The organism is Emticicia fontis (assembly GCF_054779675.1).
In genome coordinates this window covers 1-56,307 of the sequence record NZ_BAAGXU010000003.1, presented here as the reverse complement: position 1 = coordinate 56,307, position 56,307 = coordinate 1, and the positions used below count along the sequence as shown (strand labels likewise).

The following is a 56,307-nucleotide window of genomic DNA, read 5'->3' as shown; positions in this document are numbered from 1 at the left end:
GCATTTAGCAAAGGTCTTTATTCATTTTTACTATTCAAATTTTAATGCGTTTAACCTGTTATAATACCGATAATGGAGGTGATTACGGTATTTTTGCTATGATGATGGATAATAGTGGTCCACATACTATACAAGAACACTATAATACCGCTGAACATCACCAAAGACAAGAGAACTTTATGAAAGATTTGGAGGGTATTAATAACCGATTTGCTTCATTCAAAGCTAAGTATAAGAAAGAAGAAACTAATGCTGAAATGATGGCGACAGTAGATTTTTCAGGTATGTAAGTTATTAAGTTTCAGCAAAGGGTAAAAGTAAATCCGAGTTACTTTTACCCTTTGTTTTCATTTACCCTTATTCTTCTCAAATTCTGCTTTGACAAGACTTTCCAGTTCATCAAAATTATATTTAAGGGTAGATGACGGAATATTAACCGGAGACCCTGTAATCTTATGATTCGCTTCTACACCTTTCTTGGCTGCCCCACTGGCCTGCCGATTAATATATTGCTCTGGCTTAGTAACCATAATTACCAGAAATTTCTGATTGAATACCTTATTAGTCTTTATTTCTTTAATATCACTCCAGGGGATATGTCCCGCCGGAACACCTGTAGAATTGTCTGTAATACCTGTTTTATCAATGATTAAGCCGGGAGCATTATCCTTCAATTTTTTAGCCATTACAAATGCAGCTAGTCCGAAAACAACAATAGATAAAATACCAATGCTTAACACGATGGTAGGATTACCCAATAAACCATTTTTAAAAGACTCGGGCCTGACAACAAACCATACACCAATGCCCACAAAGGCTATGGAACTAATCAATAACAGAACAAGCTTTTGCTTACTTAGTGGAATTTCGATTGGATACTCAGTTTTCATAAGAGTTTCTTTAGTGTTTAAGGTAATCAGCTAAAATTAGGTCATTCCGGCTGAATATGCAAATAAGTACCTGATACCCGTTTAAAATTTTGATTATCGGATTTTAAACAAGGGTATATTGACGTATATAAATAAATTTGCATCAAATCGGTAAATCTAGTAGCTTTCGAATTCAACCTTAATTTTATAGAAAAATGATTAACCAGCACCTGAAAAGACTATCCTTTTTAATAGTCATTATGACTATTGTATTTGCTTGCACAAAAGAGACAAATGATACCCAAAAACCAATCGTAGGTACATGGAAATTATTGACAGGCACCTTGATTGAAAAAGGCGATACAACTGTAACAGATTATACCAAGACCTCCTCGTTTATCAAAATAATCAACGATACGCATTTTGCTTTTATAAGCCATGATCTGGCACATGGAAAAGACTCAACAACGGCCGCGTTTTCGGCAGGTGGCGGTACTTATTTATTAAAGGATAACTCTTACACAGAGCATCTGGAATATTGCAATGCCAGAGAATGGGAAGGCCATGATTTTACTTTCACTATCGAAATCAAAAACGATACTTTAGTACAAAAAGGCATAGAAAAAGTAGAAAGTGCAGGGATTGAAAGATTGAATATTGAGAAATATGTGAGAGTGAAGTAAGATACATACTGATAAAATTTAAAGAGAGGTTTATGACTTTATAGTTGATAGACCTCTTTTATTTTTTAGCGAAAAATATAGTAATAGACTGCCTCATATAACGGATTTCCGTAATTGATTGGAGCTTATAACAATCATAGCTTTGTAGAAAATTTGAAAGTAAATCAACTCTTAATTTTTACAGCTATGAAACCCATAATCTTTATTCTTATTTTTATTTCTACCCTTAGTTTCGGACAGTCGGTTACTATTGATCCAAGTGTAGCTGACGATATATTGAATATACGCAAAGACAGTCGGGGATTAGACCATAGAAGTGGGAATGGGAGTGTTGGAGTAGGCACCTGGGTAAGCAACAGTGTAGCTTATTTACAAACACATACCAATCATCCATTATTTTTCTCAATCAATGATAGTGGCCCTAAGATGGTAATTGCCCTAAATGGAAATATCGGCATCGGCGGATTAACAAATCCAACTGCCGCTTTGGCTGTAAGCAGAGGCATTGCACCAGATGGAACCGCCGTTTTCTTTGGCACTACCTGGGCTTCTCATTTTAATTATTCCACAACCGAAGATACCTATATCAGAGGTGGGAAGAATGCTTCTAAAGTGCTTATCAACGATCTGGTAGGATTAGGAAATGTGGGTATAGGAACTAATAATCCACAACAGAAACTGGATGTAGAAGGAAATGTAAGGGTTTCAGCATTAGTAGGCTCTGGTAGCGGTGCTTTGGCAAGCGATGCAACAGGTACTCTTATGAGATTGGCTCCCGTAGCCTTTTCAGTAAAAAATACAGGCTCAACAGCTTATCCGGTACCCGTATCAGGTTTTACCATAGTGCCTTTTTCAACAAGAGATTATGACTATGGTAGTTTCTTCGATAATACTACTAACTACGACTATAATGCACCCAGAAATGGTATTTACCATTTTGATAGTTTCGTCACCTGGAAATTAACGGCATCTACTGTTGGTTCTTATACACTGTCTATTTATGTAGACGGAAGTGTGTATGCTGTGGTACAAGAAAAGATATTCTCTAATGTTGAAACAACCATGAATTTATCTACTGATATAAAACTAAACGCCGGACAAAAGGTACAATTAAGAGTTGCTCAGACTTCTGGTGTAACCCAGAATCTGCTATTGAACGCTTATAATACCAAGTTTTCGGGTCATTTTGTGATGCCTTTGTAAAAGATATAGTTAAATCAACTGGCAATTATAACCTCGGGTTAGTTATAAGATACATCAATATCAGCAACACAAACACAACCATGCCCACAAAGAATATATAAGAGCCATGTTTACGGTCTTTTTCTCTGAATACAAATGCTCGTTGTCCGCTAGGTAAAGTTTTTTGCCGGGTCTTCATATGCCAGCCAATAATCACACCTACAATACCACCAAGCATGGCAAATACATAACCTGAAATTATCCACATCGGTTGTGCTTTCTCCTGTTTGCTCAAATCTTCTAACCTTACTTCTTTCAGCGCTTTCAGAAAATCATCATCAATCGTTTGGTCTCTTTCTTTAAGAATCTTTTTAGCCAGATGATAATCAAGAGCCGACCACTCGTCAGGTCTGGCAATGATTTCATAGAGTTCAATGTCAGAAAATGAAAACAGGTAATGGTCTCTATCTGTATTTTTTATAGCCTCAGCCTCCATATCATCTAATAGATGAATGACCTGTGCAAAATCCATTTGTCTCACCTTTATATGGAATTCCTTTTCTAATGACCTCAAAGTGGCAGGGTCAATGGTAAAATTAAACGTTTCGGTTTGGTAAGGTATCTGATGGCTTTCCAATAGCTGCAGGAAATTGAAAAAATCGGCTTCGTGGTGGAAGGTTTTAATGGTAATAAACTCTTGCATTTATTTTAGGAAGATTTTACTTTTTAGTCGGCTCAAAAATGGAAAATTATATCCGGATTATGAATGTTTCGTTTACAATTCTATGGAATAATCTTTATACAATAAACGTGCTGAAAAATATTCAGAAAATTTTTTGAAATTTTACAGGATATAAAATTGATTTCTGACTCTTTAGTTTAAAGGTAAAAATATAAACAATCCGTGTTATTTTTAGATAAAACTAATTTCTGATGGCGCGCCTGAATCCCACCTCATTTCAGTCTGGCAATATACCAGCCGCTACCTCTACCGAGCGGGAGCGGCTGGTATGGGAAGCCTTTCGGGCAGGTGACAGAAATGCCTTTGCCAGCCTGATGAACGATTATTATCCGCTATTGCTGAATTACGGAAGTCAGTTTCAGAAAGACCGGGAATTTGTAAAGGATTGCCTGCACGACCTTTTTGTAGACCTATGGAATCGCCGTCAGAGATTAGAAGGAGTCGAAAAACTAAAACCCTATTTGCTCATTTCTTTGCGCCATCGGCTTTTCCGTGAGTCCAGACGTTTACGCTGGTTTCGGGAGGCAGAAGAAGTAAATGATGAGTATGCTTTTGAGGTACAATTTGCCATAGAATCGTATCTGGTCAATAACGAAGTACAACATGAAGATTTAAAACGCTTACAGTTTAATCTGGAGAAATTACCGAAACGGCAACGAGAGGCCATTTACCTGCGCTTTTTTCAGGAAATGGAGTATGACGACATCGCCAAAGTGATGTCTATCAATTATCACTCGGCCGTCAATCTGATTTATGAAGCTTTAAAGCTACTTCGTAAAAACTGGTTCTTATCATTCATCAGCTCTATTACCTCATTCTTTTTTCAATGAAAAATTACCTCAATTACCAGATAGAAGACTTCGTGCAAGACCCCTATTTCCGACGATGGGTATTAGGAAAATTATCGCCCGAAGACCGATTCTGGGAAGTATGGCAAACCACACACCCCGAACGAGAAGAAATGCTTGAAAAGGCCAGATCAATGGTGATTGCCCTACAAATCAATCCCGTTGCTGATGACCCAGAAGAAATTCAGAATGCCATTGAAGCCATTTTAGCAGAAACTGTTGATAAGAAAACTTTGCCGTTCTATGCCCGACATAAATGGGCTGTGGCAGCTTCAGTAATGTTGATAGCCGGGCTTGCAACCTACTGGTATTATAACCAGAAAACAATAGTGCCATTGGCAGGTTCAGAAGCACCGGCAATAGAATCAACAATCGACCCGAAGGAGATTAATATTAGCAAAACAGGTAAGACAGTTACGCTATCAGACGGCAGTAGAGTCATATTGGAAGGAAATAGTAGCTTACGGATAGGGCAGGAGTTCGGGCAAAGCAAACGGGAAGTATATCTGACAGGAGAAGCGTTTTTTCAGGTATCCAAAAATGCAGATAAACCCTTTCTGGTATATTCAGGCAAAGTGGTTACTAAGGTATTAGGCACCAGTTTCAGAATAAAAGCTTATGAGCAGGATGCCGATGTGTCAATAGATGTACGTACCGGAAAAGTGACCGTCTTTAAACAATCAGACAAATCACAGATGGAGCCACTGCGCTCAGAAGAAATCATTTTGACCCCAAATCAACAGGCTGTTTTTGTAAAAAAGGAAGATAAGTTTGTCAAGACATTGGTTGAAAAACCTGCTGTACTAAATAATACAAATGTAAAAAATCGCTTCGAGTTTTCAGAAACCCCGATTATTGAGGTACTGAGTACACTCGAAGAGCTATACGGAGTAAAAATTATCTATGACGCCGACCGTCTGAAAGATTGCAACCTGACAGGCTCGCTAAACGATGGGTCGTTCTATGACAAACTAAGTATCGTCTGTGAAACTATTCAGGCAACTTACAAAGTAATGGACGGACAGGTTGTGATTGATGGGAAAGGTTGTAGATGAGAATTTAGTGATTGAGCGAATGAGTGATTAGTCTCGAACTATGATTTACCTGATTCATATGATTAGAATGATTATTGTTTTTTGATGAACTATGAATGATAGTTTTATTATCAAGTAATGATTAAATGTAAAGAATCATTATCAGTTAAATCAATTCAATCAGCTAAATCAAAGTTCAAGACTAATCACTCAATCACTAACTCACTCAATAAAAAAGACCAGCAGTATCCGCGGGCTGCTAGTCTTCAAAGTGCACCCATTGCTTGCTTGTCAGGTAACTGGGTGTTGGAAACTATTTTGTTAAAATCTTTCCACCTAAAAACCGCCGGAGAGGCCTGATTATTCTATGAAACCAACCATACTATGGTATGAACTGCTTCTGACAGTTATGAAAAAATCATTACTACCATTGATTCTCATGGTCATAGGCATTCAACTCACCTATGCCTTTGATTCGCCTGCGCAGGAGTTGCTTGATAAACGGATTTCTATTCGGGTAGAAGACGTTTCGTTGAAAAGCATTCTGAACAAAATTGAAACATTAGCCGAAGCTAAGTTTATTTATAGCCCGAAGGTGATTCAGGCCGAACGCAAGACTTCTGTTAATATCCAGAATCAGGCGGTGAAAGAAGTACTGGAAACGGTGCTTAAGCCTTTGCGTATCAATTATAGAGTCATTGGCAATCAGATTATATTGAGCCAACAAAACAATGCTTCTGCAGAAAAGGAAGAAAAATCCGGTAGTTCATTAAATACTTCTTCGCTTGACCGCTCAATCACAGGAACGGTAACGGGCGAGACAGGTGAGGGCTTACCGGGTGTGAGTGTGGTCTTGAAAGGTACAACCCAGGGCGTAATGACCAATGCTAACGGTAGCTATCGGCTCACTGTACCTGACAATGCTTCTGTGCTGGTTTTTTCTTACGTGGGCTATCAGACACAAGAAGTAAACATCAATAATCAGACTGCTATTAATATCCAGCTTGTTCCCAATCCTAAATCCCTCGACGAAGTAGTAGTGGTAGGCTACGGTACACAGATTAAACGCGAATTAACAAGTGCCATTTCGAAGGTTTCAACCAAAGAACTGAATGAATTACCAGTAGCCGAAGTGGGTCAAGCCTTGCAAGGCCGTGTACCGGGGCTTACCGTTACGAATGTGAGTTCGCCGGGAACAGCGCCAAATATCCGTATCAGAGGGGTAAGCTCGGTTAGTTTCTCTACCGACCCATTATATGTAGTAGATGGTTTTCCGACAACTAATTTATCAAGCTTTGATAACCACGATGTAGAATCGGTTGAGGTTTTGAAAGATGCCAGTGCAGCGGCTATCTATGGTTCAAGAGCCACAAACGGAGTAATTCTGATAACAACCAAGAAAGGCCAGAAAGGAAAAAAACTATCCATCAATCTGGATACTTATGCAGGCGTAGAATCAGCTTGGCGTTTGCTTGATCCAATGAATACCGACCAGCGCACGGCTTTCATGAATAGCATGTATTCAGGTGCGAATAATGAAAATGCAGGAGCTCGTCCATCGCGTTATACCCCTACCGAAATGGCCAAGTTTCCTTATCCTGGAGCTACGCAAAGCTATGCCCAGACTAATACCGACTGGCAAGACTTGTACTTTAAAAGTGGCCTGATGAATAGCAACAATATTTCTATCTCAGGTGGGGGAGATCGTTCTACTTTCTATACTTCGGGGGGCTATATGCGTCAGGAAGGAATTGTAAAAGGTGTGGGATTTGACCGTTATAATTTCCGGGTAAATTCTACCTATGATTTGAGTTCGCGCATTACATTCGGGCAAAACCTTTTAGTAGCTTATTCATCACAATTATTTAATAATTCTGACGGACAAACCGGCGACCAGGGTACTCCTTTGTCTCTATTACAATTTGCCTTACCACATTTACCAGTCAAAGACCCGAATACAGGCGCATGGATAAAAGCTGGTGGTGATGCTATTGACGGGCACCCATTCCCGAATCTGATTGCAGACATTGAAAACATTGTATTCAGACGCAACACAACCAAAATCCTGGGAAGCGCTTTCTTAGATATAAAACTGCTGGATTGGTTGAAATTCAGAAGTACCTTCGGGGTTGATTATGCTAATTCATTAGAAGATGGCATTGATAATAGCTATCTGGTTAACGATGGACAGAATATCTTCAAGACGAACGATGGTCTGTCGACCATCACAAATAACCGAAATGCCTATTCATCTCTTTTGTTTTCGCAGCAGTTAACGGCAGATAAAACCATAGGGAATCATCACCTGAATGCGACACTGGTTTTTGAAACACAAAACGGCAAAATCAGAACAGAAATGATGTCGGGCAAGCAATCAAATCCGGCCATTAAAACCCTGAATGGTGCTACGAATCTGAGCGCGTTGAATGCGATAGAAGAAAACTTGCTACTCTCTTATGTGGCACGTGTGGGCTATGGTTTTAAAGGTAAATATATCATCAATGCCAGTATCCGTCGCGATGGTTCATCGGTATGGGCACCCGGTAATAAGTTTGCCAATTTCCCTGCTGCCTCTATCGGCTGGAATGTCGGACAAGAATCTTTTATGCAGAACGTTTCATTTTTATCTGACCTAAAGATTCGGGCAAGCTATGGCTTAACAGGATTAAACCCAACTGCATTGAGCAATTATCCTTGGCAATCGTTGGTATATAATTCATCATACCCATTCAATAATGAAAATGTAGTAAATGCTTCATTCTATAACAAACTGGCAAATCAGAATCTGAAATGGGAAAAAACTAACCAGTTGAATATAGGGATTGATGCCTCTTTGTTCAATAATACCGTATCCTTTACAGCCGAATACTTCGACCGTATCACAGACAACCTGATTCTGAAAGCACCAACACCCCCTTCGTTTGGTTATGTTCAATTTACGGACGTGAATATCGGTAAAATGCAGAATAAAGGCTGGGAAGCACAACTGGGTTACCGCTCACCGGGTAAAAGAGATTTCAACTGGGGTATCAGTGCCAATATCAGTCAGGTAAACAATAAAGTATTACGCTTAGATTCGCCAAGTGGGGTTATTTATGGCGGTGATGGTAACTATTTCTCAAGCTGGGGTGTGCCTGTAACCCGCACTGTTGCCGGAGAGCCTATTCAATCATTCTACGGCTGGGATTTCGATAAAATCTATCAGAGCCAAAGCGAGATTGATGCTGATAATGCCGCTGCCAGAGCCAAAACAGGTTCAACGGGCGCATTCTACCAAAGTGCAGCTACTGCACCCGGTGATGTACGTTTCCGTGATTTGAATGGCGACGGTATCGTAGATGATAAAGACCGCAAGGTAATCGGCTCGTTCCTGCCTGATTTCACTTATGGCCTGAACCTGACAGCCAATTATAAGTATTTCGATGTGTCTATCCTTTTTCAGGGTGTACAAGGGAATGATATTTATAGCGGTATCGGGGTTTATGCAGGCGCATTCCGTTGGCCTTTGGGCGGAAGTTTAAAAGCTTACGAAGATGCCTGGACTGTAGAAAACCCAAGCACAACTAATCCTCGTATCAAATGGAGTGACCCTAACGATAATTCAAGAGTATCGAGACGATGGATTCAGGATGGCTCTTATCTACGCCTGAAAAACATCAACATCGGTTATGAGATACCTTCTGACGTGCTGAACAAGAGAACAAACGGCACTATCAGCAAATTCAGAATATATATAGCCTCTCAGAATCTGCTCACATTTACTAAGTATAATCTGGGCTATGACCCTGAAATCGGGATGAAAATAGGTAGTAACCGTGGTGCCGGAAACCTCACCAACGGTATTGATTACGGACAATATCCGGCCTCACGTTCTTTCATTTTAGGTTTACAACTGGGTTTCTAAATCGTATTTTATCGCTCAATCCTATGAAAAAAAATAGTCTTATATTCGGATTAATCCTGGCTGTGAGCCTGCTTAGCGGATGCGAAAGCCAGTTAGATAAAGTTAATCCAAATGCGGTTACTTCCGAAAATTTCTTCAAAACCGCAGCAGAATTAGAAAAAGGGGTAAACGCTGCCTATACTACCCTGAACGGGAGTTATCTGGTAGGCGATTGCTATGTCTGGTTACACGATTTACGCTCCGATGATTTTGTGGGCACAACGCTTGCCGACGATCGTGGCGAAATATTACGTGGTACTTTAGGTGTCAACAATTCGTATGTAGAGCGTGTGTGGAAAGGATTTTATATAGTTATCCACAGAGCAAACGTAGTTATCAACAATACGATTACAAACGATGGGGATGACCCGAACGGACAATTGAGAAACAGAGTAGTTGCAGAAGCTAAATTCTTACGTGCTTTCTCTTATTTCGAACTGGCAAGTCTATGGGGTGGTGTGCCTTTGATTACCAAACCTATCTCAGATTTCAGTGGCTTTGTATCACGCTCTACTCAACAAGCAGTGTATGAGGCGGCTATTAAAGATTTGCAGGAGGCTGCTGAGGCGCTTCCGGCTACTTATCCTGCTGCTAGTAATGGTCGTGCTACCAAAGGAGCAGCCAATGCGCTTTTAGGGAGAATATATATGCAGATGGGTAATTATAGTAATGCTAAAACCTATCTTGACAAAGTAAAGGCTTCCGGCTTATATAGCCTGATGGCCGATAATAATGATAACTTCAAAGAAGAAACCGAGTTTAATAAAGAATCTATATTTGAATGTGTGTTCTCTCCATATCCATCGGCAGCAGAAGACGAGGGAGATGATTATGCACAGGGTTTATATCGTGAGTCAACCAATGGTACGCGCCAATATGATATGAATACAGGCAATGGCATTGTATTACCAGCTTCAACATTGAAAGATGCCTTTGAAACAGGTGATATCCGTAAGAAAGTAGCGATGTATGAAGTAGGAGACATATGGGCAGGCGGAACGATGAGTCAGGAATCCTGGAAGAAATATACCCTGAGCTATAAAAACTCTAATCCAGGTAATGTGGCGAGCGCTATAAACCGCCGCATGATTCGCTATGCAGAAGTAGTATTAATGTTGGCCGAATGTGAAAATGAGGCTGGCAATACAGCAAATGCCCTTTCGCTTCTGAATCAGATTCGCAGCCGAGAAGATTTAAAGACTGCCAAATTCTCCTTATTGCCAAATGTGCAGTTCCCATGCAAAACCAAAGATGAGGTATTACAGGCCATCATGCATGAGAGAAAAGTAGAACTTGCCGGAGAACAGGTGCGAAACCGTGATATTATGCGCTGGCGTGCTGCAGGAAAACTGGCCCTTTTAGGTGGTGAACCTATCTCGTATTTTCAGGCCAATAAACATGGTTTATTACCAATCCCTCAATCAGAAATCGACCGGAATATTAAGTTGGGCGATGGGGGAGTACCTGCACAAAATCCTGGTTATTAGTATTTACCTTTTGATTTGTTTATTTTCGAAACATCATATTCGAAAAATAAACAGAGCCCTATGAAACAGCATCTATTCATCCTTATACTTGTTTTAAACCCTTACTTCGCCAAGGCAGATACGGTCAGGGAGATTAGTTCCCCTGACCATTCTGTCCGCCTTTTAGTGAATGTATCGAATCGGCTGACTTATAGTGCTTTTTATAAAAGTCAGGCATTGGTTTCTCCCTCAGAAATTGATATGATTTTATCTGATGGAAAGAAACTCTCAGACGGATTAAATAACCCTGCCTTTTCGCAGCGAACAAATAAAAGCATCATTCTCTCGCCAGTACCCGAAAAAAGAAAACGGATTCCTGATGAATTCAATGAACTGACTGTTACTTTATCTAATTCATTTGGCGTAATATTCAGGGTATACAATGATGGGATAGCATATCGAATTGTAACCAATTTCAAAGAGGATATTCAGGTACGGGCTGAAGTAGCAGATTTCCATTTTCCAACGAATCATCCCGTTTATTTCCCGAAAGTAGTACCTGATGCCAAAATGGATAAATACCACACCAGTTTCGAAGAATTGTATACAGTTCAGCCAATGGATAGTATTTCGGCTAATGATTTGTTCTTTACGCCTGTATTGGTGGCTCCTGAAAAAGCCCCTAAAGTGGCTATCACCGAATCAGACCTGGAAGATTATCCGGGAATGTTTCTGACAGGCACCATGAGCAATGCCTTAATAGGAGATTTTGCCCCTTATCCGGCAGAAGAAACCGAATCAAAAGAACTCTATTCTTTGAAATATGTTACCAAACGGGCCGATTTTATTGCCAGAACCAAAGGTAGCAGAGTATTTCCGTGGCGGGTATTAATGATTGCGCCACAAGACAAAGACCTACCTGCGAATGACCTCGTGTATAGGTTAGCGTCACCATCAAGAGTGGCGGATGTATCATGGGTAAAACCAGGCAAAGCAACAGATGAATGGATTATTACTTCCAATATCTTCAATGTGCCTTTCAAAAGCGGGATTAATACCGAAACCTATTTGTATTATATTGATTTTGCGAAACGCTTTGGCTTTGAGCGTATCATGATGGATGCCGGATGGAGTGACAATAACGACCTCTTTAAAATCACACCAGGTATTGACATGCAGAAGATTATGAATTATGCCAAAAGTAAAGGCATAGGTGTTAGTATGTGGACACTGGGATTGACTTTGGAAAAACAACTCGAACCGGCTTTAGACCAATTTAATAAATGGGGAGTTGATTTTATCATGACCGATTTTTTCAATAGAGACGATCAGAAGACTGTGCAGTTGTTCTATAAAATAGCAGAAGCCTGTGCACGCCATAAACTGATGCTGATGTTTCATGGCGCTTTTAAACCTGCGGGCTTCAACCGTACTTTCCCGCATGCAATAGCCCGTGAAGCAGTCTTGGGTTCTGAATATAATATATGGAGCAATAAAGTAACACCAGAGCATAATTTAAGGCTACCCTTTATCAGAATGCTAGCCGGGCCACTCGACTATGAACCGGGTATGCTGAATAATGCTACTATACAAGGCTTTAAGCCACATTCAGAAAATGTGATGTCAATGACTACCCGAACCCAGCAACTGGCCATGTTTGTGATTTATGAAAGCCCGATTCAGTTTTTTGCTGGCAATCCCTCGCAAGGTTATCTGGAACCAAAGTTTATGGAGTTTTTAGGAGCTATACCAACCGTTTGGGATGATACAAAGGTCTTAGAGGCCAAACTAAGTGATTATATTGTAACTGCCCGTAAAAAGGATAAAACATGGTATGTAGCGGCTATGACTGATGCCACAGCCCGAGACTTAACCATTCCGCTTGATTTTCTGGAAGCAGGCACTTATACAGCAACCATCTGTAAAGACGGTATAAACGCCGATAAATATCCAGCCGATTATCAGATTTCGACTGCTACACTTAGTATGAAAGATTCATTGAAAATTCATCTGGCTCCTGGTGGGGGGTATGTGATTAAGTTAAATAAAAAGTAAAAAGGCAGAAAACAGTTCAGCTAAGCTGGACTGTTTTTTTATGAGCGTAGACGGTGGCCTGTAGCTTTATTAAGCGTAAAACAATAGGATAATGTAATAGCAATGACTATAATTTTATAGTTATCATTATAACACCTAATAATAAAGTCTTCAAACTTTTGTTCTTTGATGAAATCAGCAACTTTCTCGTTGCCTTTAAAAATGGAAGCAGAGCCGTCGTTATTAAAATGAACTATATATTTATATCCTTGATGGTGAAAAGAATAAATTTCACGTGTGTTTTCTTCCAATCTTAATTCAATTCTTTCGCCATTGGTAAATATTAAGTCATACTCCATATAAAAAGGAGAAGCTAATTTAATATAGAGAATTTTATTTTTTGATAAATCGTATAGGCTTAATTGTGGCTTATAAGGCAAATGAATAATATCGGCTTTCGCTATAAACTCCTGTACGCCATCGACAAGAATATCATACTTTAATCGAAAGCTAAAGAAGGGTTTATTAACGTTGATAGTCATAGTAGTTGTTAGACTTCTTTTTCAAACATAATGAAATCATAACAAAGTTTAATACACAATAATTCTACCAAGCATACGTATATTGAGTAAGACAACTATTTATACGTTTATTAATGAAAAAGACCTTACTCGCCTTACTATTAATTACCCCTTCATTCACATTTGCCCAGACAACTCAATTTAATCACCCTTATGAAAACGTTAGCATTGCCAAAGGTACTGACCTAGTTCTGAAACTAAGGCTTGAAAAAGGCGTTTCTTATCAATTTTTAGTCTTACAACAAGGCATAGATGTAATGCTTACCTTGAGTGATGAAACGAAGAAAACCATTGTAGAAAAAGACTCACCTAACGGTAGTCATGGTTTTGAAATAGCAGACTATTCACCACAGGAAACAAAGGAATATACCCTTACTATCAAAAAGTTTGAAGAAGCAGGAAATGCCGATAAGGGAATGATTGGCTACTATATCAAAAAATATTCAAAAGCCGAACAGGCACTCAAAGAAAAAACAAGGCAGGAACTAGCCATTGAAAACAATAAAAATGTACTGACGGCTGACATTGACCATTTCTGGGAAGCAGTAGATAACCTCAAGAACTGCAAAACCAAATGGGACAGTGTCCTGTCTTTCCAGAATCTATACCTCGATAGAGCTACTAATGGACTGATAGATTTCATCAGAGTCCGTAATTTCTCAGCCGATGAATTTGTACGTACCATTGCCAGATACCCGAAATATTATCAATCTGTTCGTCCATATACTTATGAATCTAAGCGATCCGAGCCATTGATTGAAGAAGTCTTTGCCAAACTGAAATCTATCTATGGCAATTTCAAGCCTTTCAAAGTTTGTTTTGCTATAGGTGTGCATCGTACAGGTGGAACGGTTTCGGATAGATATGTGCTTTTAGGCACAGAAATGATAACCACAGGTAAAAACGTTGATTATTCAGAACTGGAAGGAGATTGGGCACCTAAAGACCGAACCAAAGAGCCGGATATACCCTTAAAAATAAAAGGTATGATAGCGCACGAATGTGTACATACCCAACAAAAAGGTAAACTTAATGAAAAGGCCGTCGTTTGTAATCAGCTATACAGTTGTCTGAGAGAAGGAAGTGCGAATTTCATTGGAGAATTAATAACAGGAGAAACCAACTACTCGGTAGTAAATGAATACGGAGATACCCACGAAAACGCTTTGTGGATAGAATTCAAGTCAACTTTATGTGCTCCCAATGCACAGAAATGGCTCTACAATGGCGACGCTGCCAAAGACCGACCAGCCGATTTAGGCTACTATATAGGCTATAAAATCGCAAAAGCATACTATACCAATGCTACTGATAAAGCCCAAGCCATTAAAGATATTATTGATATGGACGACCCACTAACTTTTCTGCAAAAAAGTGGCTATGACCAGCAAAAAAAGAAATAGGTGTAAAAATGTCAATCGTAAATTATCAATACTATTTTCCTAACGTATTATGAACTTGATTCCTCTGACTAATAGAGGATTTTTCATAAATAAATAGCTAAGTAAAAATACCTGATTTTGCCCGAAATGTTAAGATTGTCATAAAAAACTAGGTGTAAAAACTTGATTGTATCGGTATTTTTTTGTATATTTATTAATAATTTTTCTCATTACCTATTTCATTTCGACAAGCTAATTGGTATTTTTTTACATTCCATCATGATACCACTTTGGCTATTTATCACCTCAAAAAACTTTTATGGATAATCATCAGCCGCTTAAACACGTTGCTATGTCGTTTTCGGGTGGAGGCTTCCGTGCCGCTGCCTTTAGTACAGGTTGTCTTAGTTATTTAAATAAATGTGGTGTATTACCGGAAGTATCTTTTATGGCCTCAGCCTCAGGAGGCACACTGGCCAGTTTGTCTTATGCGTATTGGCTTTATCAGGGCAAGACATTTGATGAATATTATGCCCACATGAAAGAGTTTCTGCATGGTGAGGTAGTCCTGAAGGCTGCTTTTGATATATTAGAAGACGATGCTACCTGGGAAGCCACACCAGAGAAAAGCCGTAACCTGATTAATGCTTTTGCTAAAGTATATCACGAAAAATTATTCGCTGGAGGTACATGGAATGATTTCTTTAATCCAACTATTAAAGAACACGTCAAACAGGTATGTGCGAACTCTACCGAGTTTAAAAATGGCTTATCCTTTCGTTTCCAGAATGTAGGTACTAATCAGAGAACCGGAATAATTGGCAACTATGCCTTATATCTGAAAGATAGTAAACCCTTTGATACATTAAAAAAAATAAGATTGGGCGATATTACTGCCGCTTCATCTTGTTTTCCTCTCGGATTTGAACCCCTCTTGTATCCAGAAGATTTTACTTACGGTATTTCAGGCAAAGAATCTTTATCTAAAAAAGAGTTGTTTGATATAATGAAATCTCAGGATGCCTATAAGAAAATTGCCGACGAAATTTCTACCAGCGACAGAAGCAATAAAGATTTGCAGGAAAAAAGAGGTGTAAGTCTGGAAACACAATTGACACAGGCATTGGAAAAAAAAGACGAAGAAATTTCAATAGACGATCAGGATAAATTTTCGTTTGGGCTGATGGATGGAGGTATAGCAGATAATCAGGCAATACAGAGTTCAATGCTGGCTGATACCCGTAGAAATGGGAAGTTTGGTACCCTGATTATTTGTGATGTTACCAGCCCTTTTATGGATGCTTACTCATTGCCAAAGGTCGAAAAGACCTTCTTAAATGGGTTTTCTTTACGTTTCTGGGGAATCATCTATGTGGCAGTGATAGTTGGCTTAGGAGCAGGATTTTATTTTACCCAAAGCAAAGTAATGATTACCATTGCTGCCATGATGGTGGCTTTGCCTGCTGTATTAGGATATATCTTATACAGACAACTGAATGATGGAACCGCTAAAGACAATACCTGGACTAAAATGATAAGAAAATACCTGGGCTATTTTTTTACAATTCCTGTAGCGTCCCTTTCTCAGATGATCCGGGCACGAATCAAGTCCACCGGAATCATGGTAGCTGATGTCTTTCTGAAACGGATTCGTAGTATGTGGTATAGTAAATTATATGAAAGCAAAGATTGGGAGAATAGACGGGTATCAGTGATGATTTATGAACTCAGCAAAGACCATTTAAAAGTGACAGAAGCCAGATCCAATAGAGTAAAAGGCTTGAAAACGATTGCCTCAAAATTAGAGCCAAGCACAGAAATCCAGAATGTTGCAGAAATAGCCTCAAAAGTAGGTACTACTCTTTGGTTTGATGAAAATGATGTCAATCGGGAAGCCTTACAATGCCTCATTGCTACAGGCCAGTTTACGATGTGTTATAACCTGATAATGTACATCTCTGAATTAGAGCTTCAACAATCCAGTCTGGTTACAGAAGGTATGCATACATTGAAAGAAAAGCTATTGGCTGACTGGAACCTGTTTCAGAAGAATCCTAAGTTTATGGTTTAATATTGGCGAAAGAACGTGGCTTGTAAACTTGCTTACAAGCCACGCTTTGTCTTATTTCTTGCTTTTTATCGCATTATATTCTTCAACTATTTTTTTGATGTCTTTGGCTTCGTAGCCATCCTTACCTATTTTCTTCATTAACTCGGGTGCATCGGCAAAAAACTCTAAGGCAGTATCCATAAAATCATTTTCCTGAGCCTTGCGAGTTCCCATATTTACTTCTTTTCCAGGGGCATTTCCCCATTTAAGATAGTAATGCTTGGCCAGGATGGTTTCATTCACAAAGGTTTGTCGGTTATTCACCGTTTCAGCTTTGCGCGTATGTTCAGTGGCTTCATACGAAATAAGGCTTAAATCTCCCTTCACAACATAAGCCCCTAAAATAGTCCCATTTTTCTCTCGCTTTTTATCGTTTTCAACCTCAAACTGGGCATATTCTCTCGTACCCTCAGGTAAAGTTTTAGTAATAGACTGCACGTCTTTATTCTGAATCGTTGATTTTTTACTCGTTGTAGCGTCTTTAAAAGTAAAACTATCGTTAGCAATGGGCGAGGTGCTTCCTTTCAGCACTGAACCGTTTTTCAGAGTAATTTCGGTAGAATAATACTTTACTTTTTTATTGATTGTCTGGCAGGCAAATAAGCCAGTCAGGAGCAGCAAAAACGAAACATATCGTTTGCTAAATCGGGCAAGAGAAGCGGTCATCTAGTTAGTTTATTTTTCTTTGGTTATGATAATAATCAGCTTTATACAATGCTAATCTTTGCCAAGATAGTAAATTTTGAGTGATTAATAACCAGGTAGAAATATCGGGCTTAAATTCTGTAAATTTAATAACTATATCAAAACTATCGGGCATACTAAGATTGATGAAAGATAAGGACTATTTAGCTGAGAATCGTATTGCGCTCTTTTGGTATCAGAACCTGCTCACATCTTAAGCGTGAATTCTTTAAACTTGTTATTCTTCATTATAATGACTATTTGAATGAAAGTAAGAAAATAGGAAGATAATTGACTGAATGTATGAGATTCTCTATCTTTGGACATATCCAAAAAAGCGAGATGACGACAAATCAACAGATTGATAAGATACTGGCAGTTTTATATAACAAACAGGTAAAACAAAACTTAGATTGGACAGAATTACCCAACTATGATGACCTTTGCAAGGAACTGTTTGCCGAGATACCTGATTTATCAGAAAGACAGTATCAGAATCTGCTCTATATGCTTGTCAGTAAGCGTTTGATAAATACTCATGCAGAAACAAAAGATGAAACCTACTATAAGCCCATCAGCTTGCGACCGGAGGTTATAGAATGGTATGGAGAATTTCATTCCTATCTAGATTATCTGGATTACCTCGAAGAGAAAAGACAGCCCAAAGCGTTCAAAGAAGATTTTGATGATATTGACTCTGAAGAAACAGAACGAAAATCAATCTGGGCTAAAATACCTATCTGGGGAAAGATATTATTAGTAATAGGAGTAGTAGCCATTATCGCTGTGGTTGCAATGGGCCTTGAATAAGTTATTTACTCACAATATCTTAATGTGCTTTATTTGATTGTCAATCAGCTAATTTAAAAAATACCGGAACAATCATCTGAAAACTCATAGGTTTTCCATCTTTAGTAGCTGGCTTCCATGTAGGCATCAGCTTTATAATTCTTATGGCCTCTCTTTCAAAAGCTGGATTTGATCTTTTAAATATTTCAATCTCATCAACGGAGCCGTCTTCTTTTACTTGAAAACTTACTGTTACCTCACCCTCAATATTTTCTCTCCTTAAAACTTCCGGATAGCGTAATTTACTATTAATAAAATCTTTCATAGTTTGCTCTCCTTGAAACTCAGGCTTTTTAACGATGCTTTCGGAGCCGTCTTCCTTATAATAGAATTCCTTAGTTCTCTTATGGGTTTCTCTATCATAGATATATAAATACTCCACCTGCCCGTTGTTATAGAAACTCATGATGCTATCAGCAGGCTCATCATTTTTATAGGTTTCTATCATTTCGAGCATACCATTCTCGCGGAAGTATTCAAATTTTCCGTCTTTTATTGTAAATTCAGGATCTTTATAATAGCCAATCATCTGCACTTTCCCACGAGCATAATAATCAATCTGCTTCCAACGACCATCATTGATTTTAAACCCTTTTCCGAAGAACACAGCATTTTTCTTGTTTTTAATTTCATTCCAATCCTTATCATAATAGAACATAGTGGTATCTTTTTGAGCACTCGCTAAAGATACTTTAAGAATGATAAGTAGAATAATAAAGGGTTTCATTGTGCAAAAATTTTGATTAGTCACTTTAATAATATGATAGACAAAATTATCGATTTTTAAATACCCAACCAAGACTGAAAAATTATTTAATCAGTGATTTCTCCTAGCGCTTTTAGCCCATTCTTCTTTATTTGATTATAAGACCGATAGGCTTGACCGAACAGCACAAGCAAAAAGCCTTCAAGGAGTGTTACACACAAAACAATAAATCCAATAAACATGAGAGTAGTATTTAGACGCACATGAAAAGATTAATATAAATATACGATTTTCTTACATCTATGTTTATCAAATGGTACTTTAGTTATAATCACTCAATCAACGGCCCGCGCAGACTCAATTTCTTAGAACACCTCCCCAAAATTAAAATACAGGTTCTTAGACCCATCCCCGCCAATACCATAATCAATCGCTAAATTGGCTCTTGAAAATTTATTGACTCTGATACGTAAGCCAGCACCAATGGCAGGAATAAGCTTCTCAAATTTATTGTTTGTAATCTCACTCACCGTTTGCAGATTAGAGAACAATACACCCCCCAGAAACTGATTTCTGGTAAGAGCAAATCTATATTCTGCTTCAAAGTACATTAAGTTTTTGCCTCTGAATCGCCCTTGAATAAAACCTCTGCCAGTATTGACATTCGTATCCCAGCCTGTACTGGGCATATCTAAATAAGGTACAGTACCACTGGTAAAAAAATTATAAGACCAGAACGCCAGTATATGATTCGTGTTTCCACTCAGATTAAAATACTTTCGGGCATCAACCAGCAAAGATTGATAATTGGTATTACTGCCCAGACTTTTAAGGCTTTGCTTAAATACAATATTGGTATAAAAGCCTTGGGTAGCACTCAAAGAATTAGTCCGGCTATCAAACAGCAAAGAAAGCGTGGGGCCAGATGAAACAGATTTACCCGTAATACCCAGCGTATAATCTGAAATATGCTCTACCTCATCTCCTTTAATGGCACTACGTATTTTCCAGTGATAATCAAATTGGTAACCAATACCTACATACAGATTTTTGCCAATGCTGCGCATAAGAGTCTGATACAATTTCAGATACCTGAAATTCATATCAATGGCATTCTCTAAAGAAGTATGCATCCCTAAGCCGTAGGTAGCCTGAGGATAGTTCATCAGACGCCAGTCATTAGAGAAATAGTATTTATTATTTTTAGAGAAATAGCTGGTAGTATATTGCAGTATCGTTTGTTTATTCTGGGTATAAATGGCTAATAAATTTAGTACTGAAACATTCGCATTGGTATTTCGTATAGCCACATTGGTAACTACTTGTAATAAAAACCTGCTTTGAGGAGCATAACCTGGAGTAGGAAGAAAGGCAATCACTCTACCACCCTCTTTTAAGGAGGTAGAATCAGTTTTTCGGGGTTTTCTGACATTGAATACGTTTCTGAATAAATCAGCCACATCTCGCTGCTGAGAATAGGGGATTTGACCCAGGAGAATCGTTGGTAAAAAAAACAGAATAATAATAATGCGTACTCGTCTGTCCATACTCTCAACAGAAGCCAGAATGTATTAAATGCGGTAATTAGAGTTACTAAAGGCAAAAAGGATTAATGCCAGATAGTATCATTAGTATATAAACGAAATAAAACAAAAAAGGTGGCAAAAGGCCACCTCTCTTTCAAAAAATTCGCTAACAAAAAGACGTAGAATTAAAATAGAGCGATGAGCTACCATAATAAAACGAAATATCCTGCAAAACCCAAACACACCTGGCAATCGTTTATTATAGCAACCCACCACCTGCTTTCCTGACTGATTATTCCTGACAAATCATAGCTACTTACATTGTTTTCACTTCTAAACCCAATTCATAAGTCTATTACAGCAACCGCAGCATTTTGCAGTTTTGCATTTCCAATTTTACATTTTTCTGTTTAACTAAATCCCTCTGCTCCATGCCTTCTGCACTCAATTCACTCCACTTCTCACATAAGCCGATAATACCTTGTTTATTTCATGAATCGGCATTTCATCTGATAAATTCACTTTGCTGAGGGCTTCTACAAATGGAAGCTGGTCTGAAAATACTTCTTTAATATTGGCAGCCGTTAATGGATAAATAGCTGATTGACTATTACGGCTGAAATAATATTTGCTCACGAATTCATCTTCCACATTACCTTCTCCGGTTGTCTGACCAAGATTATAGAATATCACCGATAAACCCTTAGGAGCATAAGCTATGGCGTAGTCTTCGTTATTATAGGTACGATAATCCCGATTGCTTTTACGGAAACCCCAGATGGCTGACTTAGGATATTTAGTTTTTTCAGCATTTTCAATCAGAATCACTTTATTGTCAAACTCACGGATATGATTATCCTTTGATTTATTATCAAACCCCATTTCAGGTATACCACTCTGAAACTCATTTGCATTCAGGAAAATACCATTCTGCGGCATCTCTGTCGCGTACGATGTTGTCGTTGTGTTGTTGGCTACCAATGTTGTAGCGGCTATTTGAGCGTTGGCGAAAAATGGCAAGGTCAAGATGCCGGCCATAATGATGTTCTTTTTCATTGTCTTGTTTGAGTTTTAAAATAATATAATGATTTAATTAGAATAGAGTAGAAGTAGGTCTTATCATAAAATCTTATATTATGCTTTCGTTTTAAATGCTTTTTGCCGTTTTGATGCAACAAAGTAAAGGGGGTAGTCTAAAAGTGATTTAAAATTTATATTAAAGGTGGGTTAAAAACAAGGTTCACAGGAAAATCAGGGGAGTTCAAAGATATAAATCACGGAATGCCCGATTTCTCTTTCTGAAAACCAGCCTGTTGCTTAATATTGAACTTGTTTTATGTGTTACCTTAAATTGTATAAAAGCTGATGATTTCAAAAAGGAAACTTAAACCAATAGGCTGGGGATTGTTGATTCTTTTGGTATTAATGAATATTGCTGCCTTTTTTCATGCCTATAAATTTACCCACTTTAGCAGTGACAATATAGCCAGAACTAAAGACCCTAAACAATTGTCATTAGTGCGTAGGCTTAAGTCTTTGGCATTTGGTATTAATAACCCAAGGCCTACCAACGGCCAGTTTCCGACAAAACCTTATCAGACTATCAGACTAAAAAGTAACAAAACTATTGAATGTTGGCTGATAAAAACGGAGAATGCTAAAGGCACAGTGGTATTATTTCATGGGTTTGCGGGTGAGAAATCATCTCTCCTGGAAAAGTCGCTTATTTTTGAGCAGATGGGATATAATACCATGTTGGTCGATTTTATGGGTTCAGGTGGCTCTGAAGGTAACCAGACTACCATTGGTTATTTTGAAGCCGAAGAAGTAAAAACTTGTTTTGATTACCTGAAAACTCATGGAGAACGTAAAATTTACTTATGGGGTACATCAATGGGTTCAGTAGCTATCATGAAAGCTATCAGCGATTATGATATTAAACCCACAGGTATTATAATTGAATGCCCTTTTGGCTCTATGTATAAAACCGTTTGTGCACGATTCAGATTGATGCACGCACCCACCTTCCCGATGGCAGGATTACTGGTTTTCTGGGGAGGGCTACAAAATAACTTCTGGGCATTTGGACATAATCCGATTGAATATGCCAAAAAAATCAACTGCCCGACAATACTAATGTACGGAGAGCTGGATGACAAAGTAAGTAGAGAAGAAATTGATGAAATCTTTGCCAATATACAGGGGAAGAAGCAATTAAAAACTTATCCTCTAGCAGGGCATGAGAATTACCTGAATAAATATGAGCATGAGTGGAAAACGGATGTCTTACTTTTTTTAGATGCCCATTAAAGCTTGGTTGTCGCTATCCTTAATAGTAAGTAAATGAATAATTTCTTTTTCATTTACTTACTGAATATATGTCTGAATCACTTAGAATCCTTTAAAGAACTATTTTATACCAATAGCCCTCATCAAAGCATCTGGCCCCTGAACTACGTCTTCAGCACCAGCCTGGCGTGCCTGTACTCCATATAAATCAGCTCCTTGTTTCGAACAATAAATTAATGTCCTGATTGGGTTTTTCATAGCACTTAATAAGGAAATTCCTGCCGACGAATTGTATTGCCCATTCTCATCGCGCCCCATATCAGAAATAACTAAATCAAAATTATTATTGGGTTTGTTTAGCTGCTCCAAAGCCTCATTTGTCGATAAAGCAGATATTATTTCAATACCGGCTTTATTCATAATTTCTCGTTCTATTACATTATTTTTGGGTCTATCGTCTACCCATAGCACTCGTTTAGGCAAAACTCTTGCAGTTGAAGCCTGAGCTTTATTATATATTTTTGAATCTGACGATGTGGCATCTGTCACCACATTTACCAGACCCTTTACTACATCAGATAAACCCACATCTTGCCCTCCTACGATAAGTTCGCCAGTATCGGCCTTTCTGAAAAGATCAGATAAAAATATTCGGGTAACAAGATACCCACTCATGAAGCCAAGTATAGGAAAGTACAGAATAATAGCATTAGCGAAAATCGTAACAACTGCTATGTTTTTTGTTATCGCAATGCCCTTGGCAATTAGTTCTGAGTTATCTCTCAATAAATTGGGTATCTGATTCAGATTCACTAATCCTAAACCAACAATTATTTTAGTTAACCAATCAGAAATCTGCTCTAAATTAGTATTCACTCTCTGGCTATAAGGATTTGTATTGCTTGCTTGGGATGATGGCGTAGCGCTCCCTGGTGAAGCAGGTGCAGCAGGAGGCACTACTGGCGCATCTGATTGCAGTACCCGAGGAATCCCAAAAAGAAAACCCACAAATCCACCTAGTAGCAAGCATGCCAATGCAAGCAATAAGGAAGTCATACCATTTGCTATTGATTGAAAATAGGTAAACCCTAAGCCAATGGTTAAGAAAAGAATAATAATCAGCATCATTGGACGGAGCACTCTTGTAGTAAGAATATCCGAATCTGATATTTTTGTAAAGTTTTTCAAGTCTGAGAAATTCATTGGAATAAGAAAGGTAAATAATTGAGTATTTTCTATATTGATGTGTTTATAAACATCGATGACCCCAAAATTTATTTTGAGCTGATGGCCTCAGGTTTTGTATAAAATTGTAGAAGAAATACGTTGCAATGAAAGTATTTCTGGTATTTTTATTTTAAGGTTTCTTTTTGTTTGAAATACATTAATAGGAATAATAATAATTGATAATCATGCGTATAAATAAAAGAGTTGTTCTATATACACTTACCTGTGTGCTAGGATTAAATCTTGTTATGGCACAACCAGTGACCCAGAAAATTACTATACCTCCTATTCCTGCTTCGTTAGACTTTGCAGGTGAGAAGGTACCCTTAAATAACCCCATAGTCTATGAACAGCTAGAACAAGAACTGATAAAGAATGTATATAAGCATTCATCAACTTTGATGATATTGAATCGTGTGGCACGATATAAGGAGAAAATGCTGAACATATTAGCCAAAAATAAAATTCCAGAAGATTTCTTCTATTTATCCATCATCGAGAGTGAGTTATGGCCCTATGCCAACTCGGGTAAAGCGGCGGGCTTCTGGCAGTTCCGGGATTCGACGGCAAAAGAATACAAGCTGGAAGTAACTAAGTTTGTTGACCAACGTCGGGATCTTGACTTATCAACCCAAGCAGCATGTAATTTTCTCAATAACCTGAACAAGACTTTTAAAAACTGGACATTGACTGCTGCCGCCTATAATTCAGGGCGCACAACTATTATGAATACTCTACGAACTCAGTCAGTGCAGTCATATTATGATTTACACCTGACTTTGGAAACCAATGATTACGTATTCAGAATATTGGCTTTGAAACTGATTTGTGAAAATCCTGCTAATTATGGTTTTGTCGTCAGTAAAGCTGAGCCTGCGGAGCCAACCGAGATAGTTGAAATAAAAGAAGATATAAATCTGATAGAGTTGGCTAAGAAATATAATACCAATTATAAAACCCTTAAATACTATAACCCATGGCTGGTATATAATCCGGGTTCGGTAAAGTCAGATAAATACTATGAAGAAAATAAGCTAATGAATGTGATGCTTGAAGTAAAAGAAGGGAAAAGCTATAAGTTTTTAGTGCCTAAACGATAAGTATTTTGCAAGCTATGTCCATTTAAATTTCTCTATGACTTTAATGAAAACATTCAATTTGGAAGACTTAAAATGCTTGATAAGTATTTTAAATTCTGTAAGAGACATGAGAAGGATATTTCTCCTCAAAAAATAAAAAAATTATTAAAAAAAATTAAAAATTCGCATTTTTGTTCAAAAAATATCTCGAAAAAGTGCTATTTCTTTAAACAGAATAAAATTACAAAATCCATATTAAATATAAGTTCTGGACATAAAATTTATCCTCTTTTACAAAATTTTATATTTACGTCTATCCTGGATATAGTAATATTTTTCTTAAAAAATATATCCGAATGTTAATGTTTATTATAAGAAAATTAAAATTTTTCATATCTTTGGCATGAAAAGTGCTTAAAATAATACAAAAAATAGGAGTTTTGAGAGGAAGAAATTTTTTTTTTGCAAGAATGTGAGGTTTTCTTTGGAAAATACAAAAAAATAAAATAAAATTTGTAATCAGTCTATCCTATAGACTGATTACAGCAAAAGTTGTTTTAGAAAGTCGTAAGATTTTATCTTACGATTTTTCTTTTTTTATAGGTCATTAAGTCTTACGTATATCTATTAAATAAAAAGCAAAACCTCATGTTGACAGAGGTTTTGGCATGTTTGTTTTTCGGCGGTCTAAATTGTTTAAACTAAAAGCAGTGCACTTTCTATGATTAGCAAAAGTCATTTGAGAAAATCGATGGGTTATCTCAATTTGTTTTATATACAAAATTTAGGATTATATTTGAAGAAAACAAGCATATGTCGTAATTTTTGCCATATATGTCTTAGTTTATAATCAATCTTATTAAACTAAGATATATATACGTTTTTGTTTAATAAAAACAGATTAAAGCTAAACATGCAAATAAGAGGTTTGTCATCGGTGTTTATAGAGAGAGTTGAAGAAGTGAAACTACAAACTTTTAAAGTATTAATTAATCAATTACCAACTTGACAAAACTGCGTAAATACAATTAAAAAGATAGCAACAGACTTAATATTCAATTTATCAGACCAGATATTGTACTTTTGGTTGGCATAAAAAATACACTTATAACTTCCTCGCAGTAAGCAATGATATTAGCAGCAGCACAAACTAATCCTGATAAAAGAAGCACCATCGAGAATATCATACAACATCTATTAATGATTGAAGAGGCTGCTCAATACAAAGTGCAATTAATTGTTTTCCCCGAAATGTCTTTGACGGGCTATGAACGTGAGCGGGCAAAAGAATTGGCTTTCAAACCTGATGATATAAGATTGAATGCTTTTATTCAAAAAGCGGAGTTATATCAGTTAACTATTGTTATAGGTGCACCTATTAAAATCGACTCAAATCTATATATTGGCGCATTTATTATACAACCTGACGGATCCATAACTATTTACACTAAGCAATTTCTACATGATGGCGAAGAGAAATTCTTTTCAGCCGGTTTAGCTAATAATTCCGCCATCAGCATAGCCAATGAGAAGGTTTCTGTAGCTATTTGTGCTGATATTACTAATCCGCTGCATCCTGAAAATGCGCACAATAAACATACAAACTTATATATAGCCAGTCTTTTTTATACGCCTAATGGTATTGCCGAAGCTTACGAACAATTAGGCCAATACGCAGAGAAATATCAGATGAATGTTTTAATGGCTAATTATTGCGGTGAATCATATAGCTTTAAAGCAGCAGGACAAAGCGCTTATTGGAATAAAAAGGGTAAATTGCTAGCGAGCGTAGCAAATGAGGAAGGCTTATTAATTATTGATTCGGATAGTCAGGAAATATTTCTACCTTTTGAAAAGTCGACTCAGCTAATCTAGAAAATTTTGAAAGAAAATATCCAGTTGAAAATAAAACGATTAATCACACAATGAAAGACCTGATTGTCAGAGCCGCAAGAAAAGAAGAAATAGACCTGCTGATAGCATTTGAACAAGGCATTGTTGAAGCCGAACGCCCTTTTGACAGTACTTTGAAAGAGGGCGAAATCCATTATTATGATTTACTCCATTTGATAGAATCTCCCATTGCAGAGGTAGTGGTTGCCGAATTTAATGGCGAATTGATAGGTTCTGGCTATGCCTTAATTAAAGAAGCTAAGCCCTATCAAAAGCATACGCATTATGCCTATTTAGGCTTTATGTATGTAAAGCCCGAATACAGAGGGCAAGGAATAAATAAGGCTATTCTGGAAGCACTGAAGCAATGGGCTATCAGCCAGAATATCAGAGAAATCCGATTGGAAGTATATGATGAAAATATAATTGCCAAGAAAGCCTACGAAAAAGCCGGATTTAAAGCTAATCTCCTGGAAATGCGGCTTGAATTAGAAGCTGAATAATACTAACTAAATATTGATATGGAGAAGATTTTTGAGGCAATTGACAAACAGACAGCATCGCATTACCTTTGGGGAGATAATTGTTATAGCTGGGTATTGGTAGATAGTATAGGCTTATCTGTCAAACAGGAGTCTATGCCAGGTGACACGAGAGAAAAGCTTCATTTTCATAGCCACGCACAACAGTTTTTCTTCATTCTGAGTGGAACGGCCACCTTTTATCCTGAAGGTGAAAAAATATTGGTAAGTGAGCAAAAAGGCTTATTAATAAAGCCTGGTACCAAGCATTATATAGCCAATGAGACGAATGAACCCCTAGAGTTTCTGGTAATCTCTCAACCAACAACTAATCAGGACAGAACTACGATTGAATAAAATTGCAATGGATGAGTATTCGAAAAAAGTAAGAAGAACAGACCGACAAGAAACAGAAGAGGAATTTCTTATCGACTTATTAAAGGAGTCAGCTTCCTGCTCAATTGCCATTGAAAAAGAAGGGTTTCCGATAATGCATGTAGCGTTTTTTGTGTATGATGAGATCAATCGGGAAATTATTTTCCACTTTTCAAAACACGGCTATGCAGGGCAAGAAATAACAGATGGAAAGAGAGTATGTGTTTCGGTCTATAAATATGGAAAACTGTATACCGCAGCCAAAGCCGTTGATTTTGGCTGTGAATACCAGAGTGTAATAATTTATGGTAAAATACGAATAGTAACAGAAGAAAACGAGCGCATGAATGCCATGCAGGTATTCTTTGATAAATTTTTTGAGCACATTCCCAAAGATACTTATGAACCCATGACATCGGCACAAGCCAAGCCTATTTATGTAGCCAAAATCAAGATTGACAATTGGTTTGGTAAACAACATCTGGTGCCACAGGCTGCCTTAGATGCTTTTTATTATCCGGCATCTCCGCTTATTTGATTCTTTCAGATAGTTTATAAAAAGGTAAAGACGCAAAAATTGCGTCTTTACGAAATAAACAAACTTTTAAAACAAAACTACGAGAATTATATTGAGAAAATTTTATACCGTGAGCAGTTAAATTGGGCGAAGCAATACTACTTTCACAGTAGGATATTGCGGGTTAAATATAAAATCAGGTTAACAAAAGGGAGATGTCCGCTGATGTTAAATACTGGTTCTGTAAATATAAAAAAGATAAAGCGGTTTAGTGAATTTTTAGCAAATTTTTATTTTAAAATATTATTAAAAGGCCTTTTCATAATATTTTATTATTTAAATCTTCAATTTAAAATAAGCAAAAACAGACCATTGCTTAATATGCAACAAACTGCTTGCTGAAATACTTATTTTTTCTTTTACCATTTAATAGTTTCTCTAAAAATCTCCAGTGCCGAAGTAGAATGATTCCCAAAAGGCCTGGTAAATTTCTGTGATTAAGTAGATAAAGATATTCAAACTGTTAAGCCAATTCATCATATTCTTTAATTAAAGTGCTGAAAAAGCCTGCCATCTAAACTACAAACTTAGGCAATATTCCCCTTTCTATTTGCTAATGCAATGGCTTTATCGGGGTTTTGCTTAAGTAGAGCCAATAGAAAGTAAACCCTAATTATCTGGTTCAGATGATGGTTTGCATCAATTAATCCTGAGTAAAGTACGACTGAATAACTGATCCAAACTATCTATCGAAAGCCTAATTCTGCACTCATCGCAGTTCGGAGCAGCAAAATGGTTTCTACTGGACAAATATCCAAAAAGTATAATCAGCGGATATTATTTCTGATACGGCTCAAATGGCGTGGAGTTACGCCAAGAATCGATGCCAAATATTGTAGTGGGATATGTTGCAGCAGATGGGGCTCCTCTTTCAGCATTTTTTCGTAGCGTTGTTCAGCATTCAGCACAATCAGGTCGTGGCGGCTAGCATCAATTCCACAGATAGATCTTTCAAGCAATTGTATATAAAACTCCTTAAAACCGGGCACTACATCAGCCAGTTTTTTCAGATTGGGTTTATTAATCACACTGATACTACTATCAACCAATGCACGGATGTTCTCACGGGCAGGCGTTTCACCAACAAAGCTGGATAAAGATGCCAGAAATGTATTTTCTAAAGAAATATAAGTGGTTATTTCTTCGCCTTCTTTTAGTGAATAATATTGAAACATACCACTTTCAACAAACCCGATATACCTACTGGTTTTACCTTCTTCTACTATATGGTCATTCTTCTTAAAATTCTGCAATGTAAAGGCATTCAGAATGGTTTCCAGAGACTCTCCGCTAAAACCCATCACTTCGAATTGCTTTTTTAGTTTAGTAGGATGAGACATAGTTTTAGGTTAATCGACTTTGACAAAGTTAATAGTTTTATACATAAACTAACTGATTAAATTATTGAAAGTCAGTGCTTTTCTTTGGAGAAAATGTCTTTATTATTTGTTAATTTTACCTATACTAAAATCCTGTCAATTAGAATAAAATTATGGAAATTTCAGCTATTAAAGATTCTCTCTTCCGGGAGGCGGTAGAAGCGATTGACAAAGGGAAAATTCTTACTTTACAAAATTTGCTGGAGGCAAATCCTCAGCTCATTTACACTAGACTTGATTCGCCTGCCGAAGGTTATTTTAAATATCCTTATCTGATTTGGTTTGTGGCCGATAATCCTATCAGGAATAAAAAACTACCTGCCAATATTGTAGATATTACCAGATTACTAATTGAGACTACTAAGAAAAACACTTTTGATAATTATCAATACTATATAGATTATACGTTGGGTTTGGTTTCAACAGGGAGCATACCTCGTGATTCTGGCTTGCAGATTGAAATGATTGATTTATTAATTGATGCAGGGGCATCTCCGGGCGGTGGGGTAGGGGCATTAGCGCATGGTAATATTGATGCTGCCAGACACCTGATAGAAAGAGGTGAAGAGCTGACTTTAGCAACAGCCATTGGTCTTGATAGGATTGATGATGTAAATAGCTTACTAAAAAATGCCAATGAAACCGAAAAAGAGATTGCCTTAATGATGGCTGCATTTTATGGCAAAACAAAGATGATTAAACTGTTAATTGAGCATGGGGTTAATGTTAATGCTTATCTTTCACCCTCATCAGGGTTTCATCATCATGCCAGTGCTTTGCATCAGGCAGTGCATTCTACCGATTTAGAAGCAGTTAAAATTTTGGTGAATGCGGGTGCAAATCTTGAAGCAAAAGACCTTGCTTATGGAGGTACACCACTTGGCTGGGCTATGTATATGCAGACAGAAGAAACAGACATAGAGAAGATAAAGAAATATGCTGAAATTGAGGAATACCTGCTTAGTCTGATGCAAAATCAGCAATAAAACATAAAGCTCAGCGTATGTATAATAGCTTATTCATACGCTGAATACTTGTGTTAATTTTCGGGTAATATTACATACTCATTTGCTTCTAAAATCTTCACCAAGCCTTTTTCATCTATTGTCATTATTTTCTCCATCGCTTTTAGATAAGCATCGTTTTCATTCATTCGCGCAAAATCACCATTAACAAAATGTCCCTTATTTTCTTTAGTCAGAACATTGATAATAGATTTCGGAGTCATTCTTACTTCTTTCATTTTATTGCCATGAAAAACCAGATAATAGATTTCTTTATTGCTGATTTCTCCATCATATTGCTGAGAACTTCTACCATAACCGCTGCCGGCGATAGAATTATTTATTAGCATAGGCACTAGGTCGCGCACATACTTTTTTAGAAACTTTACTTTTCCACTATATAACTGTTCATAATATCGACCATTAACAGTGATAAAATCATGACCATCTAATGTAAGATGTACATTACTTATGGGCGTAATTTTATCAGCTAGTTTGACCAACAGCACATCGTTTGCCAGATCTAGCATGACAGGTGCTGTTATAGGAGCAGTAGAGCTGTCAATAGCAAAAGTGATTGGTTGAAAAACATCTATAAAAAATGGGCTGCCTAAAAAACTAACCGATCGGGGCAGATAATTTGCTCCTGCACTAACACTACCTGTCTGTACCTTTACTTCAACTGTTGTTACTTTTTTTCCATCAACTATCTCTACTTTGGGTATCTGCGTGCTCAACATATAATTGAGACCTTGAGCATCGCTTGTCGAATAAATCGTAATGGCAATAATCAGAATAATGTAATTTTTCATAGTCTTGAATATTTATTGTTTTAGCCACTCTATTGCTTGCTGGATATACCGCGTCTGATTAGGATCTTCGACATCAGGCGCCACTTTTTTGCCGTACATTTTCCTGGTTCTATCTGCCATCGTCGAAACCGTCAGGTAAAGTATGGCTCCATCTGGCATATTGATATTTTGATTGGCTGTTGATAGACCGCATGTTGGCAAACCGAAGAATTTTGTATCTGGTCTGGCTTTGAAAGCAATGGCAATGGCTTCTCCAGAGCTGGCCGTGGCTTCATCTATCAATACGGCTACTTTAGGGTTTGGCTTTCTAAGTACATATGGGTTGTCCATCTGAAATCCAATGGTTACCCCGTTCTTATAGCCCCATTCGTTACTATAATTGTCAGGGTCAATAAAATAACCAACGGTTCCTTCACCTAAGATTGGGCCGATTCCACCCAGCATAGGCCACATATTACCTCCACGGTTATCTCTTAAATCAACAATCCATCCTTTAATATCATCATTATCTGATTTTTTGATTTCATTCTGAATCGCTTGTGCAAAACTGGTTGCTTCTGCACTCTGACTGGAACCAGAAAAAGTACCGACTTTCACATAACCAATCGTCTTATCTGTTGTGGGTATGATTGGTGTCGTATTAGTGCAATACACAGGGTTATTGTTAGATAAGTATTCTCCTTTAGCAGTTACAAAAAAACTATGGGAATCCTGTAATTGAGTGAGTGCAAATTGAATTGCTTCTTTAGCTTTTGAGTCATCCAGACTTTGCGCACCCGATGCTTTTGTCAATACATTTTTTTTGAAAGCCTCCCATGGAATAGTTTTACGATTAATGGCGTATTTTTCCATGTTTGATACAAGAATGCTGAGATAAGCTTCAACTTCCGGATTAATTGCTGGTGTAGCATCTTTCTGGCAAGCATAATTGAAAAGGCAAATGTTTGTCAATAATAAAAGGTAGAATAGTCGTCTCATGCAAAAGGTCTTTTAAGTCTCAGCTTAGAAAATTTTCTAAGTTGTGTTTAAAGACCTAATGCATAAACGTACGTATAGGTTGTATGAAATAAAATATTTTTACAGGAATAGTACAATATTATCTAAAAACAGTTATTTATAAGCGCTTATAGTATCTAATACTTTTACATTTTTCGGTTTTTATCCTGGTTTAAAACTCTTCCCCAATTAATTCATGATTTACCATTGCTCCGGTAGTTGCCCCTGAGGCTACCGACATAGCCACCGAGCGCATAGGATTTGAATTATCACCACAGGCAAACACACCTGGTACAGTAGTTTTCTGAAAACCATCTATCTGTATTAACCCATTGTCAGCTAATTCACAACCCAATACTTGTGGAATATTAGAATGTTGAACAAATACAGGTCTTGAATAAAGCGCATCAAGCGCAATAGAAGAACCATCAGCTAATACTACTTTTTCTATATATCCATTGGTGTGAACTAAAGAATCTATCCCTGTTTCTATAACCCTGATATGATGCTTTTCAAGCTTTTCATTTTGCTCTTCTGTTAAAGTCGATTTACCATTAGTAAAGAGCATCAGGTCTTTTGTCCATTGATTAATCAATTGGGCATAGTGCATAGCCGCATCACCATTGGCAATAATGCCCGTTGTCTGACCGTGTATTTCATAGCCATGACAGTAAGGACAATGCACCGCTGAAATCCCCCAGCACTCAGTAAAACCATTGATTTCAGGCATGATGTCTTTTATACCTGTGGCAAATACTAGTTTTTTAGCATGGAAAACTTCTCTCTTTTCAGTTTCAACCTCAAAACCTTTTTCGACTTTCATGGCATTGATGGCAAGTCCATTATAAAATTCGACGGTCTTATATTGAGCTATTTGAGACAAGGCTATATTTGCTATTTCTTTAGGTTTTTGCCCGTCTTGTGTAAGAAAATTATGCGAATGAGGTGTTTGTCTATTGCAAGGCAGGCCACTATCAATTACTAAAACTTTTCTTAAAGCACGGCCTAAACTCATAGCTGCGGATAGTCCAGCATAACTCCCACCGATAATGATTACTTCAAACTCCTGACTATTTACCATTTGATGATGCATTTTAAAATTGTTGAAACATTATTCGGCAAAGATAATAATAAATTGAAAATGCAACAATGTTGCAAATATTCTTTTTTAATGAAATGGCAAACCAAATAAGGTAAACGGGTCTGGCATAGTATTTTAACATTGTTTTCTAACAAACAAATCATTAAATCCATGTACAGACTTTTGATTTATCTCGTATTGCTGTTACCAGCCACTTCTCAAGCACAACGTGTAGCCAATTTTGCCTATAAAAATTTTGCCGCCAAAGACTTTGAAGCCTACGGCTTCTGGGTAAATGCCAATCAGGTAGGCGACATCAACTATTCTTATAAAACACCCGAAGGAGACATCAAAAGCATGAAACTCCAGTATGAGGGGGGTGATATGCTGAACGGTGAAAAGGCATTTAAAGTGCTTTTCCCAAACAACCTGCGCTTATATATAATCCCCAAAAAGAACAATACTTTAAAAATTGCCAGTCTCGACGGCAAATACTCAAAAACTTTCCGCTGGCTATACGAAGGCCCCGTTAAAGGCAGAGGAACCTTCTGTGATGCCTGTGCCGAAAATGCTTCGGAGGCTACAAGGCTATTGAGGGAATATTATTTGAAGTAAATTACCATTTACTCCCCAAAACCCGCCATTCAAGAACCAAACCCTGCCATCCAAGCATTTATAGTTGGGTACGCACATATTTACAATGAACTTTGTGGCATCAAAAGCAGATAAAACCGCCAGAAATGCCATGAAAACTTTTTACAATAATCCACTAAAGAAATTTCTTAACTATCCTATTGCCTGCATTATATTCCTTTTTGGCATCATAGATTTAAGAAAACTGTTAAAGAACCTATAATATGGATTGATTAGCTATTACTTAAAAAATTGAACCTTAGTAAATATTTGCCATGAAAAAGCTTTAAAAATTGCTGTTATTATAACTATTTACAAATATTGAACAATTTATTGATTCAGAATTAATTAAATATTTAATATTATTAGAAATTTCAATATATTCTGAAAAATTCAAATAAAACCAATCTTGAGTACAAAAGCCTTTCTTCGTAAGAAAAAAGGCTTTTGTGTTAAAAACTCCCCTTTAGGGGTCGGGGGCGGAGTTGTCCTAATCTTGCAACCCCGTCGTATTAGCAGGCTTCTCAAAAGTCCACTCAGTACGAATCAACTTCTTCTGCGCCGGATAAACCTCATCTAGCGTATTCGCATCATACACTCGGCCATTCTTCACAACCATCTTCAATGTATTCGAGTTACGGATATTCTCCAACGGATTTTTATCCATAATCAACAAATCAGCCAGTTTACCCTTCTCGATACTTCCCAAATCCTGGTCTAAACCTAGGGCTTTAGCACCCAAAATAGTGGCTACCTTCAAAGCATCATGATTTTTCATACCCCCACTTTGCATCGACCACAATTCCCAGTGATACCCCAATCCCTGAAACTCACCGTGACTACCGATACCAGCCAATGAACCACTCTCTACCATTGATTTCATCGATTTCGCATGTTTCTGGAACACGTGTTCTTCCGGTAAAAACCACGTACTTACCCGACGTGTCTTCTCTGCCAATTCATCATACGGCATAAAATTCTGCATCTTCTTGTCATGATACGGATTCTCAGTCTCAAAATAATAGATTTCAGCAAACGGCCCGCCATACGATACCAATAGGGTAGGCGTAACCGCCATTTGCGAATAGGCAATACTTTTCACCACATCATTATATAACGGATATACGGGAATGGCATGCTCATGACCCGGATAGCCATCCAGCAGGTTCGTCATATTCAGCTTATAATTCAATCCACCCTCAGTTGTCGGCATCAACTTCTGGTCTCTCGCAGCCTTGATAATCCACTGGCGACTCTGACGATTCCCTGTCAGATACATCTTGATATACTTCGAATTATAGTATTTGCTATACTGTTTCAAAGCATTAATAGCCCCCGTTGAATCCTTGATATTATACGCCCAGAAACCAACACCCGGTCCGGTAGAATAGATTCTCGGCCCGGCAATTTTACCAGCCTCTACCATATCACCATAGGTAAATACGTCAGTAGTAGCCGTTTGAGGGTCACGTGTTGTCGTTACACCATAAGCCAGGTTAGCGGCATACACCCATACCTGATTCTTCTGGATACCCCACTGTGGCCACATATGCGAGTGCGTATCCACAAAGCCCGGCATCACGGTCTTCCCTTTCACATCAATCACCTTGGCCTTACCCGTATTTTTAATTGTCCCGCTTTTGCCTATTTCCTTGATACGATTATTTTCAATCAAAATATCCCCGTTTTCAATCACCTCATTGCCTTTCATCGTAATCACGCGAGCACCTTTCAATAAGACTGCCCCCGATGGCATATCTCTGCTGAAATAGATTTTTATCTCGTTTTCTTCCGGTTTATACTTAGGCTCTTCTTTTTTCACCGTTGCTTTCTTGGCATCTTTCACTTTCACGCTATCGGTTTTAATCTTGATAGTATCCGATTTCGCCTTGTTCAACGAATCTGCCTTGCGTTTTTCTTCGGCTTTCTTCGCCACTTTTACGCTATCATCAAATGTCTTGGCTCTTTCCAGATCATATACAATATGATAACGTCCCAGTGACCAATGCACTTTCTTCGAATCGCTCGACCACGACGGAAACTCTCCACCCAATTCAGTCAGCTTCTTAGCCGGAAACTGGGCTGAGCCCGCATCTGCTACCGATATACTCACCGTTTTACCTGTCTTAGGTACATCAAGCGTATAAATCTCATTATTAATCTGCGCCAAAGCCTGGTCGCCATCCGGTGCCATGATAATCTGCGAAGCTGGCGACGGACGGTTTACTTCCATAGCCTGAGCCGCTTTTTCTGATAGCATACAATTATGCGCAAAATCTTCACCCTCAATGCTCATCCCATAGGTTGTGATACCCGTTACTTTTACGTGCGTTTTTTCATCCGTACCATCCCATTTAATAGATTGTAGGTCACCATCACTACCGCTCAGATAAATGCGGTCTGTCTGGTTACTCACAAAGTGTGGTGTAGAGCGATTACGGGCTTTATCTATCACCGTAACAGCGCCACCATTGGCATCTATCCAGCAAATATCATCTTCCGAGCCATTGGCCACAGGCCCAACCGAAGATTTATACGCTTGCAGACGGGTACGGATAAACACAATGCGGTCGTTTTTAGGCGTCCATACAGGTTGGGCATATAAAGCAGCGCTTTGCGTTAATTTCTGTAAATTCGGCGTACCATCAACATTTACTTTGTATAAATTACCCCCTTCAGGTGTCCATGTCGTAAACACCAGATTCTTACCATCGCTCGACCACGCCGGTTGCGCTTCTGTGAAGTCATTAGTACTAATCAAACGAGGCGTACCGTTCGGATAATCAGCCACATACAAACGATTCAAGGCCGTAAAGGCTAACTTCTTGCCATCCGGCGATGCCACTGCATCACGAATCTGAGTAATCAAAGCATGCGTAGTATCCGAAATCGGATATTTAAATTCCAGTTGAGGCCCCATTTCAATCTCCATATCTACATTGAACGGAATCTCCACAGGTTTCTCCCCACTCACACCTATCTTATAAATTTTACCGCCATAAGAAGCAATCAGCGCCTTATTATCAGGTGTAAACGACATTCCCGGCAAAACCCCCATCGTAGCAATAGACTCCTGATCATCACGCTGGATAGGGTAGGCCAGCCATTTTTCGTCGCCATTCTCCAGATTACGCAGTATCAGCCCCGTTTTGTCTTCATACCGATTCCCATATACCAGCCATTTGCCATCGCCCGACAGCGTAGGTGTAAAGGCCGAGCCATATCTCGACGTAATCGTGGTACGTTTGGCATTGTCACGGTCATAGACACCAATCTGGTATTGCGGCATCATGGCGTTGTAATTCCACGCCCCGAAGCGTTGCGAGAAATAAATGTAGCGGCCATCATGACCAACAGCAGCATCAATTGTTTTCAGGTTCGCAGGCGCATCAATTAGTTGAACCCCTCCGCCACCGTCGTGGTGCACCATCCACAATTGCACGTTCATCCGGCCTTTCGAGTACACAATATATTTGCCGTCGGGTGTCCAGTCGGCCGACGTAAAATTCTGGTCGCGGTCTTTGGTTACCTGCACCGTATCTTTTTTCTCAAAATCAATATACCATACATTGTCTGACCCCGTGCGGTCCGAGATAAACAACAGCTTTTTACCGTCGGGACTATAGCGCGGATGTGTATCAAAAGCCATTCCCTTAGTTACATTCGTAGCCTTACCTCCCGCAAACGGAATAGTAAACAAATCGCCCATCATATCAAACACAATCGTTTTGCTATCCGGACTCACATCAACCGATAGCCACGTGCCCTCGTTGGTGTTCATACGCATGGTGCGTGAGGCTTTCAGCGGTAAATCTTTATAACGTATATACTTGGTCGTATCTTTGGCTACTTTGGTAGTATCCTGCAACGAAAGCAAGAGCCGCGAAAAGCTGCGACCTTTAGAAGCAAAGACACCAGCCACCACGCAGCACCCAATGCCCATACTCAGTAAAGCTGTTTTCAAGGTAAATCTAGGTTTCATTTAAGAGAAGTTTTTATTGAAGTGTTTTTTGGTAAAAATATTAAATTTTTTGAGGATTTGGGTGAGGTGGTGGTAAATAAACGCTGATTTTCTGCAACCACCCTGTCCTCTTTCAAAAAGGTTGATACCACAAGCTCAACCTTTTCGGATATTCGTCACCTTCTCCGGTTCTGTTTGAGTGGTTGGCACCTGGAAATCATCGCTTCGCCGCTTCGCTGCTGCGCTGCTGTCCCAATTCAAAAAGGTATTCACCGTAGCGTCTACCTTTTTCCAGTGCCACTTCCAGAAAAAAGCAATCCACTAAATTTCCAACTTAAGTTTGTGTTTTCAAAGTGTTTGAGGAGGTTTTTGGTAAAATCAGACTGTTGAAGAAGGAGAGGAGTTGGCAAATCGTAGAGACGTAATACATTACGTCTCCATTGGTCTATGAATAGGGAAAACGGTCATTGGGCTTTTAGTAACATATCTTCAACGTATATGATTGAACATATCTTAGCTGCTTTGAGAGTATCTTACATCGAAATAAAGAACTGCGAAAAGGAGTGACAAGAGATCAGCCACCACATAGTATCCAATGCTAATATTTAGCAAAGCTGTTTTCAGTGCAAAGCTAGGTTTCATTTATTGAATACGAATAAAAAGCGCGAAACTTAACTTTTATTATTCAGATGCCTTTAAATAAATGTCAGACCAATTTTGTTTTTTTTATTAATATTTTTTGTATTCTTGTAATTATTTCATGAAGATAATTGATAAAGATAGCTTTTCTAAAAGTATCACTCTTAGAAAAGTAAATGAGTGTGTATAACCCTTTTATTAACCTAAAACAACCAAATGCAATGGACTTTAAAGATCATATTAAACAGTTTAGTGATAGAGTCACTAAACTAAAAGACAATATTCATACAGAAGAAGCTACAAAAAATGCATTCATTATGCCCTTTCTTCAAGTATTAGGCTATGACGTTTTTAATCCACTCGAAGTAGTGCCTGAATTTGTTTGCGATATTGGTACAAAAAAAGGAGAAAAAATAGATTATGCAATTTTTAGAGATAGTGAGCCGATCATATTGGTTGAATGTAAACATTGGAAACAAAACCTGAATATTCATGATGGACAATTGCTAAGATATTTTCATGTATCTAAAGCTAAATTTGCTATCTTAACAAATGGCTTAATTTTTAGATTTTATACCGACTTAGTAGAACCTAATAAAATGGATGAAAAACCATTTTTAGAATTTAATATTGAGGAAATTAAAGACGGACAAATTGAGAAATTAAGAGATTTCCATAAAGCCTATTTTGATAGCACCAATATATACCAATCGGCCAGTGAGCTAAAATATATCAATGAAATCAGGCATTTGATATTACAAGAACTTCAAGAACCTAATGATGATTTTGTTAGATATTTTGCTAAACAAGTTTACCCAAATATGGTAACGGCAAAAGTAATAGACGCTTTTCGCCCATTAGTAAAGCGTACATTTGCCAATATCATAAATGATACTTTAAATGAAAGGTTAAAATCCGCTATTACACCTGATAATGCCTCTATTATCGTAGAAGAACCAGCACAGCCAATTCAACAAATATCTGCCCCAATTGAACCCGATGATAAAATTGTTACTACAGCTGAAGAGTTGGAAGGATTTTATATTGTAAGATCAATATTAAGAACGAAAGTCTCAGTTAATAGGATCACTTATCGTGATGCGCAATCTTATTTTGCTATCTTTTTAGATGATAATAATAGAAAACCTATCTGTAGATTATACTTTAATAACCCCAATAAAAAGTATATAGCTACTTTTGATGCAGATAAAAAGGAATTAAAAGCTGAAATCAAAACGCTTGATGATATATATGGACAGTCAAATGAGTTGGAAAAAACGGTAGGATATTATTTATAGCAGTTTAGAAAAAGGAGAATATTAACTTTTATTTTAATTTTAAATCACGGGGCTTCACCGAATAAAGCAGTTATAGAGAGCTTTTTATTAAATTATCCGTGTAACTCAATGCAAAACTCTGTGAAACTCCGTGGTAAATAGTATCAATTTTCTACCTTAAAATCATCAAGAGCTGAGGCTATATCAGATAATCTCTCACTAATATTTCCTGAAAATGAGTTATTAGAATATCCTAACGCAATACCAATGGCTTCTAATCCATTTGGACTTGAGGAGTTTATTACAAACCCAACTCTTAGAATTTGATTTCTTTGGATTTGAATTGCCAAAGATAATCTTTCAAAATCTGTTAGTTCGGGATGGTCTAGCTTCAAACCTTTTTCTATTTTACTTATGCTTTCGTAATCGCTGATAGAGTCCATTAATTTAAATTTGAGTTATAATTTATAAATTTGCTAATACATAAGATAATTTTAAATGTGCTTATGTATTTAGTGTAAAAATACAGATTATGTCAATTCCATGAAATAATCCAAGTATGAATTTTATACTTAATGTTATGCGCCCTCCTCCTAAATAAAAACTGCAAAGCCTATAATAAGCCTCTAATAGCACATAAGTCAATGTCATTGTTAAACTACGCCAGAAAACACATCAACCTCTATCGACAAGAATACTGATAATTACCACTTGTTGTATAAGAACCAGAGTTAGTGGTTATTTTTGAAGTTATTTTAGTAGGATATTTATTTGAATTATATTCAAATGTAGACTCAACTTTATCTACTGAAGGGCCTATGCCTAAATATCTGTTATAACTTAACACATTGTTTTGGCTCAGATATTCAAACGTACCACCGTTAATAAACGTACTGGAGTATAATCTCAAGGCGATATATTCTTTTGTGTAATGAGTTTTCATGTTATCATATTTCAGCCCCTCGTAATAGACAACCGTAGTATTTCCACCTAAAATTGTATATACCTTCGAAACGTTATTACCGACATAGTCAAAATGAGTTTCGCTGGTATATCCCTGACTTTTTCTCAATAATGAAACGATGTTATCGCCTGAATAGGAGGGAGAAAAAATAAGTCCATTAGAAGGATTCTTTTTCATTTCAATTATATGACCAGCATCGTCAAAATCAATAACTACCGGAAAGAATTCCTGAAAATTATCCGGACATTTTGCTTCATAGCTAATCACTAACTGATTTGGCTTAGGGTAAGTAAAAATCCACTTTATACCACAATTGTATCCGTAATTTATAAATTCACTAAGTTTGTTAGCTGAATTGTACTTGTACACGATGGAGTCAGCTGGTGAATCCGGAGGAATAGCTTTTGTTATATTACAAACAGGAGTCTTTTCATTAACTTCATTTTTTTTGCAAGAAATAATAGCAATGAATAGGGTGAGAACAATGATGAACTTCATTTGTACTCTCTTTCCTGCAAACCGAAAGGTAGGGTCTTGTAATCTGGTATCTTTTGTAGTCACAATATTTATAGCTATTTTTATATAATCACCAAAGGTATTTGATTCCGATTAAATAAAAACACATTCTGATATATTTTTCTAATCCTCCATGCAAACTCTCCTCTCCCAAATAAAAAACTGCAAAACATGCGAACAACATCTGGTAGGAGGGGTCAACCCCGTAGTAGCAGCAAGCACAGAGAGCAAAATCATAATAGTAGGCCAGGCCCCAGGCAGAATCGTCCACAACACCAACATCCCCTGGAACGATAAAAGCGGAGACAACCTCCGCACATGGCTAAACGTAGATAAAGAAACCTTCTACGATACCAACCTCTTTGCCATAATCCCTATGGGCTTCTGCTACCCCGGCACAGGCAAAACCGGAGACCTACCCCCACGCCCCGAGTGCGCCCCACTATGGCACCGCCAGTTATTAGACAAAATGCCCAAAGTAGAACTCATGCTGTTGGTAGGGCAATATGCCCAGAACTACTACTTAGGCGAAAGAGTCAAAAACACCCTCACCGAAACCGTCCGGCATTATCAGGAATATCTGCCTAAGTTCTTCCCTTTACCGCACCCCTCCCCCCGCAACAATATCTGGCAGGCCAAAAACCAATGGTTTAGTAGAGAGGTATTGCAGGAGTTAAAAGGTGTGGTAAACAGAATACTATATACGAAAACCCCAGTCTTATAATTGTAGAATTATCATCGATAATAATCCAGAAGCATCTTTCTGAAAAACAACTCATACTTGGTCTGTACAAAATTCGATTTAGCTCTCTCCAGATTCAGCCGGAAATTATTTAGTTCAATGGCATGAATCAGCCCTTCAGTGAATCGCTCTTTTGCCGAATCAAAAGCCACTTGCTGTGTATTCAATTGCCTTTTGGCACTATTTAGTTTCTCTTTCGCAATTGTTGCCGCCAGATACGCCTGTTCAATCTCCTGTTTCAGTTGCAGCTTCGATTGAGATAGTTGCGTATCAGCCATTTGTTGAGAAATTAGGGCATTATTTATCCGCATCCTTACCTGTCCGTTACTATAAATCGGTATATTCACACTCAAGCGTGCATACTGATTTAAGTTGAAGTTCAACTGATTAAAATAATTATATTCTCTTGATGCCGCGCTCGAATACGCTGTTCCCATGCCTGCACCGATTGAAACACTCGGATACTTACCGGCATGAGCCATCCTGATGCCCACTTTCGCGCTCTGAAACCTTAATTCAGCATTTTTTATCAATGGTTGGTTATTCACTGATAATAATACCGTTTGCAGATAAGCCTCATTCACGGCAATCACTTTTTCATCAAAAGCCATAGATTCTACCTCAAATGTCTCATAATCCGGAAAAGCCATCAACTGAGCCAACGACAGCTTGGCTAGCTCAATCGAATTTTTCATGTTCAGGGCATCAAATTCTGCCGTAGCCAATTGTGCATCCAGATCAATCAGATTGGTGTTGGGCATGTGGCCCTCCTTTACCAGTTCTTTCACCCGTTCCAATTGCGTTTGCAGGTTCACCACTTGCTCCTGACTAATCTTCCAAAGCTCCTGATTCATCAGCAACTGCATAAAAGCAAGCGTAATGCGGTTTCTCAACTCATTTTTCCCCCTTTGCAAGTCCCACCCGTCGGCTTGTACATTGTATTCATTCTGTACCACCTGATTCTTCAGTGTAAACCCGTTAAAAACCACCACATTCGTACCCAGACCTATCGAATTAGACGAAACCGTATGCTGAATAAAATCATTCGTAAAAGGGTCAATACTTCGCCCCGAACTCACCCCCTGCGAAAAAGACCCCGATACACTCGGATAAAGGGCCTGTTTTGATTGACGAAGCACATTCTCCGACTGCCTTATTTTCAATAAGCGCTGTTTAATATCAAAACTCTGTTTATAGGCATAGTCAATACATTGCTCCAGACTGAATTTTTTCTGCGCCGACACTTGCAGTGCAAAAAAACAAGAGAAAATGATAAGCGCAATTTTCTGGCAAAGCAAATACAATAAGGATGTGTTTAACTTTTTCATGTTTACCGACCATATAAGGGGTTATTAGTTAGATTTTCATCTCCCCAGGTTGACGTATAAGGGTCATAGCTGCATTTGGCAGGTTTTGAATAAATATTGCCAGGCTCTTCAATAAAAGCCCTGCAATCGGTACAAACATGCCTGAATTCACAATCTTTGCAAATCTCTATCTGGTCTTTATGTATATACCAAAGCTCCTTAAAACCAGCCTTTTCTATCGCCTCTATAAGCGTTGTGTCTCTGATATTACCATAGCTTCTTAACATAGACGGGCAGTTTTTTATTTCGCCATTTATGTCTATACTGATTTTTCGGTTTAGACACGTATTATGTTTTTGAGATTCAGTAAATAGCATTAAATCCGGCACGAATGCTGCCAATTCTACTTTACCACAACTATGAATATCCATTACTTCTTTTTGGTATCGCATAGTTGTCAGACTTGTACCGGCATTATCTTTAAGCAAAACTGTTTTATTCTCCGGCGAATTATAGAAATAAAATCCTCTGAATCTGATAAAACCATGCGCATTAGCTTTAATGAAATGAATAATATTATCATCAAACTTTAAAAATACTTCTATATATGTGAAGGTTAAAGTTGAAATATATCGGTTAATGGTCGATAATACTTCTGGATTAATTGAACCGTACAATCTGAATTGTACTGCTTCACAACCAAGTGTATCTAATTCCTTTAAAGCATCCGATAAATAATCAGGAATTTCCGACCGGATATCAATGATAGAATTGGAGATAAGGCCGGGATAGTCCCACTCCAGACTTAGATTTGGAAAGTACTCAGGTTTTGCAGTGATAAACCCCCAGTCATCGTCTAAAAAAAAGTTGATATATGTATCTATACCCTCATCGTATTGGTGTTCGTTATCGCTCTTGATTTCTTCAAGTGTTCTAACCTTATTCTCTTTAAGAATGTCTACCAAAAGATTTGGTACGGCTTTATATCTAGATCTTTGCAAATCAATTAATAATGATCGGTTTGCCCCTTTTACAATCACGCAATTTCCAAAGAATAAAAAATACGCTCGTTTTTTCATCAGCTTATTATTTCTTCAATACACGGTTCGTTATCTGCACTTAGAATTCTGCTTATAGGTTTATAATAGTTTGTATATAATAGCATTGAACCATTCATAGACTCAAAAAAGGCTAGATTCATTACTTTAACAGAGCTATTCTTTACCTCCGAAATCTTTGTTACATGATAAGGAATATCTTTTGCCCCTTTCTTTTTTAGTTTTTTCAGTTGTTTAATATCCATATTTCAATGTTGTAGCGTTTCAGCAATTTGCTTTTCTAAATAATAATTACACGGAATAGAAACCATTCCAAACTGACCAACTGGATTAACTTCCAGAAAGTGAAATTTATAATTTTTATCAAACAGTATGTCAAAAGAACCGCAATTCAGATTTAATTTGCGCATAAGTCTGGTCAACTTTTTTTCAATAGTTACTGGCAATTTAAAAGGGACAGAACGCGTTGGTTTTTCAAAATTGTATCTTCTGAAATCAATGGTAGTTTGGGTATCTCTCTGCGTAAACATAGCCATTGAATAAAAATCCCCCATCAGATAAAATGAGCGTATTTCAATCAATTTATCTATATAACTCTGAACAAATATGGGGTAAAAAAAATCGGAGAAAGAAGGAAGTTCTTCGATTGTTATCAGTTCAGTATATGTTCCATAATCTTGAGGCGTACCATCTAAAAATAGCATTTCCGAAAGGGGTTTTGTGGCTACTTTTGTATAAGTTTTCAGCAATTGTTCTAATTCTCTTTTAGTTGAAATTATATAAGAATCCGGTGTGTTTAATCCTGCTTCTTTCGCCGCTTCTAATTGTTGTAGTTTGCTTATATTTACGTTATTCGGTGAGTTTATTGATTTCTTCTCTAGTAAATTTTTTTTTGTCAAAAAAGAAAGTAAAACCTTCTGTTCGTCAATAATATGGCTCACTATCTTATTTTTATCTCTTTTATTCAGGTCATTAAATACATGGTTTAATCTGAACCGCTCATCTCTGAAAATATTTCTTCTATACCAGATTGAGTCTATTTTAATTAGTTTCAGTTCATCTATTTCTAATACACTGGTATTTTCATGGGCAATTAAATTAAAAAAACTTCTTGTATCGTTTATCCTTGTCCATTCACACCCAAAATGATTAAGCCAACGAATAACAAAAGAGGTTGATATATCTCCTTTATTAGAAAAAATTAGAATCATTATTTAGTATATTTTTTATCGAATCCTTCTTTTAACTTCCTTTTTGATTTTCTGTAATTTTTCAGATAAGCTTCTATACTCCAGGTTATACCATATACCGCAGCGTATTCTTCAATAGGATTTATTTTCATATTACTTCTTCTTTGAGAAAGATTCTTCACATCGGCAATCGGGTAGAAATAATAGGTAGAATCTGCCTGGTCATAAAATAACTGGGTGCCATACAATTGTTGTTTTTTCTCAAAAACCAATATTCTGTCTTCTAAAAGAGCCAATAGCTTTTTCTCAAAAAGTCCGTTTTCAGCGGCATTCTTAAAAAGTTCGTAATATTTTTTCTGGGTTGATAAGTTTGAATGTTGTATTACCAAAAACGGAACCTGACTTGCTTTGTTACCAACCACAAGCTTACTGATAAACCCCCGGCTATCTAAGGCTTGAGTTACTATTTGTAAATGGGCATTTTGCATGGAATCCTGTACTGTAGTCAGACTATCCAGAATAACCTTATAATTAGGAAGAGTAGTATTAACAGAAGCGATGTTCTGAATCATTTTCTGATCATTATTGAAAACCACTAAGAGTTTTTTTTGCAATGGTTCATCAATACCTTTCGCTATTTCAGCAAAATTATTTTTCCATTCATCAAACTGGTGTAAGTATAAAAAACCATCATTTTGAACAATAGCAACTGGGTCGTCCCATCCCTTTTCAATCGACATTCTCAGATATCTGAAAGCTTTTTCCTGATTTTTGTTTAATGAAGACATCATTGCCGCATTATATAATTCATGCTTATTAGGAGTTCCAAGATTAAATGCCTGCTCAAAATATTTCTCCGAAAGCGCATAGTCTCTATTGGAATAAGCTTTCAAAGCAAGTTTTATAATATCAGAATAATTTTGCGAAAACCCCTGTTGGCAAAAGAAGAATAGGATAATTGTAAATCTTATCATGATTTAAAATCTGTAGTTTTTTAGGTCACCTCAAAAGTTTTTTAGCCACATCATATTCGCCCCTCTAAACTCCTGAGGCGACCTTTTTACTTATAATCATCCAACTGGTTTTTCTTCATCTACATCACAATCATCATAGTGATCCGGACTTGGCACTGATGTTCTGGTAACTGTTGTACACTCACCTGTGCTCGTTGTACCAACTAATCCACCAACAATTTTTTTCTCAAAAGATTTTTCTAGCTTAAAGTCAGCAAAACTTTCTAATAATTTGTCTTTTTTCATGTTTACTTTACCAAAAGGGTTTATAATTTCACACCATGTGAAATTGAATTCTGGCTTTGTAATTTATAAAATTTATTTATAGGGACAAAAGAAAAGATGATTTTTTTAACAATAATTAGTCAGATTCAGTCCGTAAAATTCAAATACTTGACTATCAGCTTTTTAAAGTAGATGAGATTTCTGATCGTATTTATCTGATATAAAACTAAACTTATCCCAGATTATGCTGATTAACAAAATAATTATCTATTAACGTTTCATCGTCTTTCTTATATCATAAAATAGCTTCTCTATCAATTTCAGATTCTCCGTAACTACCTCGCCCGAGGCAGTCATCCCGTTTCTGAAAGGGAGTTTTTTATTGGCAGATGTCACCAATCCATCTGGAAAATTTACTCTTACCAGATATGCCGTATCTTTTGGTATATCCGAAATATATGAGATTTGACCTTTCACCGTCCCAAACTCCTGAAACGGGTAACTCTGAAACTTCACAATCACCTCCTGATTTTTACGCACTTTACCGAAATTGTACTGGCCCACCAGCATCTCTCCATGATACCCCGCACCATCCGGCAGAATGTAAAGCAATTCCTGCCCGGCTTTGAGCATCTGATTCTCTTGTAGATTCGTCAGAAAATTAACCTTGCCTGCAATCGGAGCCATAGCAATATATCTTTGTTTCCAGGCTTCAATATCACTCTTCAGCGAATTAATAGACTGAATCAATCCATTCTTTTGCTCCGTAATCGTTTTATCCAGTTCTATCAGTTCCTGCTGTTTCTGATTCTGACTCATCGAATTATTATCCAACGACCCCTTAGCCTGTTCAAATGCCTGTTTTTTGCTTAAATAGCGGCTCTGGGCACTCCTTGCATCCTGTTTCGATACAAACCCTTTATCACTCAATCGCTGCTGACTCTGTGCCTCTTCGTAGGCCATTTGCAGGTCTTTTTCCTGCAATTCCAGTTGCGCTCTGGTATTTTCCTGAATACTGTTCAAGGTATGAATATCCCTGTTTACAGCCCCTTTCTTTTTCAGATAAGAACCATCAGCCATCGATGAAGCCGAGCGCACCAACGCTTCCTGAAAAGTCTGATACGGTTTCTGCAATTCCCCCAACGCAAAAAACAAAGGAATCTTTGTCCGGTGAATACCCTCAAAATCATTCGCAACAGATAAGGCAATCAATTGATTAATACTACTCTCCAGAATAAGTACCTCTTCTGCATTGGCCGTACTCTCCATATAAGCCAGATGTTCGCCTTGTTGCACAAATTGCCCCTCAGTTATCAGTAATCTGGTCAAGCGCCCCTCTATTTTCGTATTTACCGATTTCGGAGCATTATCCGAAACCACTTTCATTTGCGCCCCCACCAGGTCAGGATACTCTACAAACCAGGCAACACCTAATAGAATGAGTAAAACGAAGAAAAAAACACTGATGCCCCAACGAATCAACCACGCTGGCGGCTGATTCAGCACCTCATCTACCTGCGTATTCCTCAACTCCGGCATTCGGTAATTACCGTCATTGCCATCATCACCCTTACCCAATTCGGGCGGCACAGGAGGTACAACAGGCGTTTCGCTGACAATGTCAGTACTGGGTATGCCTTTTCCTCCCAGTAATTCGGTCAGATTGGTTCTGAGCAACTTTTCAGATATTTCTTTAGTGTCTTCCATTAATTCCCCAATTCTAACTGGTTTTTCACTAATTCAAAGTATTTGCCATGCTTTTGCGAGAGTTCCCGGTGGGTACCTATCTCAACAATCTCACCCTTTTCCAGCACAACAATCTGGTCGGCATTTTTTACAGTGCTCAACCGATGAGCCACCACTACCACTGTCCTGCCTCTAAAAAACGCATCAAGATTCTGCATAATCACGCTTTCATTATTGGCATCCAAAGCGTTCGTAGCCTCGTCAAAAAAAATAAAATCAGGATTCTTATACACCGCTCTCGCAATCAGTAACCGCTGCTTTTGTCCCTGACTAATCCCATTCCCCTCGGCGCCTATCTTGGTATTATAGCTCAACGGCAATTCCTCAATAAACGACTGAATATTAGCAACCTTAACCGCGTGCAACAATTTCGGGATATCCGGCGTTTCATCACCCACCGCAATATTGTTGGCAATCGTATCCGAAAAAATAAACCCATCCTGCAATACCGTACCGCATACCGCACGCCATACCCGCGGGCTAATATTTGATAAATTAGTTTCCCCCAACCGTATTTCTCCCTTGTTCAACTGATAGAATTTCAGTAGTAATTTCAACAATGTCGTCTTACCACTGCCGCTTGTTCCGACAATTGCCGTTATTTTTCCATGCGGAATAATCAGGTTGATATTTTTTAATACGGGTTCATTACCTGCACCTGTATACGTAAAAGAAAGGTCCTGAACTTTAATGTCTTTATTTTGCGGCAGATACCTGATCAGTGTCTTTTCTTCAGGCTCTTCATTATCCATTTCATGAATCTCATTGAGCCGCTCAATACTAATCTGCGCGTCCTGCCAATGTTGTATAAATTGAATCAACTGCTCAATCGGGCTATTCAATTGCCCCATAATATACTGCATAGCCATCATACCTCCAAGCGTCATTTGTCCGTTTACTACCGCCGTAGCCGCCAGAAATGTAATCAGGATATTTTTCCCCTCATTGATAAAAAGTGTACCCGCTTGTTGATATTGACCTATAGCCAGACTCTTAATACTCCACTTAAACTGCCTTACCTGCAGATTCTCCCATTCCCAGCGTTTCAGGTGCTCTGCATTATTCATTTTAATTTCCTGTACACCCGTAATTAATTGTATCAGACTACTCTGATTCTGGCTCGCCAGCGCAAAGCGTTTATGATCCATTTTCCGCCGATACCTCAGAAAAACCGTTATCCAAAGCGTGTACAATAGGCTCGAAATAATAAAAATGCCAAAGATGGTAAGATTATAAAAAGCAGCAATACAACTGAAAATCACCAGATTAAACAACGAGAACATAACATTGAGCGAAGTCCCGGTCAGAAACGACTCTATCCGGTGATGGTCTCCAATACGTTGCATAATATCCCCTGTCATTTTCGAATCAAAAAATGAAATCGGAAGTTTGAGCAACTTGCTCAGGAAGTCGGATAAGATAGAGAGATTAATACGTGTGCTGATATGCAGCAATATCCAGCTTCTGATAAAATCGACCGACATCCGGCCCAGAAACAGCATAGACTGCGCAACCAGTATCAGATAAATAAAATGAATATTACGCGTTTGTATACCCGTATCAACAATAGACTGCGTCAGAAAAGGCAAAACCACTTGCAGAATCGACCCTACCAACAAGCCTAGACCCAATTGAAACAACAAGCTCTTATACCGCCATACATACTGCCAGAGCATACCTAACGCTAACCCCTTAGATTTCTCTCCTTCTTCTTCATAAAACCTAGGAGTAGTCTCTAAAAGCAAAGCAATCCCTTCTTCTTCATTCTTTTTCTTTGAAGCCAACCACCCCTGGCAAAACTCTTCTTTGGTATAAGTAATTAACCCTTTAGCCGGGTCAGCTACATGCACAGTCGTATTTTTGTTAAATCTATTTCTCGAAACTTTATAGACCACTACAAAATGATTTTGCTGCCAATGCACAATACAGGGTAGGGGAGCCTCCTCTGCCAATTTCCCGAAATCCACCTTTACAGCCAATGTCTTAAACCCAATATCCTCAGCCGCCTGAGCAATCCCCAATAAAGAAACTCCCTCCTTACCAATCTCTGATTTAGCCCTAAGCGTTTGTACATTAAAGTTTTTGCCATAATGCTTTGCCACCATACGTAAGCAGGTAGGTCCACAATCCATTTGGTCGAGTTGCCGATAATGCGTGAATAGCATGTGATATTTTACTTTAATCTGGATACAAGTATAATACTTCTTATATAGTAATACGCTCCCTAATACAGTTAGAAAATAAGAAGAATGTAATATTTATAAAATATACTTTAATTCTTCCACATTGTAATTTTCCGGTAAACGATAACCATTTACAAAAATAGTAGGTGTATGTGTAACATGCGCTTTATCACACCAGGCACTCATTGCTTCAATTTTTACCCCTTGTTCATATAATTCTCCATTTATAGGGTATTTAGCCAAAAATGTATCATAGTCTTTACTAACGTTCAAATACCAATCATCTAAAGCCTTTTGAGTTTTATTTATATTGCCTTCAGCAGCTATAGCTAATAAATGTTTTACTATAATTGAGCCTTTATCTAATTCGGTATTTCGTGTAATATAAATTATCTTCAATTTAATATCCTTGTTGCGTTTAATAATATCTTCTAACTCAACATGACTTTTTTCGCAAGGTTTGCAATAAGGATTGCAAATTTTTATAATTGTATTTGAGGCGTTAGGGTTACCTATATCAATACCTACTTGTTGCCAGCCATCAGGATATTTTTCCTGTTGCTGCAATAAACTATTAAATATTTCAGGATTATATTGTAATCGTTTATAGGCAGGCTTATATAAGTCATGATCTTGTGCTTTAGTCAATATAGGCTTTAATGTGTACCATAAAATAATAGGGGCTATTGTACAGAAAAATAGCGCCAATAGTACAACTGGCGTCAAAATATTTACGATTGGACCTCCCCATATAAATACCATACTCCATAATAATTCTGCAGCTAAAGTAAATTGAACTGCTAAACATAGTGGGCACCATTGTCTGACAACTCTCCATTGATAATAAATACTAAATATAATATAGGGGGCAGCAAAAACATTGGCAATAGCAAGACAGGTAGCTTTTATTTCAAAAGGTATATTAGGCAATAATAATCCCAAAAGTGTAGAAGCAAAATAAAAAAAGCCAATTTCTCCCCAACTAATCCCCATTATTTTGGCAGCCTTACTACTTAGCACTGCATCACAGTCGGTTTTTATACCAACAGAACAAATATTTTTTACAAAAGCATTATTTTTATCTATCTCATATATCAACAATAAACTAGCAGTTGAAAAACCAAACATTTTTATAATAGTAATTATACTAAAGGGTATAAAAGCGCCTGAAGGAATATTAGCCAGAATGACTAACAAAAAAATGATGCCTGCAAAAACAATATTTACTATTTTTTTATTTGTTTTTATTCTTTCAACTTGCTTCTTTTTAGCGTACTCAGTATCCCCGCTTTGTTCTGAAGTTTCTGCAAGCCAAATAATGTCTTTATAACTCTGCACAAAATCTTTCTTCGAAACTATTTGTTTTTTATTGCCTTTGTGTTGATAACTTACTGTCTGCTCTGTAACATCAGTAACTAATACAAAATCAGTTCCAATCTCAGGGATCTTCATAAATGCCACAAACGGAGTTTCTATAGCCACAGTGTCAAATTCCTGAGCATTCAACAAAAAAGCTTCATTATGGATTTTATATCTCTTAAAAGTATCACTTAGAGCTAACAAGCTCGGATAATACGGATTTTCTTCAATTTCCGTCCCAATAGTTCTACTGGAAACTCTCGCTCCTATCAATTGAGCATAGGCACTTGCAATGCTTTTTAGCTCGGTGTTAAAAGTATATGCCATGTTTTATTTACTCTTTTTAGGGTGATATATTCGTGTTGGACTAATAGTATATTGGTTTGGGATATTTTCAGGATTTCTTTTTGGATTATATATTTGCTTCAACCAGTGCAAATGATACAAAGCTGCTTCGTACATATTTTTATAGATAACTCTACCGCTGTCGAATTTAATTTTACCTGGAATGCCTTCTAATAAAATAAAATCAAAATGGGCTTTTATTTCGTTATTACTTTCTGCAGATTTGATGATATGCGTAAAGGTTTCGATACTTGTTTCAATGTCAAAAACCGTTTTCTCTTCACTAATATGATGATGTAAAAAGTTGAATTCGTCAAAAGCAAAGTGATCGCTTGTAGTAAATACTTTCTGGTAATCTTTACTTCGCTTAAAAATATTGTTTATAAATTTATTATTCCGATATAAGGCAAAACACCCGGTAGTATATTCATGTCTGACACTGACAAAATCAACTTGACTCAATAATTCATCGGTTAAAAACCCTCTTAAATCACCATAAATAACATCAATGTCTCCTTGTCCCCAAAAGGTATGCTCTTTAATATAATCTGCGAAAATCAAACCATAAGCAGGTCTGAAATCACATAGTTTATAAGGAAAATCTATTGATATGGCTATTTTCAGTTTTTCAGCTATCAATGTTTTCATTTCCTCAAATGAGATATTTATAATTTTAACATTTTCAGGTAATTCGCTTTGATAAAGACTATCTGAAAAAATAAGAAAATCTATAGTATTGTTAAATGAGCAAGAGTGCAAAAAATATGGAAAATACCAAGGAAATTTTCCATAATAAGGGATTAGAATTACAACTCTACTATCCATTTTACTTTAGCAGATTTCTTAATGTCGATTCAATTTTATCTGATGATGGAGCATCTGCGCTTGAAGATATAATCCCACCAATTTTATCAATTAATATGTAGCGCGGCACACTGTTTACATTATAATTTTGCATGGTTTTTTCGAGTTCTGGTGCCAATAAATTAATATGTATTCCAGTCAGTTCAGGATGTTTAAGAAGATAATTTTTCCACTTATTACGATCCTTATCAAGCGAAACAAATAGAAAAATAATTTCTTTATTCGCTTTGAATTTTTTTTGAAGAGCAACAGAATTAGGGAATTCTTTTATACAAGGTCCACACCAGGTAGCCCATAAATCTATATAAACTATTTTCCCATTAAAATCACTCAATTTTACTGTTTTATCACTAATATTTTTCCCTTCTATCTCAAAGGCTTTATTCCCTTTACTTATTTTTGTTAATGAGTTATATCTTAAATATATTTTAGGTATATAACCGGAATTTGGATAGCTTTCCTTAAACTCATTAAAAATGCTATTGAAGTTTTCTGGAATTTTAATCATTAAGCAGTTCATTATAATATCAGCCAACATAAATTCTTTGAATTTTGCCGAAGCTGATAATTTTTTAATAATGGGATAAGATATTTCCAGGTATGAATCTACCGTCATATTTTTTACATCCATTAAAGATTCCTGCATAGCAACCCTTGAGAGAATCTGGCTATAAAATTTTATCACCATTAAGTATGATTCAGGTTGCGCTTGAAGCAAGTTTTCATTAAATGGCACTGATTTGTTCAAATTTTGTAGAACTGGCGGAATATTTTGATTTTCAAGAGACACAGGATTGTAATTTGCCAGAAAGTGACTCATTTTTGAAGATAAAATCTCAGCTTTTGCTAGGTCCTCCAACAATTCTTTATCCTCTTTTGTAATAGTATTTGCTTGAAAAAATGCCTTTCTTTCAAGGGTTAAGATAGAGTCTATTTTTTGAATTGCAAGAGGATATTCTTCTTTATTCCATTGGTAATATTCTTTATTACGATATTTAAATTCACGAAATCTCTGTTTTGCTTGTTCAAGATAGGTATTAATATTGGCATCCTTCCCTGCAAAGTTGACATCAAGATACTTTTTCGAGAAATCTACCGAAACTTCGTAAGTACCATCAGGCTTTAGGTAGATTACCTGATTTGATTCGCCAAAATTAATAAAAGCAAAATAAGAACGCCCTATATAAAAATTAAGCAGAGCTTCTCCATTAGCATCAATTTTCCGCCTACTAAGAACATTCATGCCATCTAAATCAACAAAAAAAATCTGTACTTCTTTTATTTTGGCGTTGCTCGTTTTAATATGTATAGTTACCTCGTTTGCATAACAAAGCGATGAGCAAAAAATACTTACTACTATTACTACCAATTTTATGTTCATATTCTTAATTTTGTAGAACAACGAGTTATATTTCTCGTTGTTCTGAATGAAACTATCCACAAATATTGTTCGAACTGAATGTCGAACACATACAGCCCCACGGTCCACCAATAGCCTAACAAGGTAATACCGTTCCATTAAAAGTAATACATTGACCACATCCATCGGCAGAACTTCCAGCCAGAATTTTTTTCATTTCTTCCCGGCTCAAAGATTCTTTGACGTTTGCCAAACTCATTTTTTTCATTTTGTTAGAATTTATTCATGTTATGCCTACTTTAAAGGCTTTCGGCTGCGCCTTTCCTTGCAAGAATATCTTCAAATAAACTTAATAATGATATATCCGTGTTGGGCTTATTCTATACTTATCAGGTATATGAATTATTTGTTTGTGAGGCAAGCATACACGTTTTAGCCAATACAAGTGGAAAAGAATAGCCTCATACTTGTTTTTATAAATTACTCGTCCATTGTCAAATTTTGCTCGTCCGGCATAGCCCTCAAGCAAAATAAAGTCAAAATGAACTTTTATTTCACTAGTCAATTCTGCTGACTTCATAATATGCGTAAAACTTTCTATATCAGTTTTTAAATCAAAGATTGAAGCTCCTGCAGTTAATTCATCATGTTTGAAATTACATTCATCAAAACAAAAATGAGCAGTAGTTGAAAAGACTTTTTCATAATCTTTGCTTCGTTTAAAAATATTGTTTATCAATTCATTGTTTCGATACAAAGCGAAGCATCCTGAAGTATAATCATGACGAACACTAATAAAATCATAATAACTTAGCATCTCTTCATTCAGGAATTCTCGCAGATTACCGTATATTACATCAATATCGCTTTGTCCCCAAAAATTGTATTCCGATATATAATCCTGGAAAATTAGACCATAAGCAGGTTTAAAATCACAAAGTTTATACGGAAAATCTAAAGAAACTGATATATTAAGTTTTTCAGAGGCCAGTGTTTTGGTTATGTTTCTAAATGTATGATGCTTTATAATTTCTATAGTTCATAGTTAATTTT

The 56,307-nt window shown here is 37.3% G+C and carries 49 protein-coding genes; 21 read left to right on the top strand and 28 right to left on the bottom strand.

Annotated features, from left to right (window positions below; translation table 11 throughout):
* The first annotated feature begins 44 nt into the window (after positions 1-44).
* Positions 45-290, top strand: a complete 246-nt coding sequence (locus ACYVFA_RS02650; RefSeq protein WP_460470244.1) for a hypothetical protein — start codon at positions 45-47, stop codon at positions 288-290.
* A 57-nt stretch (positions 291-347) separates the two neighbouring features.
* On the opposite strand, the gene ACYVFA_RS02645 is transcribed toward ACYVFA_RS02650, so the two are convergent.
* Positions 348-890 (bottom strand): STM3941 family protein, encoded by a 543-nt coding sequence (locus ACYVFA_RS02645; RefSeq protein ID WP_460470243.1) that lies wholly within the window; start codon positions 888-890, stop codon positions 348-350.
* Between the two features lie 239 nt (positions 891-1,129).
* Between ACYVFA_RS02645 and ACYVFA_RS02640 the strand changes: the two genes are divergently transcribed.
* Positions 1,130-1,552: a hypothetical protein gene (locus tag ACYVFA_RS02640; protein ID WP_460470242.1), complete on the top strand. Its 423-nt coding sequence runs from the start codon at positions 1,130-1,132 to the stop codon at positions 1,550-1,552.
* Positions 1,553-1,738: 186 nt separating this feature from the next.
* Positions 1,739-2,755, top strand: coding sequence for a hypothetical protein (locus tag ACYVFA_RS02635; protein ID WP_460470241.1), 1,017 nt, complete (start codon positions 1,739-1,741; stop codon positions 2,753-2,755).
* Between the two features lie 25 nt (positions 2,756-2,780).
* Here the strand turns inward: ACYVFA_RS02635 and ACYVFA_RS02630 are convergent, their stop codons facing one another.
* Positions 2,781-3,437 (bottom strand): hypothetical protein, encoded by a 657-nt coding sequence (locus ACYVFA_RS02630; protein WP_460470240.1) that lies wholly within the window; start codon positions 3,435-3,437, stop codon positions 2,781-2,783.
* A gap of 230 nt (positions 3,438-3,667) precedes the next feature.
* On the opposite strand from ACYVFA_RS02630, the gene ACYVFA_RS02625 reads away from it, so the two are divergent.
* From ACYVFA_RS02625 to ACYVFA_RS02605, 5 genes are all read left to right on the top strand, one after another.
* On the top strand, positions 3,668-4,306 hold the full coding sequence (locus tag ACYVFA_RS02625; protein ID WP_460470239.1) for an RNA polymerase sigma factor: 639 nt from the start codon (positions 3,668-3,670) through the stop codon (positions 4,304-4,306).
* Positions 4,303-5,379 (top strand): FecR family protein, encoded by a 1,077-nt coding sequence (locus tag ACYVFA_RS02620; RefSeq protein ID WP_460470238.1) that lies wholly within the window; start codon positions 4,303-4,305, stop codon positions 5,377-5,379. The genes ACYVFA_RS02625 and ACYVFA_RS02620 overlap by 4 nt, the downstream gene beginning before the upstream one ends.
* A gap of 346 nt (positions 5,380-5,725) precedes the next feature.
* Positions 5,726-9,262: a TonB-dependent receptor gene (locus tag ACYVFA_RS02615; protein WP_460470237.1), complete on the top strand. Its 3,537-nt coding sequence runs from the start codon at positions 5,726-5,728 to the stop codon at positions 9,260-9,262.
* Between the two features lie 23 nt (positions 9,263-9,285).
* The gene (locus ACYVFA_RS02610; protein ID WP_460470236.1) at positions 9,286-10,788 is read left to right on the top strand and encodes a RagB/SusD family nutrient uptake outer membrane protein; all 1,503 of its coding nucleotides are present in this window, start codon (positions 9,286-9,288) and stop codon (positions 10,786-10,788) included.
* Positions 10,789-10,848: 60 nt separating this feature from the next.
* Positions 10,849-12,822 (top strand): glycoside hydrolase family 97 protein, encoded by a 1,974-nt coding sequence (locus ACYVFA_RS02605; RefSeq protein ID WP_460470235.1) that lies wholly within the window; start codon positions 10,849-10,851, stop codon positions 12,820-12,822.
* A gap of 38 nt (positions 12,823-12,860) precedes the next feature.
* Here the strand turns inward: ACYVFA_RS02605 and ACYVFA_RS02600 are convergent, their stop codons facing one another.
* Positions 12,861-13,343, bottom strand: coding sequence for a hypothetical protein (locus ACYVFA_RS02600; protein ID WP_460470234.1), 483 nt, complete (start codon positions 13,341-13,343; stop codon positions 12,861-12,863).
* A 113-nt stretch (positions 13,344-13,456) separates the two neighbouring features.
* Between ACYVFA_RS02600 and ACYVFA_RS02595 the strand changes: the two genes are divergently transcribed.
* Positions 13,457-14,785, top strand: coding sequence for a DUF2268 domain-containing putative Zn-dependent protease (locus ACYVFA_RS02595; RefSeq protein ID WP_460470233.1), 1,329 nt, complete (start codon positions 13,457-13,459; stop codon positions 14,783-14,785).
* A gap of 298 nt (positions 14,786-15,083) precedes the next feature.
* The gene (locus ACYVFA_RS02590; protein ID WP_460470232.1) at positions 15,084-16,835 is read left to right on the top strand and encodes a patatin-like phospholipase family protein; all 1,752 of its coding nucleotides are present in this window, start codon (positions 15,084-15,086) and stop codon (positions 16,833-16,835) included.
* A gap of 51 nt (positions 16,836-16,886) precedes the next feature.
* Here the strand turns inward: ACYVFA_RS02590 and ACYVFA_RS02585 are convergent, their stop codons facing one another.
* Complete coding sequence (locus tag ACYVFA_RS02585; protein WP_460470231.1) at positions 16,887-17,540, bottom strand: hypothetical protein; 654 nt, start codon at positions 17,538-17,540, stop codon at positions 16,887-16,889.
* A 360-nt stretch (positions 17,541-17,900) separates the two neighbouring features.
* Between ACYVFA_RS02585 and ACYVFA_RS02580 the strand changes: the two genes are divergently transcribed.
* Positions 17,901-18,368 carry a hypothetical protein gene (locus ACYVFA_RS02580; protein ID WP_460470230.1) on the top strand — a complete coding sequence of 156 codons (468 nt, stop codon included), beginning with the start codon at positions 17,901-17,903 and terminating at the stop codon, positions 18,366-18,368.
* A 40-nt stretch (positions 18,369-18,408) separates the two neighbouring features.
* Here the strand turns inward: ACYVFA_RS02580 and ACYVFA_RS02575 are convergent, their stop codons facing one another.
* From ACYVFA_RS02575 to ACYVFA_RS02565, 3 genes are all read right to left on the bottom strand, one after another.
* Positions 18,409-19,134 (bottom strand): TonB family protein, encoded by a 726-nt coding sequence (locus ACYVFA_RS02575; protein WP_460470229.1) that lies wholly within the window; start codon positions 19,132-19,134, stop codon positions 18,409-18,411.
* A gap of 344 nt (positions 19,135-19,478) precedes the next feature.
* Positions 19,479-20,660: a BamA/TamA family outer membrane protein gene (locus tag ACYVFA_RS02570; protein WP_460470228.1), complete on the bottom strand. Its 1,182-nt coding sequence runs from the start codon at positions 20,658-20,660 to the stop codon at positions 19,479-19,481.
* Positions 20,661-21,083: 423 nt separating this feature from the next.
* Entirely contained in the window at positions 21,084-21,695 is a 612-nt protein-coding gene (locus ACYVFA_RS02565) for a hypothetical protein (protein ID WP_460470227.1), read from the bottom strand.
* 309 nt (positions 21,696-22,004) lie between these two features.
* Between ACYVFA_RS02565 and ACYVFA_RS02560 the strand changes: the two genes are divergently transcribed.
* The gene (locus ACYVFA_RS02560; RefSeq protein WP_460470226.1) at positions 22,005-22,949 is read left to right on the top strand and encodes an alpha/beta hydrolase; all 945 of its coding nucleotides are present in this window, start codon (positions 22,005-22,007) and stop codon (positions 22,947-22,949) included.
* A gap of 99 nt (positions 22,950-23,048) precedes the next feature.
* Here the strand turns inward: ACYVFA_RS02560 and ACYVFA_RS02555 are convergent, their stop codons facing one another.
* Positions 23,049-24,131: a DNA-binding transcriptional response regulator gene (locus tag ACYVFA_RS02555; RefSeq protein WP_460470225.1), complete on the bottom strand. Its 1,083-nt coding sequence runs from the start codon at positions 24,129-24,131 to the stop codon at positions 23,049-23,051.
* 272 nt (positions 24,132-24,403) lie between these two features.
* Between ACYVFA_RS02555 and ACYVFA_RS02550 the strand changes: the two genes are divergently transcribed.
* The 5 genes from ACYVFA_RS02550 to ACYVFA_RS02530 all read left to right on the top strand — a co-directional run bounded on the left by ACYVFA_RS02550 (position 24,404) and on the right by ACYVFA_RS02530 (position 28,561).
* Complete coding sequence (locus ACYVFA_RS02550) at positions 24,404-25,255, top strand: lytic transglycosylase domain-containing protein (RefSeq protein ID WP_460470224.1); 852 nt, start codon at positions 24,404-24,406, stop codon at positions 25,253-25,255.
* Between the two features lie 1,107 nt (positions 25,256-26,362).
* Complete coding sequence (locus tag ACYVFA_RS02545) at positions 26,363-27,109, top strand: carbon-nitrogen hydrolase family protein (protein ID WP_460470223.1); 747 nt, start codon at positions 26,363-26,365, stop codon at positions 27,107-27,109.
* 50 nt (positions 27,110-27,159) lie between these two features.
* Positions 27,160-27,630 carry a GNAT family N-acetyltransferase gene (locus ACYVFA_RS02540; RefSeq protein WP_460470222.1) on the top strand — a complete coding sequence of 157 codons (471 nt, stop codon included), beginning with the start codon at positions 27,160-27,162 and terminating at the stop codon, positions 27,628-27,630.
* Between the two features lie 18 nt (positions 27,631-27,648).
* Positions 27,649-28,005 (top strand): cupin domain-containing protein, encoded by a 357-nt coding sequence (locus ACYVFA_RS02535; RefSeq protein WP_460470221.1) that lies wholly within the window; start codon positions 27,649-27,651, stop codon positions 28,003-28,005.
* Positions 27,998-28,561 carry a pyridoxamine 5'-phosphate oxidase family protein gene (locus tag ACYVFA_RS02530; protein WP_460470220.1) on the top strand — a complete coding sequence of 188 codons (564 nt, stop codon included), beginning with the start codon at positions 27,998-28,000 and terminating at the stop codon, positions 28,559-28,561. The genes ACYVFA_RS02535 and ACYVFA_RS02530 overlap by 8 nt, the downstream gene beginning before the upstream one ends.
* Positions 28,562-29,367: 806 nt before the next feature.
* Here ACYVFA_RS02530 and ACYVFA_RS02525 read toward each other — a convergent pair.
* Complete coding sequence (locus tag ACYVFA_RS02525) at positions 29,368-29,940, bottom strand: Crp/Fnr family transcriptional regulator (protein WP_460470219.1); 573 nt, start codon at positions 29,938-29,940, stop codon at positions 29,368-29,370.
* Positions 29,941-30,092: 152 nt separating this feature from the next.
* On the opposite strand from ACYVFA_RS02525, the gene ACYVFA_RS02520 reads away from it, so the two are divergent.
* Positions 30,093-30,965, top strand: a complete 873-nt coding sequence (locus tag ACYVFA_RS02520; RefSeq protein ID WP_460470218.1) for an ankyrin repeat domain-containing protein — start codon at positions 30,093-30,095, stop codon at positions 30,963-30,965.
* Positions 30,966-31,018: 53 nt separating this feature from the next.
* Here the strand turns inward: ACYVFA_RS02520 and ACYVFA_RS02515 are convergent, their stop codons facing one another.
* The 3 genes from ACYVFA_RS02515 to ACYVFA_RS02505 all read right to left on the bottom strand — a co-directional run bounded on the left by ACYVFA_RS02515 (position 31,019) and on the right by ACYVFA_RS02505 (position 33,884).
* The gene (locus tag ACYVFA_RS02515; RefSeq protein WP_460470217.1) at positions 31,019-31,795 is read right to left on the bottom strand and encodes a hypothetical protein; all 777 of its coding nucleotides are present in this window, start codon (positions 31,793-31,795) and stop codon (positions 31,019-31,021) included.
* 12 nt (positions 31,796-31,807) lie between these two features.
* Positions 31,808-32,773 (bottom strand): S41 family peptidase, encoded by a 966-nt coding sequence (locus tag ACYVFA_RS02510; protein WP_460470216.1) that lies wholly within the window; start codon positions 32,771-32,773, stop codon positions 31,808-31,810.
* A 190-nt stretch (positions 32,774-32,963) separates the two neighbouring features.
* Positions 32,964-33,884 (bottom strand): NAD(P)/FAD-dependent oxidoreductase, encoded by a 921-nt coding sequence (locus ACYVFA_RS02505; protein WP_460470215.1) that lies wholly within the window; start codon positions 33,882-33,884, stop codon positions 32,964-32,966.
* 159 nt (positions 33,885-34,043) lie between these two features.
* Between ACYVFA_RS02505 and ACYVFA_RS02500 the strand changes: the two genes are divergently transcribed.
* The gene (locus ACYVFA_RS02500) at positions 34,044-34,487 is read left to right on the top strand and encodes a hypothetical protein (RefSeq protein ID WP_460470214.1); all 444 of its coding nucleotides are present in this window, start codon (positions 34,044-34,046) and stop codon (positions 34,485-34,487) included.
* 508 nt (positions 34,488-34,995) lie between these two features.
* On the opposite strand, the gene ACYVFA_RS02495 is transcribed toward ACYVFA_RS02500, so the two are convergent.
* Positions 34,996-38,487: an amidohydrolase family protein gene (locus ACYVFA_RS02495; protein WP_460470213.1), complete on the bottom strand. Its 3,492-nt coding sequence runs from the start codon at positions 38,485-38,487 to the stop codon at positions 34,996-34,998.
* Between the two features lie 839 nt (positions 38,488-39,326).
* Between ACYVFA_RS02495 and ACYVFA_RS02490 the strand changes: the two genes are divergently transcribed.
* Positions 39,327-40,403 (top strand): type I restriction endonuclease, encoded by a 1,077-nt coding sequence (locus ACYVFA_RS02490; protein WP_460470212.1) that lies wholly within the window; start codon positions 39,327-39,329, stop codon positions 40,401-40,403.
* Positions 40,404-40,546: 143 nt separating this feature from the next.
* On the opposite strand, the gene ACYVFA_RS02485 is transcribed toward ACYVFA_RS02490, so the two are convergent.
* Together ACYVFA_RS02485 and ACYVFA_RS02480 are read right to left on the bottom strand one after the other, a co-directional pair.
* Entirely contained in the window at positions 40,547-40,825 is a 279-nt protein-coding gene (locus ACYVFA_RS02485) for a hypothetical protein (RefSeq protein ID WP_460470211.1), read from the bottom strand.
* Positions 40,826-41,064: 239 nt separating this feature from the next.
* Entirely contained in the window at positions 41,065-41,907 is an 843-nt protein-coding gene (locus ACYVFA_RS02480) for a hypothetical protein (protein ID WP_460470210.1), read from the bottom strand.
* 88 nt (positions 41,908-41,995) lie between these two features.
* On the opposite strand from ACYVFA_RS02480, the gene ACYVFA_RS02475 reads away from it, so the two are divergent.
* Positions 41,996-42,586, top strand: a complete 591-nt coding sequence (locus ACYVFA_RS02475; RefSeq protein ID WP_460470209.1) for a uracil-DNA glycosylase family protein — start codon at positions 41,996-41,998, stop codon at positions 42,584-42,586.
* 11 nt (positions 42,587-42,597) lie between these two features.
* Here the strand turns inward: ACYVFA_RS02475 and ACYVFA_RS02470 are convergent, their stop codons facing one another.
* The 13 genes from ACYVFA_RS02470 to ACYVFA_RS02410 form a co-directional block, all read right to left on the bottom strand.
* Positions 42,598-43,932, bottom strand: a complete 1,335-nt coding sequence (locus ACYVFA_RS02470) for a TolC family protein (protein WP_460470208.1) — start codon at positions 43,930-43,932, stop codon at positions 42,598-42,600.
* Between the two features lie 2 nt (positions 43,933-43,934).
* Positions 43,935-44,990: a grasp-with-spasm system SPASM domain peptide maturase gene (gene gwsS / locus ACYVFA_RS02465; RefSeq protein ID WP_460470207.1), complete on the bottom strand. Its 1,056-nt coding sequence runs from the start codon at positions 44,988-44,990 to the stop codon at positions 43,935-43,937.
* Positions 44,990-45,214 carry a hypothetical protein gene (locus tag ACYVFA_RS02460; protein WP_460470206.1) on the bottom strand — a complete coding sequence of 75 codons (225 nt, stop codon included), beginning with the start codon at positions 45,212-45,214 and terminating at the stop codon, positions 44,990-44,992. Before ACYVFA_RS02460 ends, gwsS begins: the two co-directional genes overlap by 1 nt.
* Before the next feature lie 3 nt (positions 45,215-45,217).
* Positions 45,218-46,180: an ATP-grasp domain-containing protein gene (gwsG, locus tag ACYVFA_RS02455; RefSeq protein ID WP_460470205.1), complete on the bottom strand. Its 963-nt coding sequence runs from the start codon at positions 46,178-46,180 to the stop codon at positions 45,218-45,220.
* Positions 46,180-47,133, bottom strand: coding sequence for a DUF6624 domain-containing protein (locus tag ACYVFA_RS02450; RefSeq protein ID WP_460470204.1), 954 nt, complete (start codon positions 47,131-47,133; stop codon positions 46,180-46,182). Before ACYVFA_RS02450 ends, gwsG begins: the two co-directional genes overlap by 1 nt.
* Positions 47,134-47,229: 96 nt before the next feature.
* Positions 47,230-47,418 (bottom strand): hypothetical protein, encoded by a 189-nt coding sequence (locus tag ACYVFA_RS02445; protein WP_460470203.1) that lies wholly within the window; start codon positions 47,416-47,418, stop codon positions 47,230-47,232.
* A gap of 249 nt (positions 47,419-47,667) precedes the next feature.
* The gene (locus tag ACYVFA_RS02440; RefSeq protein ID WP_460470202.1) at positions 47,668-49,104 is read right to left on the bottom strand and encodes an HlyD family efflux transporter periplasmic adaptor subunit; all 1,437 of its coding nucleotides are present in this window, start codon (positions 49,102-49,104) and stop codon (positions 47,668-47,670) included.
* Complete coding sequence (locus ACYVFA_RS02435) at positions 49,104-51,308, bottom strand: peptidase domain-containing ABC transporter (protein WP_460470201.1); 2,205 nt, start codon at positions 51,306-51,308, stop codon at positions 49,104-49,106. Before ACYVFA_RS02435 ends, ACYVFA_RS02440 begins: the two co-directional genes overlap by 1 nt.
* Positions 51,309-51,401: 93 nt before the next feature.
* Positions 51,402-53,012 (bottom strand): vitamin K epoxide reductase family protein, encoded by a 1,611-nt coding sequence (locus tag ACYVFA_RS02430; protein WP_460470200.1) that lies wholly within the window; start codon positions 53,010-53,012, stop codon positions 51,402-51,404.
* Positions 53,013-53,015: 3 nt separating this feature from the next.
* A complete protein-coding gene (locus tag ACYVFA_RS02425) occupies positions 53,016-53,855 on the bottom strand; it encodes a DUF6625 family protein (RefSeq protein ID WP_460470199.1) in 840 nt (279 codons plus the stop codon).
* Position 53,856: 1 nt separating this feature from the next.
* Positions 53,857-55,275, bottom strand: coding sequence for a TlpA family protein disulfide reductase (locus tag ACYVFA_RS02420; RefSeq protein WP_460470198.1), 1,419 nt, complete (start codon positions 55,273-55,275; stop codon positions 53,857-53,859).
* A gap of 115 nt (positions 55,276-55,390) precedes the next feature.
* Positions 55,391-55,513: a hypothetical protein gene (locus tag ACYVFA_RS02415; RefSeq protein WP_460470197.1), complete on the bottom strand. Its 123-nt coding sequence runs from the start codon at positions 55,511-55,513 to the stop codon at positions 55,391-55,393.
* Positions 55,514-55,603: 90 nt separating this feature from the next.
* Positions 55,604-56,281 (bottom strand): DUF6625 family protein, encoded by a 678-nt coding sequence (locus ACYVFA_RS02410; RefSeq protein ID WP_460470245.1) that lies wholly within the window; start codon positions 56,279-56,281, stop codon positions 55,604-55,606.
* Between the last annotated feature and the right edge of the window lie 26 nt (positions 56,282-56,307).

Excerpts from the sequence above, each read along its gene's own strand:
- gwsS (WP_460470207.1), bottom strand. The coding sequence starts at position 44,990 with ATGAAAAAACGAGCGTATTTTTTATTCTTTGGAAATTGCGTGATTGTA.
- ACYVFA_RS02525 (WP_460470219.1), bottom strand. The coding sequence starts at position 29,940 with ATGTCTCATCCTACTAAACTAAAAAAGCAATTCGAAGTGATGGGTTTT.
- ACYVFA_RS02470 (WP_460470208.1), bottom strand. The coding sequence starts at position 43,932 with ATGAAAAAGTTAAACACATCCTTATTGTATTTGCTTTGCCAGAAAATT.
- ACYVFA_RS02600 (WP_460470234.1), bottom strand. The coding sequence starts at position 13,343 with ATGACTATCAACGTTAATAAACCCTTCTTTAGCTTTCGATTAAAGTAT.
- ACYVFA_RS02545 (WP_460470223.1), top strand. The coding sequence starts at position 26,363 with ATGATATTAGCAGCAGCACAAACTAATCCTGATAAAAGAAGCACCATC.
- ACYVFA_RS02450 (WP_460470204.1), bottom strand. The coding sequence starts at position 47,133 with ATGATAAGATTTACAATTATCCTATTCTTCTTTTGCCAACAGGGGTTT.
- ACYVFA_RS02520 (WP_460470218.1), top strand. The coding sequence starts at position 30,093 with ATGGAAATTTCAGCTATTAAAGATTCTCTCTTCCGGGAGGCGGTAGAA.
- ACYVFA_RS02645 (WP_460470243.1), bottom strand. The coding sequence starts at position 890 with ATGAAAACTGAGTATCCAATCGAAATTCCACTAAGTAAGCAAAAGCTT.
- ACYVFA_RS02425 (WP_460470199.1), bottom strand. The coding sequence starts at position 53,855 with ATGGATAGTAGAGTTGTAATTCTAATCCCTTATTATGGAAAATTTCCT.
- ACYVFA_RS02565 (WP_460470227.1), bottom strand. The coding sequence starts at position 21,695 with ATGAAAAAGAACATCATTATGGCCGGCATCTTGACCTTGCCATTTTTC.
- ACYVFA_RS02560 (WP_460470226.1), top strand. The coding sequence starts at position 22,005 with ATGATTTCAAAAAGGAAACTTAAACCAATAGGCTGGGGATTGTTGATT.
- ACYVFA_RS02440 (WP_460470202.1), bottom strand. The coding sequence starts at position 49,104 with ATGGAAGACACTAAAGAAATATCTGAAAAGTTGCTCAGAACCAATCTG.
- ACYVFA_RS02610 (WP_460470236.1), top strand. The coding sequence starts at position 9,286 with ATGAAAAAAAATAGTCTTATATTCGGATTAATCCTGGCTGTGAGCCTG.
- ACYVFA_RS02430 (WP_460470200.1), bottom strand. The coding sequence starts at position 53,012 with ATGGCATATACTTTTAACACCGAGCTAAAAAGCATTGCAAGTGCCTAT.
- ACYVFA_RS02625 (WP_460470239.1), top strand. The coding sequence starts at position 3,668 with ATGGCGCGCCTGAATCCCACCTCATTTCAGTCTGGCAATATACCAGCC.
- ACYVFA_RS02570 (WP_460470228.1), bottom strand. The coding sequence starts at position 20,660 with ATGGACAGACGAGTACGCATTATTATTATTCTGTTTTTTTTACCAACG.
- ACYVFA_RS02580 (WP_460470230.1), top strand. The coding sequence starts at position 17,901 with ATGACGACAAATCAACAGATTGATAAGATACTGGCAGTTTTATATAAC.
- ACYVFA_RS02595 (WP_460470233.1), top strand. The coding sequence starts at position 13,457 with ATGAAAAAGACCTTACTCGCCTTACTATTAATTACCCCTTCATTCACA.
- ACYVFA_RS02650 (WP_460470244.1), top strand. The coding sequence starts at position 45 with ATGCGTTTAACCTGTTATAATACCGATAATGGAGGTGATTACGGTATT.
- ACYVFA_RS02620 (WP_460470238.1), top strand. The coding sequence starts at position 4,303 with ATGAAAAATTACCTCAATTACCAGATAGAAGACTTCGTGCAAGACCCC.
- ACYVFA_RS02635 (WP_460470241.1), top strand. The coding sequence starts at position 1,739 with ATGAAACCCATAATCTTTATTCTTATTTTTATTTCTACCCTTAGTTTC.
- ACYVFA_RS02460 (WP_460470206.1), bottom strand. The coding sequence starts at position 45,214 with ATGGATATTAAACAACTGAAAAAACTAAAAAAGAAAGGGGCAAAAGAT.
- ACYVFA_RS02415 (WP_460470197.1), bottom strand. The coding sequence starts at position 55,513 with ATGAGTTTGGCAAACGTCAAAGAATCTTTGAGCCGGGAAGAAATGAAA.
- ACYVFA_RS02500 (WP_460470214.1), top strand. The coding sequence starts at position 34,044 with ATGTACAGACTTTTGATTTATCTCGTATTGCTGTTACCAGCCACTTCT.
- ACYVFA_RS02555 (WP_460470225.1), bottom strand. The coding sequence starts at position 24,131 with ATGAATTTCTCAGACTTGAAAAACTTTACAAAAATATCAGATTCGGAT.
- ACYVFA_RS02550 (WP_460470224.1), top strand. The coding sequence starts at position 24,404 with ATGGCACAACCAGTGACCCAGAAAATTACTATACCTCCTATTCCTGCT.
- ACYVFA_RS02540 (WP_460470222.1), top strand. The coding sequence starts at position 27,160 with ATGAAAGACCTGATTGTCAGAGCCGCAAGAAAAGAAGAAATAGACCTG.
- ACYVFA_RS02605 (WP_460470235.1), top strand. The coding sequence starts at position 10,849 with ATGAAACAGCATCTATTCATCCTTATACTTGTTTTAAACCCTTACTTC.
- ACYVFA_RS02505 (WP_460470215.1), bottom strand. The coding sequence starts at position 33,884 with ATGCATCATCAAATGGTAAATAGTCAGGAGTTTGAAGTAATCATTATC.
- ACYVFA_RS02510 (WP_460470216.1), bottom strand. The coding sequence starts at position 32,773 with ATGAGACGACTATTCTACCTTTTATTATTGACAAACATTTGCCTTTTC.
- ACYVFA_RS02420 (WP_460470198.1), bottom strand. The coding sequence starts at position 55,275 with ATGAACATAAAATTGGTAGTAATAGTAGTAAGTATTTTTTGCTCATCG.
- ACYVFA_RS02590 (WP_460470232.1), top strand. The coding sequence starts at position 15,084 with ATGGATAATCATCAGCCGCTTAAACACGTTGCTATGTCGTTTTCGGGT.
- ACYVFA_RS02585 (WP_460470231.1), bottom strand. The coding sequence starts at position 17,540 with ATGACCGCTTCTCTTGCCCGATTTAGCAAACGATATGTTTCGTTTTTG.
- ACYVFA_RS02615 (WP_460470237.1), top strand. The coding sequence starts at position 5,726 with ATGAAACCAACCATACTATGGTATGAACTGCTTCTGACAGTTATGAAA.
- ACYVFA_RS02640 (WP_460470242.1), top strand. The coding sequence starts at position 1,130 with ATGACTATTGTATTTGCTTGCACAAAAGAGACAAATGATACCCAAAAA.
- ACYVFA_RS02490 (WP_460470212.1), top strand. The coding sequence starts at position 39,327 with ATGGACTTTAAAGATCATATTAAACAGTTTAGTGATAGAGTCACTAAA.
- ACYVFA_RS02495 (WP_460470213.1), bottom strand. The coding sequence starts at position 38,487 with ATGAAACCTAGATTTACCTTGAAAACAGCTTTACTGAGTATGGGCATT.
- ACYVFA_RS02515 (WP_460470217.1), bottom strand. The coding sequence starts at position 31,795 with ATGAAAAATTACATTATTCTGATTATTGCCATTACGATTTATTCGACA.
- ACYVFA_RS02475 (WP_460470209.1), top strand. The coding sequence starts at position 41,996 with ATGCAAACTCTCCTCTCCCAAATAAAAAACTGCAAAACATGCGAACAA.
- ACYVFA_RS02485 (WP_460470211.1), bottom strand. The coding sequence starts at position 40,825 with ATGGACTCTATCAGCGATTACGAAAGCATAAGTAAAATAGAAAAAGGT.
- ACYVFA_RS02445 (WP_460470203.1), bottom strand. The coding sequence starts at position 47,418 with ATGAAAAAAGACAAATTATTAGAAAGTTTTGCTGACTTTAAGCTAGAA.
- ACYVFA_RS02575 (WP_460470229.1), bottom strand. The coding sequence starts at position 19,134 with ATGAAACCCTTTATTATTCTACTTATCATTCTTAAAGTATCTTTAGCG.
- gwsG (WP_460470205.1), bottom strand. The coding sequence starts at position 46,180 with ATGATTCTAATTTTTTCTAATAAAGGAGATATATCAACCTCTTTTGTT.
- ACYVFA_RS02435 (WP_460470201.1), bottom strand. The coding sequence starts at position 51,308 with ATGCTATTCACGCATTATCGGCAACTCGACCAAATGGATTGTGGACCT.
- ACYVFA_RS02535 (WP_460470221.1), top strand. The coding sequence starts at position 27,649 with ATGGAGAAGATTTTTGAGGCAATTGACAAACAGACAGCATCGCATTAC.
- ACYVFA_RS02630 (WP_460470240.1), bottom strand. The coding sequence starts at position 3,437 with ATGCAAGAGTTTATTACCATTAAAACCTTCCACCACGAAGCCGATTTT.